Origin of the sequence: Prauserella cavernicola, assembly GCF_016595675.1 — a bacterium.
In the GTDB taxonomy this organism is placed as follows: Bacteria; Actinomycetota; Actinomycetes; order Mycobacteriales; family Pseudonocardiaceae; genus Prauserella_A; species Prauserella_A cavernicola.
In genome coordinates, this window is record NZ_JAENJH010000001.1 from 1,283,131 (window position 1) to 1,337,399 (window position 54,269).

The following is a 54,269-nucleotide window of genomic DNA, read 5'->3' on the forward strand; positions in this document are numbered from 1 at the left end:
ATGGTGGCGATCAGCTCGGCGGACCCGGTCGCCAACGTGGTCGCGTCGTTGCCGCACACGACGAAGTCGTAGTCCTGGGCATGGGCGCGGTTCACGGCGCTCGCGCCGACCGCGGTGCCCACGAGCACCCCGGCCTCCCGCGCGGCCCTGCGCACGCGGGCCGCCTGGTCGGCGAGTTCCGGCGAACCGGGTGTCGCGGCGGTGTCGATGGCCAGGTCGGCCGGCCCGAGCAGTAGCGCGCCCAGGCCCTCGGTGCGCGCGATGCGCTCGACATCCTCGACGGCGGCGACGCTCTCGATCTGCCCGACCGGCAGGCCGGTGGCGGCCAGGTAGTCCGCCCTCGGCACGCGGCCCCAGCCGCCCGCGCGAGAGGTCCCGCCCGAGCCGCGCACGCCGCGCGGCGGGAACCGGGCGCTGCCGACGAACCGGGCGGCGGTCTCGGCGTCGTCGACGTGCGGAGCCACGATGCCGTCGGCTCCGGCGTCGAGCACCCGCTGGATCAGCGACGGCGTGAGGTCGGGAACGCGGACCAGCATGCGCATCCCGAGCGCCTGGCCGACGGTGAGGTGGGTCAGCACCGTGCCGAGGTCCAGCAGCGTGTGTTCCAGGTCCACGACCGCGAAGTCGAACCCGGCGCCGGCCAGGATCTCGGTGCTCTCCACAGTGGACAGCTTGATCCACGTTCCCCACGCGGGGCCGGTGCCCGTCGCCGTGGCGCGGTGCAGCGCGTTCACCGCGACTCCCCCGCCCCGGCGGGCGCCGGGTAGTCCTCGGCGTTGAGCACCCAGCCCGGCCGGGCCGAGAAGTCCGCCCGTGGCCCGGCGAAGATGTCCAGCATCCGGTTCTCGCCCTCGCCGATCGCCTCGCTGGTGTGGATCAGCGGTGGCGGGATGATCGTGAGCGACGGGCCGCCGATCGTGACGTGCTCGTCGGCGCGCCAGGTGCGCCGGTCGGTGCCCCACGGGGTGCGGACGTGGTGGGTGTAGCTGCCCTCGTCCACGTAGCTGAGCTGCTCGAAGTCGTCGTGGTGGTGCGGCGACAACGTGCTGGGGTCGCGCGGACCCACGCGAGGGTAGAGCAGGTTGAGCATCGCGTGCCGGTTGCGGAAGATGCGGCCCATCCGGCCCGGCGCGGGCTCGATGTCGTCGACGTCGGCATAGACGCGCAGCTGTGGGCCGCCCACCGGCTCCGGCCACGGGTCGCTGACGGCGATCGTGTCCGGCTGGTCGCGGTACACCGCCGCGTTGCGACTGGCCTCGACGAGGTCGGTCGCGCTCGTAGCGAACAGCCGGACCACGCGGGCGGGCGCGTCCGCGCCGATGCGGCCCGGACCCGGCGGCAGCACCGCCACCGCGCGGCGCCGCACCTCCGAGCGGAGTCCACCAGCCTCGAACGACACCGTGCCCTGCGCGCTCAGCACCACGGCGAAGGTCTCGTCGGCGTCGTCGCGGTCGAGGGCGTCGCCCGCTTCGAGCTCGGTGAGCACGAAGACGGTGTTCATGGCGCGCACGATCCACGACCGGCTGCCGCCGTCGGTCACCACGTCGGGTGCGAGATCCGGGAAATCGAAGGTCTGCAGCGGCAGCGGCTCACCGGCCGGGGCAGGCGCGGCGGCGGTGCTCAGCTGTGAGCGGGGGTCGTCCGCGGTGTAGGGCATGTCCGGCTCACCCCGCGACCGGGTCGGGCCGCTCGGCATCCAGCCCGAGCAGGAAGGCGGGGTTGCGGCAGGCGACCTGCCGCAGCTCGTCCTCGCCGAGACCGAGGGCGAGCAGCTCCTCGCCGACGCGGCGGAACGCGTCCACCGGCATCGGCCTGCCGCGCTGGCCCAGGTCGGACGAGAGCACCGTGCGGTCGGGGCCGATCTTGCGGATCCACTCGAGCAGCAGCGCCGGGTCCCACTTCCGGAAGCCCATCGGGTCGTACATCCCGACCTCGTGCTCGATGTAGGCGCCCAGTTCGGCCAGCTCGGCACACTGTCCAGGGTCGGCGTCGATCACGAAGTTCGGGTGGCTGATGATCATGCGCCGGACCCCGCGTTCGCGGCCCGCGGTGAAGATCGCGTGCGCCTCGGCGGGCTTCACGTGCCCAGCCGAGAGCAGCGCGTCGCTCTCGACGATCAGGTCGATGACGTCGTAGACCTCGTCGATGAGCTTTCCGTCGTCGCCGGTGACGTCGATGATCCGGTTCGGGATCTCCACATCGGACTCGGGGAACCCGTGGTGGTCGTTCTCGCAGTGGCAACGGCTGGAGAAGGTGGGGAACCAGACCGCGCGGCCACCCATGCGCAGGCTCATCGCGACGGCGTAGGGGTTGATGCCGCCGACCTGCGCGTTCAGCGCGATCCCGCCGAAGACGGGCGTGCTGACCTCACTCAGCTCGCGCTTCATCGCGAGCAGGTCCATCACGGTGTTGTGGTGGTGCGACTTGACGAGGATGCCGCGCATTCCCAGTCGTTCGGCGTCGCGAGCCGCCTCGACGTGGTCGAACTCCCTGGCGAAGGGGTTGGGGCCCGAATGGCAGTGCAGGTCGACAGCCCCGTGGAGAACTTCGACAACGGGTGCGGTGGTCGTCAACGGCGAACCTCTCTGTTCAGCGCACCGGGGTGATCCCGGACTAGCTTGTGCGCATCAGAGCATCGTTGTTCACATCGCGACTGTCAATACGCACCGGGCAAGTGTCGACGCGCAGCGCCCGGCCGGTCACGAGACGTAGGTGGGTGCCCTCGATCTGCGCAGTTCAGGCGCTTTCATGAGCCCGAGGGACGTTCGGAAGCGAGGCCCGGCGGGGGCCGGTCGCGTCGCGCACCGGGCGGAAACGCCCCGCGCGAGCGCACCGATCCGGGACGATTCCGTCGAGACCGCGTGAGAACAGTCCGATGCGGACCCGCGACGGCGTCTTGCGCTCGGACTGCGGCGTCGCGGATCGCCGATATGCTCGTCGCGAAGGGGGTGGCTGAACCGATGACTGGACAGTCGCTGGCCGCCAAGGCCTACCTGCTGGCGTGCGACCCGGCGGCGCGCAGGGTGCGGGACCGGCAGCAGACGGCCTATCTGATCCGGGGAGCCGCGCTCACCGACCTGGTGCTGCGCGGCAGACTCGCCGACGACGACGGGACGGCGAGTCTCCAGCAGAGCGGCACCACCGGTGACGCACTGCTCGACGAGCTCCTCGGCCAGGTCGCCGAGGGCAAGCCGCGGAAGTGGAAGTCGTTGGTGCGCAAGGATTCCCGGCGCACTCTGGACTCACTGGAGCGAACGCTGGCCGACGAGGGCGTGATCGAACTGGACACCACGCCGGTCCTGGGAATCCTCCCCCGGCGCCGGGTGTCGCCGCGCGACGAGGCCGGGGTGAACCGGCTGCGCGCCGCGGTGGACGAGGCGCTGCGCGGTCACGGCGAGGTGACGAGTGTGCCGCCGGAGGACGCCGCGCTGGCCGCGCTCGTCGCGGCGGTCGAGCTGCGCGGCGTGGTGTCGCGATCGGACCGGAGGAAGCTGCGCGACCGGATCGAGCAGCTGGAGGAACACGGCGGCGCGGCGATTCCGGCGCTGCGCAAGGTGTTTCGCGAAGTGCGCAGCGCACGGATCGCCGCGGCCAACAGCGGGTCCAACGGCGGCGGCTGAACTCGCTCAGGCCGCCGCCGCGGTGCTCAGCTCGCTCACCACCGCGGCGGCCGCGCGCCTGCCGGAGACCAGCGCGCCCTGCAGCGAGCTGGTGTCCCGGTGATCACCGCAGACGTAGAGCCCGTCGTCGAGCCGCACCGGTTTCGTCAGCGGGTGCCCGGCCTCCATCGCGGGTAGCGCGTGCTCGACCGGGTACCGGGCGAGGAGCGACCAGTCCGTTGTGGACGTGTCGTACAGCCGCGCGAGCCGTTCGCGCACCACGTGCTCGTCGACGTCGAGGCGTCCCGGCACCGAGGCCGCCACGAGGGAGCGGCCGGCAGGCGCGTAGGCGGCGGAGACCTCGCTCAGCACCACGGTGTTCAGCAGCAGGTCCGAACTTCCGTCGACCAGCAGCGTCGGCGCGCGCAGCGGCGCCTGTGCGGTGGAGAAGTAGAACGTCGTCACGGAGTGCCATCGGGGCTCAGTGACGCCGGGCAGCAGTCGTGCCGCGGTGGTGCCGTCGGTGGCCACCACGACGGCCCGTGGCGTCAGCTCCTCGCCGTCGTCGAGCCGGACCCGGCCCGGCTCGACGTGCTCCGCGCGGCGACCGAACCGCACGGTTCCACCCGGCAGCCCGGACGCGAGCTGGCGGGGCAGCTCCCCCATGCCCAGCTCCGGCACCGCACCGCCACCGAGCAGGAAGCACCGCCAGATGAGATGGAACATCCGCGCGTCCGTGGTGAGGTCCCGGTCGAGGAACACGCCCGCGAGGAAGGGCCGGAACACCTGCTCGTAGAGCTCGCCCGACACCCGCGCCCTGCGAAGCTCCTCGGCGGTGGTCCGGTTCAGCGGACGCCGCAACCGGGCGGAGGGCCGCAGAACGTCACGCGCCGACAGGGCCACGGTGCCCGCCCCGGCGACCGGCCCCTTGGCCGCCCAGCGGGCGAGCCCGGCGACGGCCCGCGGTTGCAGCGGCGGAGCCAGCAGCTGCCGCTCCGCGGTCAACGCGCCCCGGGTGAAGGCCCGCAGCCGGAGCGCGGCGAGATCGACCTTCGCCCGCAGCTCCGGATAGGCGGGCAGCAGCACCTGGAAGCCCCGGTCGAGGCGGAACCCGTCGACGACGTCGGTGCGCACCCGGCCACCCACCTCGTCGGAGGCCTCGAGCACGGTCGTGTCGAAACCGCGACGGGTCAGCTCACCCGCGGCCGCCAGCCCCGCCAGTCCCGCACCGACCACCACCACATCCTGCGCCACGTGGACCCTCCCTCGATGCACGATCGCGTGCCGCCGAGCCTATTGACTGCGCCGGGTCGGCGCAGCGCACGGCGACGGCCGTGAGGTTCGTCCCGCGCCCTGCCTGGCCATCGAGTGCGTGGGTACGTTCGTTCCCGTGGACGCTGTCACCGCCGGGCCGAGAACGTTGCCGAAGGCGTACCTCGCGGCCGAGTTCGCGATCGTCTTCTTCGGGCTGGTGGTGCTCTACACGCTGTTGTTGCGCGGCACGAGCCCGATTCCGGTACTGCTCGTGCTCGGTGCCGCCGCGGTGGTCTACCTGCTGCGCTCACCGTCGTTCGACCGCGCGTCGCTGTGGCGGGCGGGCGCGCTGGCCGGGCAGCTGCGCCCGATGCTCGCCCTCTGGCTGCTCACGGCGGCGGGCTGCGCGCTCGTCGTCGCCCTCACCACGCCCGATCTGCTGCTGGCGCTGCCCAGCGAACAACCGGGATTGTGGGCGCTGATCGTGCTCGGCTACCCGCTGGCGAGCGTCTACCCGCAGGAGTTGCTGTTCCGCACGTTCCTGTTCCACCGCTACCGCCCCGTGTTCGGGGAGGGCGCGCTGATGGTGGCGGCCAGCGCGGCGACGTTCGGCTTCGTGCACATCGCGTTCGGCAACTGGATCGCGGTGGTGCTGTCCACCGCCGGGGGCGTCATCTTCGCCAATCGCTACCGGCGCAGCCGCTCGCTGCTGACCGTGTCCGTGGAACACGCGCTCTACGGCCTGCTGATGTTCACGATCGGCCTCGGCGAGTACTTCTATCACGGCGCCGCCTGACCGGACCGGCGACCGAAACGGACCGCCGTCGTGATCACCGTGTGCACGAGCCATTCCAGCGGGCCCCTGCGCAGCCGGAGCCGCCACAGCACCGACACCACCAGCATCACCACGACCGCCGCGAGGAAGTGCACGAACGAGTACGTCTGTGGGCTGCCGATCGCGCTCTGGTAGACGAAGTGACCCGCGTACCAGGTCAGCGCCATGCCCCCGGCGGCCGCGAGCGGCCACAGCGCGCGCCGCCAGCCGGGCCGGTCCATCGCCAGCAGGAAGAGCCCGAGCAGGGTCAGGGCGACACCGATCATGAACGTGACTCCCACCGCGCTGGTCGCGTACAGCGAGCGTGGCCCCGGCATCGCCAGCAGCGCCTGCCACGGCATGGCGGGCGGCTGCGCGGCGTCGATCGTGGCCGCGAAGCCCAGCGGATAGAGCGCCAGCCACGAGACCGCCCCAGCGGCGAACGCCACCCCTGCCCCACCGATCATCATGCGCACGCGCACCGCATGGGTGTGCAGATCCAGCCTGCCGATCGCGAGCCCGGCGAGCACCAGCGGAATCCCGTACGCGGTCTGGAAGCCACCGCCGGTGAAGACCAGGCCGAACAGGTAGTCACCCCACTGGTCCGGCCGCGTCAGCACCGCGAGCCCGGTGGGCGCCTCCGTCATCAGCCAGTCGGTGTGCTCGGTGAACACCCAGATCGGGTACAGCGTCACCAGCGGGACCGACACGGCCGAGAGCGCGAACAGCGTGCGCGCGCCGAGCCGCGTGAAGGGCAGCAGGAACACCAGCAGCACGGCGTAGAAGCCGAGCACCGACGCTCCGAACTCGTCGATGCCCAGGCTGAGCAGGAACAGCACCACGGCCCGCACCGCCACGCGCAGGCACGCGGTCCTCATCGTCCGCCCGGTCCGTGGTCGCGCGCCGCCGGTCATCAGCGCCACCGACACACCGGCGAGCAGTACGAACAGGCTCATCGCCCGTGAGGAGGTGGCGCCGTCCAGCCAGTCGAGGACGGCCGGCGTCTGCTCCCGAGGGCCGGGACGGAGCCAGCCGGTCATCGAGAAGTGCACGACGAACACGCCGATGATCGCGAGCGCCCGCACCACGTCGATGCCGAGCAGGCGTCCCCTCGGCACCGATCGCTCGACGCCGTCCACAGTGGATGTCGTTTGTTCTGAGGTCACGGTCGCCAGACTGGCGAGCCGGTGTCGCCGCGAGGTGGCCACCGTGTCGCGGTCGTGTCGCAGCCTGCCGGTGGCCACCCTCCGCGACCAGGCCGGAGCCGGGCCCGGCGGATCCGGTGAGCGGCGGGTCCGGGGCCGTGTCCGACGCTCCCGGCGGGGCATCACGGATCCGGATAGCGGGTCTGCAATGATCGGAGCATTCCCGGCGAGCGCGGTCCCGGTTCGCCGAACTCGTTGGTCCCCGCGGTCGAGGTTGAGGTGGAAACGATGGCACAGAAGATCACCGTCGAGCTGGTCGACGATCTCGATGGGTCCACATCGGACGACATCAGCACCGTGTCGTTCGGTTTGGACGGTGTGACCTATGACATCGACCTGACCGAGGCCAACGCGGAGGAGCTGCGCGACCAGCTCGGCCCGTTCGTCACCGCGGCCAGGCGCGTGGGCGGTCGCCGCGCTCGCGGCACCAGGCCCGCCTCCGACGTCCCGCGGCCCGCGGTGGACCACGAGCGCAACCAGAGCATCCGGGCGTGGGCGAACGACAACGGCTACGAGCTGTCGTCGCGCGGCCGCATCCCGGTCACCGTGATCGAGCAGTACGACGCAGCACAGGCCGCGCCCCCGGCTCCGCAGCCGAAGCGGCGTCGCAAGAAAGCGGCCTCGACGGCAGCCTGACTCCACCGAGGCGCGCCCCCCGGTTCAGTCGGTTCAGTCGGTTCAGTCGGTTCAGCCCGGTTCGTCCAGACCGTGCTGCCAGCGTCGCCGCCGCTGCGCGGAGTCCTGCTCCCACCACGGAGTGCCCCGCTCCCCGAGCGCCACTTTGGCCGCGTGCACGCGTGAGCGGGCGTCCTGTTCGGCGTCGTCGTCCCGGTCTCGCCGGGCCGCGCGGACGTCGCGGCGGGCTCGCATCAGCAGACTGCGCAAGCGCGCCGCCTGCTCCTCCGGGATCTCCGGGTCGGTCGCCCGCCACCGCCTGCCGTCGATCACGAGGTAGCGCCCGTCCGGGGTGCGCTCCGGCTCAGCCATCGGCGCTCCGCGGCGCCCTGATCCGGATCGGGCCCCGCCACTCGCCGTCGGGGTCGAGCAGCTGATCGCGCTGCGTGAGCACCACGTCACCGCGCCGGGCCAGTTCTCGGGCCACGTCCCGGGCCTGCGGTAGCAACCGACGCCAGTCGTCGGCCACCGCCTTGGCCGCGTCGGACGGGCAGATGCTCGACTCGGAGCCCCGAGCACGGGCCAGCGCGAGGATCGCGGCGCGCAGCCGGTCCCCTGTTCCCTCCGCACCCAGCGCGGCCCCGGCCTCGTCCGCTCCGGGACCGGCACCGTCGCGGGTCCGTTCCAGTTCACGCCGCGGCGCGCGATCGGTCATGCCCCCAGGATCGGCCACGCCCGGACTCGGCGCATGGTGGCGCACATAATCTCTGATCCTCCTTAGTACTAAGGGTAATAGTAGACAGGGGTGGTCGGCCACTCTATGGTGGCTGCGGATCGGCGGGGCGGTCTGTCACGGAAAATGTCCGAAGCAGCTGAGGAGAAGCACCACTCGTGAACGCGCACCGCCGGCGACCCGCGGGAAAACTCACCGTCGCCACGCTCGTCCTCACCGCGTCACTGACGCCCGTACCCGCCGCCGCGCAGCCGCCTGACGACACCTCGGAGGCGATGCAGCGCTACCAGGAACTGGGGGCCGAGGCCGCCAAGGCCGACGAGGACATGCTCCAGGCCGAGCAGGAGCTGACCGACAAGCAGGGGCAGCGCGACCGGGCCGACGCCGCGCTGGCCGAGGCGACGCGGGCGGTGGAACTCGCCCGGCGCGACGAACTGCGGTTCCGCGGCGAGGTCGACGACCTGACCGCCGCGTCGTTCCAGACCGGGCGGATCAGCCGCTGGAGCGCGGTGCTGACCAGCGACTCCCGCCGCGACTTCCTCGAGCGCATGTCGGCGCTGGGCGTGCTCGCCGACAACAACGAGCAGAACCTGAGCAGGCTCGGCGACGTCACCGACCGCGCCGACGCCGCGCGCGCCGCGGCGGCGCGGGCCCAGCGCACCGCCGCCGACGCGACCACGGCCGCGCAGGACGCCGTCGACGAGCTCGATCGCCGTCGGGAGCAGCTGGACACCCAGATCGCCGAGGTCCGCACCGCGCTCGGCGCGCTCAGCGACTCCGAACAGAGCTCGCTGCAGACCGTGCAGGACACCGGCTCCTACGCGGGCCCGCCCGGCGCCGCCAACGACGCGCTCCAGGCCGCGCTGGCCAAGCGCGGGTCGGCCTACGTCTGGGCCGCGCAGGGCCCGGACACGTTCGACTGCTCCGGTCTGACCTCCTGGGCCTACGCGCAGGCCGGGGTGAACATCCCCCGGACCAGCAGGCAGCAGTGGTACGCGGGCCGCGCCGCCTCGCTCGACGCGCTCGTGCCCGGCGACCTGCTGTTCTTCGACGACGGCACCGGCAACCCCGACACCATCCACCACGTCGGCATGTTCGTCGGCGACGGCAAGATGATCGACGCGCCCACCGAGGGTCAGGTCGTGGACGTGCGCTCGATGGAGGGCGACGGCCATCTCCTCGGAGCACGCCGCATCGCGGGCTGACCCCGCGCGCCTCGTAGGGTGTGCGGGAAACCGGACAACTCCGGAGGAACGCGATGGCGATCTCGGTGGCCCTGCTGGTGGGCTCCCTCCTGTGTGGCTGGCTGCTGCCGCGAGCGCTGGGCCGCCTCGACGTCCGGCGCCGCGACCCGCTCCCCCTGCTCATCGGCTGGCTGGTCTCGATGGCGGGTGTCCTCGTCGCCGCGACCACCGGGCTCGTGCTCCAGCTGCTGCCCGGCCACGGCGTGGGCGGCTGGGCGATCGAACTGGTCGTCGACTGCTGGTCGGCACTGCACCACGGCCCGGCCCCGCGAGCCGAGCTGTGGGTCGGCCTGCTCGGCCTCGTCGTGGGCGGCGTGGCGGCGGTGCGGCTCGCACTCGTCGGCGGCCGCCGGTTCAGCGACCTCGCCAGGGAGACGCGGCGGCACCGGAGCACGCTGCGCTCGGTCGGGCGGCGCGCGGACTCGACTCCGGAGACGCTCTGGCTAGCCCACGACCGGCCCCTCGCGTTCAGCCTCGGGGGCCGCCGGGGACTGATCGTGGCAACCGAGGGACTGACCCGCGCCCTGCCGCCGGCGCAGGTCGACGCCGTGCTCGAGCACGAACGCGCCCACCTGCGCGGCCGCCACCACCTGCTCATCGCCGCCGCGGACGCACTGCGCACCGTGTTCCCGTTCGTCCCCCTCTACGCCCACGCGCCGCACGCCTTGCGTGAGCTCGCCGAGCTCGCCGCCGACTCCGCCGCGGCCCGCCGCCACGGGACCGGAACGGTCCACTCCGCACTCACCGGGGTCGCCCGGCACACCGTTCCCCGCGCGGCACTGGGCATGGCGGCCGACGCGATCACCGTGCGCATGGAACGGCTGCGGCACGGCGACACCGGGCCCCGGCGAAGCAGGCGCGCGCTGGCCTGTGGCCTGGCCGCCACCAGCGGGCTCCTTCTCCCGTTCCTGACGGCCTTCGCGCTCTTCCTCGGTCTCGCGTTCACCGTCTGCCCACTGCCCGGCTGGTGACGGCGTCGAAAGCGGGCGCGGGAGGTCAGTCGGGGTTGACCCCCCGCGCCCCGTCCACGTGCGACCCAGGCAAAGCCGCACGCGAACGCGTCGACAACTATAGCGAATAGTAGTCAGCACTCGCGGTCAGCTACTATTTCTCTTAGTAAGTCAGTCACGACGCACCCGCTGGAGCCCGCGAGCGATGACCCGCAACACGAAGATCTCCCTGACCCTGATCGGCGTGGTGGTGGCCGTCGTCGCCGTGCTGCTCGTGGCGAACCGCCCCTCCGGCGAACGTGCGGCGGGTTCCGGCGAACCCGGTTCGGGTGCCACGCCCGGCGCCGCGGCACCGGTGGTGCGCCCCGACAGCCACCGGCTGTCCGCCGCGCCGGACGGCAAGGTGACCCTGGTCGAGTTCCTCGACCTCGAGTGCGAGGCGTGCCGCGCCGCCTACCCCGCCGTGGAGACCCTGCGCGAGGAGTACGCGGGGCGCGTGACGTTCGTGATCCGCTACTTCCCCGTTCCCGGACACCGCAACGCCGAGCTCGCTGCCAGGGCGGTGGAGGCCGCGTCGCGGCAGGGCAAGCTCGAGGGGATGTACCACACGATGTACGAGACGCAGCCGCAGTGGGGCGAGGCGCAGGTCGACCACCGCGACACGTTCCTCGGGTTCGCGCGGGAACTCGGGCTGGACATGGCCACGTTCCGCAGGGATCTCGACGACCCCGCCACGATCGCGCGGGTGCTCAAGGACCGTGACGACGGTGTCCGCCTCGGTGTGTCGGGCACCCCGACGTTCTTCCTCAACGGCGAACCGCTGACGGGCCCGTTGTCCCTCGACATCATCCGGGACCGGCTCGACGCGGAACTCGCGCGGTGACAACGCCCGCGGGCGCGCGCCGCGTACGATGTGCGCCGAAAGGGAGGTGCCATGCACGGTCTTGGTGAGCTCGAAACCGCGGTGATGAACGTACTCTGGGACGCCGACGAGCCGATCAAGGTCAGGGACGTGCTGGAACGCCTCGACACCGGCAAGTCACTGGCCTACACGACCGTGATGACCGTGCTCGACAACCTCCACCGCAAGGGCTGGGCCGAACGCGAGCACCGTGGCAAGGCCTACGTCTACACGCCTGCCTGGAGCAGGGAGGAAGCCTCGGCGCGTGCCCTGCGCGATGTGCTCGACTCCTCGGGCGACCCCGAAGCCGTGCTGCTGCACTTCGTCGCGTCGGGCTCCGACGAGGAGACCGACCTGCTGCGCGGCGCGCTGCGCAAGAAGCGGATCCGCCGCCGCTGAGGCGTCAGCGCGGTCAGTACGACTCGCCCCGGTGCTCCCGGACCATTGTCAGCAGACCCAGCAGCCACAGCAGGACCACCGGCACCAGCAGCCAGGGCATGTTCGCGACGGCCGCGATCACGGCCGTGACCGCGGCCACCACCAGCGGCGCGACGACCCGCATCCGGTCCCTGTTGATCAACGCGCCCGCGAGCGTGATCCACACGGCCATGACCGGCAGGTAGAGCACTCCCTGGGGAATGGCCGACATCCTCACACCTCTTTCTAGACGAACAGCCCCGACCAGTACCACCAGAATGCCTGGCCGATCAGAACGATCACCACCAGGTACCAGGTCGTGAGCACCACGCCGTGGTATCGGACCGGCCAGCGCCCGAGCGGCCGCAGTGCCGACGGGAGCCGCAGGTGCCCCGCCGCCAGGTTGTGGACCGTCGTGTACCAGAAGACCGGCAGCATCACCGCCCACACCACCAGGCAATAAGGACAGAGCGCGCCGATCGCGTACACGCTCTGCGCGAAGAGCCAATGCACGAACACGATGCCGAAGACTGCCCCGGCCTGCAGACCCAGCCAGCACCACCGTGGCAGGCGCGCGCCGGTCAGCAGCACCACGCCGAACGTGGCCACGACGGGAAAAGCCACCACGCCGATGACGGGGTTGGGAAAGCCGAACGCCTCGGCCTGCGGCGTCGACATCGCCGACCCGCAGGACAGCACCGGGTTGATGCTGCACGAGGCAACGTAGGCGGGGTCGGCCAGCGAGTTGATCTTCTCGATCAGCAGCGCCGCCGCGGCGAGCGTGCCGACGAGGCCACCGACTGTGAGCACCCAGGCCGTCACGCGGTGCACGAACCGGGCGGTGTCCGGCGACTGCTCCGCGGTCGCCTCCGCCGTCGTCCCGGCCATACGCCGACCCCATTCCTCGAAGTTACTAAGCTCCATAGTACGACCAGCCGTCGGGCTGCCGGCTCCCGCACTGCCGAGCCCGCCAGAAAACAGTTTAATTAATTGAACTTGTGCCAGCTTTTGCGGAATTCTTTCATTCCAGGAATCGAAGACACTAATTGTGAGCGCGTAGTCGCCGTGCTACCGTCTTCGAACCAGTGAAGACGACTCCGACACGGCCTTCTTCGCTGGCGATAACACCGCATCATCCCCATGTCGTCGTCGGCGCCGCGCGAGGTCCTTGGCTCGTGCGGGCCATCCACGCCGAGCCCTGGGGTAGCGGCACGACAAGCGGCCTCACCTGGTCAAACGATGGTGTGCGCACACACTCCTGTCGAACTCCGGGTGGGCCGCCTGCCGTCCGGCGGAGCGCGGGCCACCCGCGCTCCGCCGTTGTCGGCATGTCCGGAAATTCGCCGGGAAGCACGTCATCCGCATTTGTTTCTCCGACAGATAACACTCAATCAGGTGGCCTGATTCGGCGTTTATCCGGAGCTGAAACTGGTAACTTCTGTCGTGCCGCACAAGCCAGAGTTCGCACTGCGGCTCCTCCGAATCCGATTGATGGGATTGCTCTAGTGATCAAGAAAGCTGCTTTCGTCGCCGCCACCGCCGCCGGTCTGATGATGCTGGGCGGCACCGCGTTCGCGAGCCAGGCCACCGCCGGCGATGAGGACGTCACCAGCCAGATCGGCCTCGTCAACACCGGCGACGTCCTCGACACCGTCGGCGTGTGCGACAACAACGTGAACGTCCTGGGCGTGCAGGTCACCGACATCCTGAACGGCTCCGGCCTGGCCGCGCCGCTCGTGTCGCCCGCGGGCGTCGCCACCAACGGCACCGCCTCGCCGGAGATCTGCGCGTCGAGCGTCGACGGCTGATCGAGCCGGTTCACGCCAGAGGGCGCGGCGAACGACTTCCCGGTCGTTCGCCGCGCCCTCTGTTCGTGTGCGCTCTTCCCGCGCGCCCGCCCGGAGCGCGGGCTAGTCCTCATCCGACGTGTCCGCGGAGTCCTCCCGTCGCGGATCGAGGTCGAAGTTCTTCCAGATCCGCCCCACCGTCGACGGCGAAACCCCGAACTCCGCTGCCATCGCGGCCCTGGACCACCGTCGCCCGTCGACGGGAGCACGTTCCCGCGTCGCCGCGACCACGTTGTCGACCTGCTCCCCACTGATCTTGCGCGGCGCGCCCGGTCGCGGACGATCCCGCAGTCCGTCGATGCGGTACCGCAGAAAGCGATGCCGCCACTTCGTCACGGTCTGCGGCCAGATACCCAGTTCCGACGCGACATCGGCGTTCGACCGCGTCCCCGCGTCCTCGGCGCAGCCGAGCACGATCCTGGACCGCAGCACCAGGGCCTCCGCCGCGGGCGAGCCCTCCACCGACCGCGACCATCGCAACAGCGTCGCGTACTCGACATCGGACAACGTCACAGGTTCCTTGGGACGCCCTCGTCCAGCCATGATCATTTCCCCAGATTTATTCATCGTATTTTGGATTTATTCACCGTACTTGCGGTGAATTTCTCGCGTGGACCAGGAGTTCACCGGCAACGATACGCGCGACGCGCCCGCCATCGAATCCGGGGTTCATTCTTTTGGCTTCCCTTGATGACGTGTTCTAGTCGGTGATCAACATGTTAATTGACCGTATTTGATGTGTTTTATTCTGCGCCACTGACCGGCAGCTCGCTGTGCGTGACCGGATGGTGGAGTCGTCTCATGCTTCCGTGTTTAAACTGGGCCGAACCGGTGACCCGAGGACTCCGTGAGCTCGTGTTTACACCGGGTTGATAACTGGTAACTTTCGTCGTGCCGCACCCGCTCGAGGTTGCGATGCGGCGTTCCCGAAATCCTATTGATTGGATTATTCAAGTGATCAAGAAAGCTGCTTTCGTCGCCGCCACCGCCGCCGGCCTGATGATGCTGGGCGGCACCGCCTTCGCGAGCCAGGCCACCACCGGCGATGACGACGTCACCAGCCAGATCGGCCTCGTCAACACCGGTGACATCCTTGACACCGTTGGCGTGTGCGGCAACGACGTGAACGTTCTCGGCGTCCAGGTCACGGACATCCTGAACGGCTCGGGCCTGTCCCTGCCGATCCTGTCGCCCGCCGGCGGCGCCGCCACCGAGGTCGTCTCGCCGGAGGTTTGCGCCTCGAGCGTCGAAGGCTGAGCTGGGTTTTCGCCACAACCACCTCCTGTGGGCGAATACTGAGGTCTCAATAACCACGAAGTCGCATCGGGATCGAGATGAACCGGCCCACTGCGACTTCGTGGTTTTTCGTTTTCCGATTTCTCGAACTCGTCTATCGAGTCGAATCCAGAACGACGGCGGAAGCAGATCCTTCACACGCGTCTCACCTCGCGGAGCACGAAGTCGGGTCCGCCGTCTTTTCTGTACTGATACCAGTTTCACAAATACCAGCAGGTAACCGCGGGACGGGCGATCCTTCACCTTTCTCGAAACCTCGCGCCTGCCACAAAGAACCGCTGACCGGTCTCGCACCCGCCCACGCTCGTCCCGCGACACCGTTGACGCCTGTCGGGAATTTCCGTCGGGCAGGGACCTTCGACCCTGACGGCGGAGCTGGGGTACGAGCACGCTGAGTGCGGTGTTTCTCGTCGTCTTCGTCGCGTTGCTCGCCGCCGCCGCGAACGCCCTGGGCTCGGTGTTGCAGCGGGTGGGTGTGCGCACCGTGCCCCGGAACGAGCGGATGTCGGTGCGCGTGCTGCGCAGGTTCGCCAGCCAGCGCGTGTGGCTGCTGGGCATCACGGCGACGCTCGCGGGCACGGCGCTCCAGGCCATCGCGCTCGCCTTCGGCCCGCTCGTGCTGGTCCAGCCGCTACTCATCAGCGAGCTCTGTTTCGCGCTGGTGTTGTCCGGCCTGGCGTTCGGCAGCCGGTTGCGGACCAGGGAGTGGGCCGCGGTGGGCGCCACCGCGGCGGGAGTCGCACTGCTGCTGGTGGCGCTCGCACCCGGCGGCGGAAGCCCCCGCGACGCGTCGATCGGCGCCTGGATCCTCGGCTGTCTGCTGACCATCGCCGTGGTCGGCTGCCTGGTGCTGCTGAACCACCGCGACCGGCACGCCCATCACGCGGTGTATCTCGGGACGGCCGCGGGCACGTGGTTCGCCTTTACGGCCGCGCTCGTCGCCGCCGTCACCGCCGCGCTCACCGCGGGCGGCGTCGTGGCGGCGCTCTCGGCGTGGCAGACCTACGGCCTGATCCTGGCCGGGCCTGCCGGGTTCTTTCTGCTGCAGCAGATGTTGCGGGCGGGCAGGCTCGAGGCCTCCCAGCCCGCCCTCGTGCTGTCCAACCCGCTGGCCGCGCTGGGCTGGGGTGTCGTGGTGTTCGGCGAGCACGTCCGCGGTGGCGGGTGGATCACCGTCGACCTCCTCGCGCTGGCGGTCATCGCCGTGGCCACCAGCATGCTCGCCCGTTCCTCGCTGCTGAACGACCGCGCCGCCGCCGACTGACGTCGCACCGCCGTGCGCGGTTTGCGGGATTGGGGACTTTCGCCTCTACCGGCAGGGCCGCACGACCCAATGCCGTGGACTGGCGGGGAGACGACTCTCGACAGCGAAGCGCCCGTCAGGAAAGGAATGGCCGTCATGGGTATCGCGCGCCGCATCGCCCTGCTGTTCCGGGTCAAGGCCAACAAGACGCTCGACCGGGCAGAGGATCCGAGGGAAGTACTCGACTACTCGTACCAGCGTCAGGTGGAGATGCTGGCCAAGGTGCGCCGCAGCCTCGCCGATGTCGCCACCAGCCGCAAGCGGGTCGAGCTGCAGATCGGGCAGGCCCGCCAGTCCACCGAGCGGCTACAGGACCAGGCCGTGCAGGCACTCGGCATGGGCAAGGAGGATCTGGCCAGGGAGGCGCTGACCCGGCGCTCGAGCGCGCTGTCACAGATCGACCAGCTGCAGCCGCAGGCCGAGGCACTCCAGGCCGAAGAAGACAAGCTCACCGTCGCCGCACAGCGCCTGCAGGGCAAGGTGGAGGCGTTCCGCACGCGCAAGGAGACCATCAAGGCGACCTACACCGCGGCCGAGGCACAGACCAAGATCGGTGAGGCGGTCTCGGGAATCTCCGAGGAGATGGGCGACGTCGGGCTGGCCATGCAGCGCGCCGAGGACAAGACGGCGCAGATGTCCTCCCGCGCGCAGGCTCTTGACGAGCTGATGGCCTCCGGCGCACTCGACGACGCCGCGCTGCCCGTGGGCCAGCAGGACGACATCCAGGCCGCCCTCGAACAGTCCCGCGGCGGGCAGCCCACCATCGACAGCCAGCTGGCGCAGCTCAGAGCGCAGCTGCCTTCGGCATCCCCGCCGGCCCAGCTCGAGACCGGCACACCCACCACGAGGGAAGGAGACGAGTCCACGTGATCATCCGCATCCTGGGCGAGGGACAGTACGAGTTCGACGACCACCGGCTCGACGAACTGAACGTGCTCGACGCCCGGTTACAGGACGCCGTCGACGCCGCGGATCCGGACCTGTTGAGGTCCGTGCTCACCGCGCTGCTCGACCTCGTCCGCACGCTCGGCACCTCGCTCGGCGCCGACGTGCTGGTCCCGTCCGAACTCGTGCTCCCGGCCGCCGACGCCGGCCTGGACGAGCTCCGTGATCTGCTCACCGACGAGGGCCTCGTCCCGGGGTGAGTTCGGATGCAGACTCGATTCCTCCCCGATCGCCAGCTGACGGCCCGCATGCTGGTGACGATGTTCCTGCTCGGGCTGGTGTACGTGGCGTTCGTCGCCGTCCTCGTCGTGCTGATCAAGTCGGTGGCCGTCATCGTCGCGATCGCCGCGGGGGTGCTGGCCGCGCAGTGGTGGTTCTCCGATCGCGTCGCCCTGTACGCGATGCGCGCCCAGCCGGTGACCCCGCAGCAGGAACCGCGGCTGCACGCGATGGTGGACCGGTTGTGCGCCAACGCGAACATGCCGAAACCCCGGATCGCCGTCGCGAACACGGAGCTGCCCAACGCCTTCGCCACGGGACGCAGCGCCAAACGTGCGGTGCTGTGCGTGACCACGGGACTGACCAGGCGACTCGACAACGAGGAACTCGAGGGCGTGCTCGCCCACGAGCTCTCGCACATCGCCCACCGCGACGTGGTCGTCCTGACCGTCGCGTCGTTCCTCGGCGTGCTCGCGGGGCTGGTCGCCCGGTTCGCCTTCTACTCGACCCTGTTCGGCGACGGTCGCAGGAGCAACCGCGACGACGGCCAGGTCTTTCTCATGATCCTGCTCGTGATGGCCGTGTCGGTCGCCGTGTACGCCATCAGCTTCCTGCTCATCCGGGCGCTGTCCCGGTACCGGGAGCTCGCCGCCGACCGCGCGGGCGCGATGCTCACCGGCCGTCCTTCCGCGCTGGCCTCCGCGCTGACGAAGGTCAGCGGGCAGATGCGCAAGATTCCCACCAGGGACCTGCGTTCCGCCGCGGCGTTCAACGCGTTCTTCTTCGCGCCGGCCACCGGAACCGGGATGAAGGTCCACAACCTGCTGGCCACGCACCCGCCGTTGCAGCAGCGGCTCGACCAGCTGGCCGGGATGACGAAACAACTGTGACCGGAAAGGCGCCGTGGCATGGGACTACTCGACATCCTGCTCGGCCGCACCAAGCCGCCCAAGCCCGACCTCGACGTGCTGTTCGCGATTCCCGGCGCCGCCTACACGGTCGAGGCCGGCCTCGGGTTCGTCCCCACCGGGGCCGGGGCCGTGTGCTTCAAGGCCGCCGAGGGCGGCGCGGCGGGCCGGACCAGGGAGGACATTCTGTCGTTGCTGCACCTCGACGAGACCACCGGCGTCACCGCCGCCGACGACGAGTACGGCTACACCTGGATCACCTGCCGTCAGTCCACAGTGGATCTTCCCGCGTTGATGACTCAGTTGCACGCGGCCAACGCCACACTCGCCGACGCCGGGTTCGGCTCGTCGCTGCTGTGCACCGTCATCGGGTTCACCGGCACCGACCCCGCCAAGCCGCGCCGGCTGGGCCTGATCTATCTGTTCAAGCGCGGCAGCGTCTATCCCTTCGCGCCGAACGGGCCGCACACCCGCGACAGCGCGCTCGAGCTGCAGACCCGCGCCGCGCTCGCCGACGAGCTCCCCATCGAGCCCGATCTCGACCGCTGGTTCCCGGTCTGGTCCGCACCAGTGCCGTGAGCCCTGTGCCGGGCTAGAGTCGCCTTTATGGGTATGAGCATTCGGAACCAGCTCACCGGCACGGTCACGACTGTCGCGTCCGGTGAGGTGATGGCCACGGTCAAGGTGCGCCTGTCCGGTGGGCAGGAGATCACCGCCGCCATCACCCGGGAGTCGGTCGAGGAACTCGGACTCGCCGAGGGAACCGCCGTCCGAGTCCTGATCAAGGCCACCGAGATCTCGCTGGCCACCGGGCCGGTGAACGGCATCAGCATCCGCAACCAGCTGCCGGGCCGCGTCGCGGCGGTCGCCACCGGCGGCGCGATGGCGACGGTGAAGGTCAGCATCACCGACGGCGAGCTGACCGCGGCGATCACCCGCGACGGCGCCATCGAACTCGGCCTCGCCGAGAACAGCGCGGTCGTCGCGCTGGTCAAGTCCACCGAGGTCTCGCTGGCCACCGGCTGAGCACGGCGAGCAGCGGGCGGCCGGTGCGCCGCGCCGCGGATCCCGGAGCTCTGGCGATTCCGGCGGCATGCGCGCGAGGTCGCCGAGCATGATCGAGGAGGTGGGTGTCCGCCGTGGGCAAGGCTCGCACACTCGCCGAGGTGTACCGGCACTTCGGTGAGGTCGACGCAGCCGATACGTCGCCACTGCAGGCACGCGTCGCTGTGGCGCTGAGCTCCTCGGCCGAGGCGCTGCGCGCCATCGAGACCGCGCCCGCGCGCAAGCGGAATCCCGCGCTCGTCCTCGCCGCGCTGAACGACCTGGCCCTCGCCGGACACGCACCGGCACTGGCCACGGCGTGTGCCGCCGCGGACTCCGACGCCGCCGCCGACGCGGCGATCGACGCGCTGCTGCACCTGACCGCGCAGGTCGTGGCCGTCGCCGGGCGCCGACGGGTACGGACCAGCGAGACCGCCCGCTGCGCAGTGCTCTACCCCGCCGTCGCCGAGGCGGCACGCAGGGCGGGCGCGACCTCGGTAGGGCTGATCGACGTGGACGGCGGGCCCGGGCTGAACGTCCACCTCGATCGCGTCGGCATCACCTACGACGACGGGCGAACGCTGGGCGACGCGTCGTCCCCGGTGCGGCTGCGGTCCTCGATCGTCGGGGGCAAGTCCGTTTCGGAGCTGGCGATTCCCGAGGTCGTGGCGCGGATCGGCGTCGGCATCGATCCGGTCGACGTCACCGACGCCGACGACGCGCGGTGGCTGCGCGCCTGTCTGCCACCGGATCGGCCGGAGCGGATCGCGGCGCTCGACGCGGAACTGGCACTGGCGGCGGCGGAGCCTCCGCTGCTGCTGCGCGGCGCTGCCCTCGATGTACTGCCCGAGGCACTCGCCCGCGTTCCGGCGGGAGCCCTGCCAATCGTCACCACCACGTGGGCACTGTCGGCGTTCTCGCTCGAGAACCGCCTGCGACTGGTGCACCTCCTCGACGCGGCGGCGACCGACCGGCCCGTGGCGTGGGTGTCGGCGGAAGGCGTGGGCGTCGCGCCGGCGATCCCGACGTTCGGCGATCGCCGCGCCTCCGGCCACAGCATCATCGGGCTGGCCGAGTTCGCTCACGCGACCACCCGCGCCGAGGCACTCGGCCGTTGCTGGTCCCGGGGCCGGCTGCTGGCGTGGCTGGCCGAGTCCGCCGCGTGACATCACCGAATACCGCAAGACCTGCACGTGACGCGAGTCCCCCTGGCCACGCGGCCCGGGGCGCTCGTCCGGCTGGCGCCGGGGATACTGACGCCATGCCGGTGCGAGTCGAGATCAGCGTGGAGTCTGCGGCGGGCGCCCGCATCGCGGAGCGGGCCGGAGCGGCCAGGGTCGAGCTGTGTTCCGGGCTCGCCGACGGCGGGCTGACGCCGAGCGCGGGGCTCGTCGAGGCGAGCGCCGAACTGATCGAGACGCACGTGCTGGTCCGCCCCCGGCCTGGCGATTTCCGGTACACCGCCGAGGAGATCGCGGTGATGGTGCGCGACATCGAGCACGCCCGCGCCCACGGCGCGGCCGGCGTGGTCGTCGGCGCGCTGGACGCGAGCGGCGCGCTCGCGCCCGCCTGTCAGGAACTCGTCGCGGCGGCGGACGGGCTGCCCGTCACCCTGCACCGCGCGATCGATGTGAGCGCCGACCCGGTCGCGGTACTGGACGCGGCGATCGCATGGGGCTTCGCCAGGGTGCTGACCTCCGGCGGAGCACCCACCGCCGTCGCCGGAGCCGAGGTGATCCGCGCGCTGGCCGAGCGCGCGGCGGGCAGGCTCGCGGTCATGGCCTGCGGCGGTGTCCGCCCGAACAACGCGCGACAGGTCGTGGCCGCCACCGGCGTCGCCGACCTGCACGCGGCACCGCGGACACCGACCGGGACGAGCGGGCTGGGCGACGTGAGCTTCGCGGGCGCCGGGGTGCCGGAGGGCCACGACCGGTTCGAGACCGACGCCGCCGCCGTCGGCGCGCTGTGCGAGCTGTTCCGGGACCCCGGGTCAGCGGCCGTAGCGCCCGAGCACGGCGGCTCGTAGCTCCGGATCGGTGCGGGGCACGGGTTCGAGGAAGACCTCGTCGATGTCGGGCAGCTCCTCGCGCAGGGTCGCGGCGAGCTTCACGCAGAGGTGCTCCAGTTCCCCGGCCGTCAGCGAGTCGTCGAAGTCGACCCGCGCGCACACCAGCACCTGGTCGGTGCCCATGAGCATGGTCTGCAGGTCCACCAGAGCGTCCACCTGGTCCACGGCGACGATCCGGTCGCGGATCCGCCGCACCAGCACGGGATCGGCGGAGCGGCCGATCAGCAGGTGCCGGTTCGTGCGTGCCAGCAGGTAGGCCACCAGCGCGAGCAGTGCGCCGATCGCGACGGAGGCGAGCCCGTCCCACACCGACGACCCGGTGAGCTGGTGCAGACCGATGCCCGCGAACGCGAGCAGCAGGCCGACGAGTGCGGCGGAGTCCTCGAACAACACCGTCTTGGGCGCGGGATCATCGGTCAGGCGCAGGTACTCGACGATCGAGCGCCGCTGTTCCCGCGACTCCCTGCGCACCTGCCGCATCGCCTGCAGCCACGACGTCGACTCGAGGCAGAACGCGATGGCCAGCACGACGTAGCCGACGAGCGGTGAGCTCTGTTCCTCCGGTTCGCCGAACACGGTGCGGAAGCCTTCGTAGAACGAGAACATCGCGCCCGAGGCGAAGATCGACACCGCCGCGAGCAACGCCCAGAAGTAGCGTTCCTTGCCGTACCCGAAGGGATGAACCCGGTCGGCGGGACGGTCCGAGCGGCGCAACGCGGTCAGCAGCAGCACCTCGGTGAACGTGTCGGCCACCGAGTGTGCGGCCTCCGAGAGCATCGCCGCCGACCCGGTGATGACGCCCGCGATCGCTTTGAGCACGGCGATCGCGAGGTTGGCGGCACCGGCGAGCAGGACGGTCAGCGTGCTCTCGCCGGATTTCGGTGCACCCGTGGTGGATTCCTCAGTCCGATCGCTCACCCGCGGAGTGTAGGACCGGGTGGGCGAGAGCGCCGTGCGGCGAGCGCACGGGCTCCCGCCCCGCTCCGGGTCACTCGTCCAGCAGGTCCTCGATCGCGATCGGGATGTTGCGCACGCGGGTTCCGGTGGCGTTGAAGACGGCGTTGGCGATCGCCGCCGCCACGCCGACGATGCCGATCTCGCCGACTCCGCGCGCTCCGACGGGATTGTGCAGTGTGTCCGGATACTGCACGAACTGGACATCGACGTCCGGGATGTCGGCGTTCACGGGAATCAGGTAGCTCGCGAAATCACCGTTGGCGAGCCTGCCGTCGGCCTCGATCTCCATGCCCTCGTGCAGTGCGGCCGAGACGCCCCAGATCATGCCGCCCATGAGCTGGCTGCGGGCGGGCTGCTCGTTGATGATCCGGCCGGCGTCGAACACCCCGAGCATCCGCGACACCCGGACCTCGCGGGTCCACCGGTGGACGCGGACCTCGCAGAACTGGGCGCCGAAGGAGCTGAACGAGTGCTTGGACATCTCCTCGCCGGGGGCCGACGAGCCGACCGCGGCGATGGAGGACCGGTCGACCGCGCGCAGCACCTCGCCGAACGTGAGGCTCCGGCCGTCGGTGGCCAGCACGCGCCCGTCGGCGTAGGACACCTCCGCGCCCTCGAACGGCGCACCGGGAGCGGCCGCCAGCGTCAGCAGCTCGTCGATCACCTCCGGCGCGGCGACCATGATGGCCGAGCCCGCGCTCGCCGTGGCCGTCGAACCACCGGACATGCCGCCCGACGGTAGCGCCGAGTCGCCGAGCCGGGGCGTGACGCGCTCGGGCGCGATGTCGAGCGAGTCGGCACCGATCAGGGACAGCACGCTCAGCAGGCCCGTGCCAGGGTCGGCGCCGCTCGTCGCGACCTCGGCCGTGTCGTCGGCGTTGAGCGTGACCCTGACCGACGCCGGGAAGCGCAGCGCGGGAAACATCGCGGTGGCCGTGCCGAGCCCGACGAGCCAGTCGCCGTCGACACGTCCGCCCTCGGAGCGCTGCGACCAGCCGAAGCGTTCCGCGCCGATGCCGAAGCACTCGTCGAGGTGCTTGCTCGACCACTGCAGGTCCTTGCCCGGCGGTGCCAGCGAGCTGTTGCGCCTGCGCAGCTCGATCGGGTCCATGCCCAGTTCCACGGCCAGCTCGTCGATCGCGCTCTCGAGTGCGAACGAGCCCGGCGCCTCGCCCGGCGCACGCATGAACGTGGTGGGCGGGATGTTGAGCGGCACCATCTTCTGGCTGATGACCATGTTCGGCGTCGTGTACCACTCGCGCGACGTGCTGTGCGAGGTCTGCTCGATGAACGCACGGCTCATCGGTGTGCTCGACCACGAGTCGTGGCGCAGCGCCACCAGCGTGCCGTCCTTCTCCGCGCCGAGCGCGAGGCGCTGCACGGTCGCCGCGCGGGTTCCGGTGGCGGTGAAGACCTGCTCGCGGGTGAGCGCTGCCTTGACCGGACGGCCGAGATCGCGCGCCGCGGCCGCGGCGAGGAACGCGGGCACCGAGGTCGCCCCCTTGCCACCGAACGCCCCGCCCACGAACGGGTTCACGGCGTGCACGGCGGACAGTGGTTCGGCCAGCGCCTGTGCCAGCGACGCCGCCTGCAGATCCGAACCCTGATTTCCACTGTAGACGGTGAGGGTGCCCGACTCCCACACCGCGACAGCGGAATGCGGTTCCATCGCGGCGTGGTTCTGCGGCGCGGTGGTGTAGGTCGCCTCGACCACCACGGGGCTCGCCGCCAGCGCGTCCTCGATGGACTCCACACCGCTGGCGAGCACCGTGACGGTGTGCGGCGAACCGTCCATGCTCGGCGGCGCGTCCTCGGCGGCCGCGAGACCGTCCTCGAGCGAGGTGAGCGGCGTCCGCTCCCGGTAGGAGACCTCGACGAGCGACGCCGCGTCCCGCGCCTGCTCGAAGGTCTCCGCCACGACGAAGCCGATCGGCTGGCCACGGTAGGCGACGTCGGTGTCCTGCAACGGCACCCACGTCGCGCCCATGATCGGGTTGTGGGGCGTGTGCAGCTCCAGCGACTCGAACGGCGTGTAGACGGCGAGCACGCCCGGCGCGTCGCGCACCGCGGTGACGTCCATGGCCGTGACCTCGCCGTGCGCGACGGTGCTCAGCACGACGTAGCCGAAGACCATGCCGGGCGGGTTGTGGTCCGAGCCGTACCTGGCTCGGCCGGTGACCTTGAGCGGGCTGTCCAACCTGGCGGTCATGCGCGATCCTCCTCCGTCACCTCGCGCAGCGCGCGGATGATGGTCCGCCGCAGCAGCGGCGCCTTGAATCCGTTGCCGGACAACGGCCGGGCGCCCTCGGTCGCCAGCGCCGCCGCGGCCTCGAACGTCTCCTGGGTCGGTGGCGCGCCGCGCAGGGCCTGCTCCACCGACGGCAGCCGCCACGGCACGGTGGCCACTCCCCCGGCCGCCACGCGCGCGTCGACGATCCGCGAGTCCTGGACGTCGAGCGCGACCGCCGCGGAGCAGAGCGCGAACTCGTAGGACTGCCGGTCGCGCACCTTGACGTAGGTCGAGCGGCTGGCCCAGTCCAGTCGGGGAACCAGGACCTCGCTGATCAGTTCCCCCTGCCGCAGGTCGGTCTCCACCTCCGGCGTGTCTGCCGGCATGCGGTAGAAGTCGGCCAGCGCGACGGTGCGCTCACCGTCGGAACCGACCAGCCGGACCCGCGCGTCGAGGGCGACGAGCGCGACGGCGAGGTCGCTCGCGTGGGTGGCCACACAGGATTCGCTCGTGCCCAGCACCGCGTGCATCCGGTTGGCGCCGGTGAGCGCCGGGCAGCCGCTGCCGGGCTCCCGCCTGTTGCAGGGCACGGAGACGTCGCGGAAGTAGCCGCACCGGGTGCGCTGCATCAGGTTCCCGCCGATGCTGGCCATGTTGCGCAGCTGCTGCGACGCGCTCAGCAGCAGTGCCCGCGAGATCACCGGGTAGGTGCCGGGGTGGGCGGCGACGTCGCTCATCCGCTCCAGCGCGCCGATCCGCAGGCCGTCGGTGGTGTCGATCCCCTGCAGCGGCAGGGTGTTGATGTCCAGGACCCGCTCCGGGGTCAGGACGTCGAGTTTCATCAGGTCGACGAGCGTGGTGCCGCCGGCCAGGAACGTGCCGGGCGAGGCGAGCGCCGCGTCGACGGTCTCCGGTGCGGTGAGCTCAAACGGACGCATCGGCCCCCCTCACCTGGTCGACGGCCGCGACGATGTTCGGGTAGGCCGAGCAGCGGCAGAGGTTGCCGGACATGAACTCCCGCACGTCGGGCACGTCCTGCTCGACGGCCGCGACCGCCGACATGATCTGGCCCGACGTGCAGAAGCCGCACTGCAGGGCGTCCTGGTCGACGAAGGCCTGCTGCACGGGGTGCAGGTCGTCGCCCGAGGCGAGGCCTTCCACGGTGGTCACCGGCTCGCGCACGGTGGCGGCCAGGGTGAGACACGCGAGCACCGGCCTGCCGCCGACGTGCACGGTGCACGCACCGCACTGCCCCCGGTCGCAGCCTTTCTTCGGGCCGGTGACGTCGAGCCGCTCGCGCAACGCGTCCAACAGGGTCACACCGGGCTCGACGGACAGTCGTTCGGATTTACCATTGATCTGGAGTGAGATGTCCACTGGCTCTCTTTCCTGCCACCCCTGTTGCCGAGGAACGGCCGGCGTCGGGGCGTCGTGGTGGGTTCGAGTGTGGGTGGCGCCACCACCGACGCTAGCGGATAATTATCCGCGCCGCAAAAACGAGCCGATGGAGAGGGAGATGACGACAGGACCGGTCAGCCACCGCCGCGCCGACACCCGGCGCAACCACGACCGCATCCTGGCCGTCGCCGCGGAGTCGGTCACCGCGGGCGAGCTGTCGTTCAACGCCATCGCGAAGAAGGCCGGCGTCGGCGTGGGCACCGTCTACCGTCACTTCCCCACTCACGAGTCGCTGGTCCTCGCCGTCTACGAGCGCGAGGTGTGCCAGCTCGTGGAGGTGGTACCCCAACTTCTCGAATCGCACACCCCGGAACAGGCCTTCCGTCTCTGGGCCACCGATCACGTCGCGCGCTACATGATGACCAAGCGCGGCCTCTCCGCCGCGCTGCAGGCCGCGAGCACGGCTGGCGACGGCGTGGCGGGCAACGCCTACCAGGCGATGCTCGACGCAGCCTCGACCCTGGTGCGCGCCAACATCGACGCAGGCACTGTCCGCCCCGACCTCGATCCGGAGACGGTCCTGCGAGCACTGGGCGGGCTGTTCTTCCTCGACCCGAACGGCGACTGGCGACGCGCCTCGTCGGAGCTCGCCGACCTGGTCTGGCGGGGAATCGCCATCGACGCGGGCTGACCGGCACCCCGCCTCAGGTCGAGCGCCGGTGGATCAGGTTCAGCGCGACCAGCGGATTGGTCTCCGGCGGCTGCTGGCCTGCGACCTGGCGTTCCAGCAGGTCCATCATCACCTCGGCGGTGCGGAGCGCGTCGATGCCCAGGCCCGTGATGGACGGGTTCTCCAGCTCGGCCAACGGCCCGTCGGTGGTGGTCGCGATCATGAGCTCGTCCGGAACGGCACGTCCCGCCGCCCGCGCGGCGGTCAGTGCGCCGACGGCGAAAACGCTCGATGTGGTGACCACCGCTTCGACCGGGTGCGGGCCGTCGAGCAGGCCGGACACCGTCTCGAACGCCGCGCTCTGCCCCCGCTCGTTGTCCGCGATCCGCACGAGCGAGCTGAGCCCGGCGGTGCGGATCACCGAGTCGTAGGTCGCGAGGATCGCGCGCCGGTACATGTTGTCGGTCTGCCCGGCGACCAGCGCGATCCGCGTCGCCGACCGGCCGATCATGTGCAGCAGCAGGTCCGCCACCGCCCGGTCGTAGTCGGCGCCCACCCACCACCGGAAACCGGGATCGCCGGGATCCTGGTCGTAGGAGACCACGGGCACGCTCTCCGCCCGCAGCCACCGCAGCGACTCGTCACGCCGGTTGGGATTCAACAGCAGGCAGCCGTCGAGCCGGGGGACGCTGCCCGCGATCTCCGCGACGTCACGGGCGTTGACCACGGAGTAACCACGCGTCATCGCCGCCATCGAGGCCCCACCGATCAGCTGGGAGAACGACGTGGTGCCGAAGCGGGACGCCGGAACGGCCTCCGGTGGCCGGAGGATCACCGCGACGGTCCTGCGTGCCTGCGAGTGCCGGAACCCGACCTCGAGTGCCGCCTGCCAGACGCGTTCCTTCGTCGTGGCGGAGACGGGACGACTGCCGGTGAAGCTGTGCGAGGCGGTGGTGATGGACACGCCTGCCCGCCTCGCCACGTCGGCGAGGCGGGCAGCGCCGCGCGCGCTATCCCGAGCGTCCATGGCCGATCACGATAGTGCCGCGTTCTCACCGTCCGGGTCGTCGACCTCGGCGGTCGAGAGGTGCGCCGTTTCGCGCAGCGCCAGCGAGCACCCGACGAGCACGAGCATGGCGAACGTGCCGTAGATCGCCACCGACACCGGGTTCTGGCCGGTCGCCACCAGCAGCGCCGTCGCGATGAACGACGCCGTGCCACCACCGATCGACGCGCCGATCTGGTAGGACGCCGACATTCCGCTGTAGCGCATCCTGGCGGGGTACTGCTCGGCGGTGAAGGCGGGGATCGGGCCCTGGGTCACGCCGGTGAGCAGGCCGACGAGCGAGAAACCGACCACCACCAGCGTGATGCTGTTCGAGTTCGCCAGCACGAAGAAGAGGAACAGGAACGCGCCCGACGCCACGCCACCGATCGCCATCACCGGACGCCTGCCGACCTTGTCGCTGACGAAGGCCCAGAACGGTGCGCTGACGAACAGCACGACCGAGTAGACGAGCTGGCTGACGAGCGACTCGGTCGTCCCGTAGCCGAGCATCGTCAAGTAGGACAACAGGAACGTGAACCCGATGTAGGCGAACGTGTTGTAGCCGTAGCTCACGCCAAGGCCGAGCAGCACCGTGCGCGGGCTGCGCCGCAGCGCCTCGACGATCGGGATGCGACGGGTGGTGCCGTCCTGTTCCCCGGCGGCCACCGTGTCGTCGGGCATCGTGAGCCGCGCCAGCATGGCGATGATGACCAGCGCGCCACCCAGCAGGAACGGGATCCGCCAGCCCCACGGCGTGAGCTGGTCGTCGAACGCCACGCTCGTGAGCGCGAAGGCCGCCACCCCGAGGAACGTGCCGAGGCCGATTCCCATGCTGGTGAAGCTGCCCCACAGACCACGGCGGTTCCCTGGTGCGTTCTCGATGCCGAACAACGCCGCGCCGCCCCATTCACCACCCGCGGCGAATCCCTGGATCAGCCGCAGGGCGACGAGCAGCACCGGGGCCCAGATGCCGATGGTGTTGAAATCGGGCAGCAGGCCGATCAGGAAAGTACTGACACCCATCGTGGACAGGGTGATGATCAGCATTTTCTTCCGGCCGACTTTGTCGCCGAAATGCCCGATGACGATTCCGCCCAGCGGGCGGGCGAGGAACCCGGTTCCGAACGCGGCGAAGGAGTACAGCGTGCCGACGAGTGGATCGGACGCGGGGAAGAACACGGTGTTGAACACCAGACCCGCGGCGAGGCCGTAGATCAGGAAATCGTAGTACTCGAGCGCTGTTCCCAGGCCGGAGATGAGGAAGGCGCGAAGTGCGCTGGTCCGGTCCGTCGCCGGTGCCGTCGTGAACTTCTCTGTTTCCGCGGTCACGGGTCGTACTCCCTACGCGCTGTGCGCAGTCGATGGGATGGCAGAACTGGTTCTTCCCGCCTCGGTGACCGACGCGATGTTCGGGCGCGCGAAGTCGATCGTGAAGGGCTCGTTGGAGGCCGCGACCAGTTCGGGGTCGAGGTCGCCGAGCGCGGACAGCGCCTCGGCGCGGTCCTCGTGCACGAGCAGTGGGTGACCGCTCGCGTCGAGCCGGGGCAGGCAGAGCGCCTCTCGCGGCGAGTGGCCGCCGTCGACGAGGTTGATGACGACCTGCGCGACGGCGCTGATGATGCGCCGTCCGCCCGAGGCTCCGACGGCGTGCCGGGCCGCGTCGCTCAGGACGAGGGCAGGCCCCATGTTGGCGAGCGGGCGCGCGCCGGGCGCGATGCTGTTGGCCGCGCCGGGAGCGGCGTTGAACCACGCCATCGCCGAGTCGAACAACAGCCCGGTGCGCGGGCACAGCACGGCGGAGCCGAAGTGGTTGGCCGCCGTGTGCGTGATGGCCACCGTCCGTCCGTCGCGGTCGGTCGCGGAGATGTGGGTGGTGCCCGAGGTCGGCGGCGTCGCGGTGGCGGGTGACCACTGTGGAGCGTCGCGGCCGTCGTCGTGCGGCCACGGGTCGTGCGCCGGGCTGCCCGCGTAGGTGAACCACGGGTGTCCCGACTCCCACCGGACGACGTTGTCGCCCTGCGCGCACAACGCGGCGAGGCGGGCGGCGTAGCCGTCGCTGAGCAGGCCGCGCGTCGGCACCGGCACCACGTCGGGATCGCCGAGCCAGTGGTAGCGGTCGGCGAAGGCGTGCCGGAGCACGAGTGCAAGGGCGCGGGTCGTCTCGGGACTCTCGTGCGAGGTGCGCGGGCGCGACTGCAGCGCCTCCCACGCGCGCAGGATCTGCAGTTCGGTCAGTCCACCGCCGGGCGCGGGCGGCACGGCGACGAGCGCACCCCGGTAGTCGATCGTCAGCGCGGGCCCGATCCGCGGGCCGGAGGCGGCCAGATCGGCCATCGTCAGCAGCCCGCCGCGCTCGCGCGAGGTCTCCACCAGGCGTTGCGCGATGGCGCCCTCGGTGAGTGCGGTCAGCGGCGAGCACGCGATCTCCTCGAGCGTGGCCGCCAGAACGGGCTGCCGCACGCTCTCGCGCTCGCCGAGGGAGGAGCCGTAGAAGGCGGGCGATGTCCGGCCGATCGGGAGTCCGTCGTCGGCCAGGAACGTCGTCCGCGTTCCCTCGTCGGCTCGCAGCCGCTCGAGATCGCTGAAGGCGTTGGTGAGAAACCACGTGTCGGCGGGAAAACCGTCGTGGGCCGCGTCGACGGCGGGCCCGCACACGGTGCGGCGGTCGAGCGCACCCCAGCGCTCGTGCGCGGTCAGCAGCCCGAGCAGGGTGCGCGGCACGCCCGCGGCGCGCGGACCGTCGACGTTGGCGTTGCCCAGCACGGGCGCGAGGCCCAGCACCGCCGGACCCGCCGCCGCGGGGTCGAGGTCGAACATCCGCGCGTCGGCGGCGAGCGGCGCCCGGGGACCGAACTCGACCGCCCGCGGGTCGGTGGCCCGGTCGGCGTAGAGCAGGAAGCCGCAGCCCGCGAGGGTCGTCTCGGTGGGCTCGACCACGCCCGCGACGAGCGCGGCCGCGACCGCCGCGTCGACGGCATTGCCCCCGCGCTCGAGCATCTCCAGCCCCGCGGTGACACTGCGCTCCCGAGGAGCCACGACCGAGCCGTGCTCGTGGTCCTGCTCGGCAGCGACCGGGATGTGTCCTAGTCGGTGTGATCCCACCCGTGCGCCTCTCTGTCCAGGCCTTTCGGCAACGACCTCAGGACGCTAGAAGCAGGTGCAAAACGACAACAAGCTAGTTTGCATATTTTGCGTGCGGGCGTGACGGGAGAGAGTCAGTCTCCGTCGGCGGGCTCGGTGTCGGACTGACGTCGCTTGTTCTCGTGGTACGCGCAGCTGAGCAGGCAAGCCGCCCCGAGTCCGATGTAGACATATCCATCGAGGAACCCGAGTCCGGCGAACCCGAGCGCCAGCCAGATCACGGACGCGACAGCAAGCGCGACGAGCCGGACACGACTGGGAAAGGTCCTCATGTCGCGAGCCTAGATCACCAGCGCGCGGCGTGACGATCGCTGCGATCGGCCCCGTGGAGCAGCGGCTACCCGTCGGTCTCGTGGTCCACGGTCACCTTCTCGGCACTGACCGTGCCGAGGTGACGCCGCATCGCATCCGACGCCTCGGCCCGGCGGCCGGCGAGGAGCAGGTCGGCGATCTCGACGTGCTCCCGGCAGCGGACGATCGCCCGGTCGCGGGCGAGTGAGCGTCGGTACTCGATCAGCCGCCGCAGCCGGTCGATGCGCTTGAGCGCGTCGATGAAGAAGGTGTTGCCGCTGCACTCCAGGATCGTCTCGTGAAAGGTGCTGTTGAGGTCGAACAGCTCCGCGTTGCCAATGGTCCAGATCTCGCCGTCGACGAGCCGCCGCTGCTGCTCGCGCACCTTCTCCACGGCCTCGCGGTCGAGGGCGAAGTCCGGTTCGAGCAGCGCGGCGGGCTCCACCACGAGCCGGAACCGGTAACTGTCCTCATAGGACTTCTGTGACGTGAGCATGGGCTGGAACTCCCAGCCGTAGCCGGGCAGCCGCTCGATCCAGCCCTCGGCGCTGATGCGGCGCAGGATCCGCGTGAGCTGGCCTGAGGTCAGGTTGTAGTCGCGGGCCAGCGCGTTCTCGGTCACCCGGTCTGCGAGCCTGCCGTCGAGACGGTCGGCGGCGATGCGGAGGTACAGCCGCTCGGTGTAGTCGGCGTCGGCGTCCGGTCGCGCGGGAGGAAGCTCGTCGGCGGTCCGCAGGACGGTGTAGCCGCCCGTGCCGGCGACACCCACGACGCCGTCGTCGGCGAGCAGGCGCAGGGCGCTGCGCACCGGCGAGCGGGACACGCGCAGCTGCTCCGCCAGCGTCCGCTCGACCAGCCTCGTGCCCGGCGGCACCCGCCGCTCGCGGATGTGGTCGACGATGCGTGCGGCGGTCTGGCGGGTCAGCGGGGTCGGCGCCACGGTCTGCGCGCCTCCTTCCGGTCGTCGCGGTGTGCGATCGACGTCGGCGACCAGACTACGACGCGCCCGCTCGTCACGGCCGGAGCACGTCGACCACGTGCTCCACCTCCGGCGGAGCGGCGAAGTACGGGCTCACGAGCTCCCGCCACCTGCTGAACGCCTCCGACTCGCGGAAGGAGACGGTGTGGTGCTCGATCGTCTCCCACTCCACGAGCAGGCGGTAGAGCCGCGGGACCTCGATGCTGCGGGTGAGCCGGATGGCGCGACACCCCGGAGCGGCGCGAAACAGCGGCGCGGCCTCGGCGACGGCCGACTCGAAGGCCAGCTCGTCGCCCGTCGTCACCCGCAGGTGCGCGATCTCGGTGACCATCGTCGTTCCCTTCTCCGCTTCGGCGGCCCGGTCGGTGCTCACTGGGTGTGGTGTTCGGCGTCGACGCGGTTGGTCACGCCGGTCTCGACGAGCGTGCGCGTGGCATCCACCGACGCGTAGGTCCACAGGATGCGCATCGGCACGGTGGCGGAGGCGTTGCGGAAGCGATGGGGCACCCCGGCCGGGACGTAGGTCGTGTCGAAGCGGGTGAGTTCGTACTCGGCGCCGTCGATCTCGGCGATCGCGTCGCCCTCGAGAATCACCACGCTCTCGGGACAGTTGTGGGTGTGCAACGGAATTCCGGCTTCGCCGTCGAACAGCGTCTGGCCGTTGAGGAACACCCGGGCGCCGCGGGCGCGGTTGACGAGCGGGATGGTGCTCGCTCCTCCACCGCGGGAGAACGCCTCCAGCTCGGCGGGGCGCAGCACCGCCGAGGGGAAGTCCGCGAAACAGGGTGCGTCGGTGTGCTGGTCGTCCATCAGGCACTCACCGGTCCAATCCACAGTGTCTTGACGTTGACGAACTCGCGGATGCCCTCCGCGCCGAGCTCCCGGCCGTAGCCGGACTTCTTGATGCCGCCGAAGGGCAGCCGGGGGTCGGAGGCGACGAGGCCGTTGACGAACACCGCGCCGGCGTCGATCGAGCCGGCCAGCTCTCTGGCGCGGTCGACGTCGTGGGTCCAGATCGCCGCGCCCAGGCCGAACTCCGTCTGGTTGGCCAGGGTCACCGCCTCCTCCGCGTCGCGGACCCTGGTGATGGCGGCGACCGGGCCGAAGGTCTCCTCCTCGAACGCGGCCATGCCGGGCGCCACGTGGTCGAGCACGGTCGGCGGGTAGAAGAAACCCGGCCCCTCCACCGGCTCGCCGCCCGTGAGCACCCGGGCGCCCGCCTCGACGCTGCGCCGCACCTGTGCGTGCAGCGCATCGCGCAGGTTCGCCCTGGCCATCGGGCCGATGCGGGTCGCGGGATCGCGGGGATCTCCGACCTTCAGCGCGGCGGCGGCCTCGGTGAAGGCCGCGACGAACTCGTCGGCCACCGGCTCCTCGACGAGAAAGCGCTTGGCGTTGACGCAGCTCTGCCCGACGTTGGTGAACCGTGCCCTGACCGCGGTCTCGGCCGCGGCCGCCAGGTCGGCGTCGGCCAGCACGATGAACGGGTCGGACCCGCCGAGCTCGAGCACCTGCTTCTTCAGGTGCGAGCCCGCCTGGGCCGCGACGAGTGCGCCGACCTCGGTGGAGCCGGTGAGCGTGACGGCGGCGATCCGGTCGTCGGCGATGAGCCGCTCCACCGCGGGCACCTCGACGAGCAGGGTCCGGGCGAGCCCGTCCGGCGCCCCGGCGGCCCGCACGATGTCCTCCACCGCTAGTGCGCACTGCGCGACGTTGTTGGCGTGCTTGAGGATCGTCCCGTTGCCGGCCGCCAGCGCGGGAGCGGCGAACCGGAAGAACTGCCAGAAGGGGTAGTTCCACGGCATGATCGCGAGCACGACCCCGAGCGGGTCGTGGACGATGGCGGACTCCGCGGCGTTGGACTCCACCGGGCGCGCGGCCAGGTATGCCGGAGCGTGCTCGGCGTAGTGCTCGCACGTGACCGCGCACTTCTCGATCTCGGCTTCGGCCTCGGTGATCGGCTTGCCCATCTCGGCGGTGATCAGCCGCGCGTAGGTGTCCTTACCCGCCCGCAGAACCCGCGCGATGCGGCTGAGCAGCTCCACGCGTTCGGCGACGGGCCGGGTGCGCCACTTCCGCTGCGCGGCGGCCGCGCCGTCGAGTGCCGCGTCCACTTCGGACTCGGTGTGCGGCGTGAACCGGGCGAGTTCGGCCTCGGTGGCCGGGTCGATCGAGACGATCATCGGGATTGTCGTTCCTTTCCTCGACGGGCGACGTGGGGCCGACCGTCGAGAACACTAGAACGACGGTTGGTATTTTGCAATTGTGATGTACCAAACGTCGCGGCGGCCCGCGAGTGCCGTCCGGCGTCGCTCTCTGGCCTCATCCACTGCCGCGCTCCCCCGCGCGAACGCGCGACACCACGTCACGCACGACGGCGAGGGTGTCGTCGGGGTGGTCGAGATGCACGCTGTGGGTCGCGCCGGGCCAGCACACGAGCGGCGCACCGAACGCGTAGGCGAGCCGGGCGTGAGCGCGTCGGATCGCGTCGCCCGGTTTCCGGTCCGCGGTCACCACCGCCGAGGGCAGCCGCGGCAGGTCCTGTTCGCTGAACCCGGCCGAGAGCCGCCCGATCCCGCGCACCGACCGGGCCAGCGTCGGGATGTCGGTGTCGGCGATCCTGGCGTGCGCGGCGGCGCAGTCCGGCCGTAGGTCGCTACGCCGCAGGGTGCGCGACATGGAGCCGCGCACCGCGGCGGAGAACGCCCGGCGCAGGCCCGGCGCGCCGGCGAGCGGGCCGACCACCCGCATCACCCGCTCGAGACGCGCGCACGCGCGGGGGTCGTTGATCGGCGTGGCATCGAGCAGCACCACGCCCGCGACCTTGTCCGGATGGTCGCGGGCGAGCAGTGCGGCCACCGCTCCCCCGAGGCTCTGCCCGACCGCCACGACCGGCCCGCAGTCCAGCCGCTCGATCAGCGCGTCCAGGTGGGCGGCGGCGTCGGCCAGCGAGCCTTCCTCCGCAGAGCTGCCGGTGCCGGGCCGGTCGTGCACGATGACGCGGCAGCCGGGATCGGCGAGCAGCCCCTCCGAGAGTCCGGGAAAAAAGCCCTCGCAGGACTCGGCCCCGCCTGGCAGCAGCAGGACGGCCTGCCCGGAGTCGCCGTCGATCCTCACCCCGTCGATCACCACACGTGCTCCTCAGTCCGTTGTCCGAAGTGGAGGTGGTTACACCATCGTCAATGTTTCCGGATCAGGGTGTGGACCGCACTCAGACAGGGAACATCAATTTCATGAACCGGTACATTCTCGATCCGGCGCACCGGCGCGGCCCGCCGGCGGCCGGATGACCACGGGACCCGACGACGCGGGACTTCGGCACCAGGCCGCGTTGTTCGCCTCCGACGCCGAGTTCCTGGAACTGGTACTGCCGTTCCTGCGAGACGGGCACGAGGCGGGTGAGCCGACGGTCGTCGCGCTCGACGAGGAGCGGACCGGCCTGGTCGAGGCCGCCTTGGGTACCGGCCTCGACGTGACCTTCCTCGAGAGCGCCACGCGGTACTCGGGTCCCGCGCACACGGTCGACGCGTACCGGAAGATGTTCGCGTCCTATCTGGAGGAGGACACGGAGCGGGTCCGGCTGGTCGGTGGCATTCCCCTGAGTCCGTGGACCAGAACTGGCCCTGGTGGGCGCACTACGAAGCGCCAACTCCGAGTTCCAGGGCCCGGCGGAGTTCCTGGCCAGGCCCGCGGGCGGCGTGGACGCCCTCGAAACACGCACGCCCGACGTCGAACTGGTCGATCCGCGGCCGAGGGACGCCCGCCGCGCGGCGCGGAGCCTCGGCGGGACCACCCGGCGCCCGGAGGACCGGGTCGCGGATTTCGTCTACGCGGTGAGCGAGACGGTCACGAACGCGATCGTCCACGGCCGCTCGCCCGCTCGCGGCTCTGGGCGGCGCCCGAACGTCTGGTGGCGACCGTCAGCGACCGCGGCCACGGACCCGGCGATCCCGTCGTGGGGCTGCTGCCCGTCGCGGACAGTCCCTCGGGAGGCGTGGGCCTGTGGCTGGTGCACCAGATCTGCGACCACGTGACCCTCGGCCGCGACGACGACGGTTTCACCGTCCGCATGATCGTGGGCACCCGCGTCACGCGCTGGGGCAGCTCGTCGTGACGTCGATGACGGGCATGCCGTCGACCTGACACAACCCCAGGGTGCGGTTGACGACCCGGCCTGCCAGCACCCGCAGCGGAACGGACCGCTCCAGGCAGCGGCGCCTGCAGTCCAGCAGCACGTCGATCCCGACGGCGCCGAAGAACCGGACCTCCCGCAGGTCGACGACGAGCCGGCCGGGAGACCGGGCCAGCGCCGATCCGAGCTGGGCCTGCAGGGCGGGCGCCGAGCTCACGTCGACCTCGCCCTCGACCCGCACGACCACTCCCGCGTACTCGCGCCGCCTCGTGATGGCCAGCAACGGGTCGTGCGGGCGGTGGTCCTGCTCGAACATGCCGGATCCTTCCCTGTGCGCGCGGACGAGGGCTTGTCGCCTACCCGTACCGCTCCGCGAGGAAACTCCCCCGCGGGAGAAACCGGGCCGTCGCTGCTCACGGAGCTGCAACGGTTCTGTATCCAGTAGACACAATGCCCGGAAACCGGTTGCGGCCTCTCGAACCGGGGTAGCCCCTCCCATGAAAAATTCAATTCGCGCGCCCGCCCGGGCACAACCCGCAGCGGGCCGGTACACCCCCGAACCCCTCGACCGGCGCGACGACATCGTCGCGCGGTATCTGCCGCTCGCCGACCAGCTGGCCCGCCGGTTCGCTGGACGAAGCGAGCCCTACGAAGACCTCCAGCAGGCCGCCCGTCTGGGCCTGGTGCGGGCCGCGAGCCGCTACGACGGCACGCGCAGCTTTCCCAAGTTCGCCATCCCCACCATCCTCGGCGAGCTACGACACCACTTCCGCGACTGCACCTGGCCGGTGCACGTCCCACGCCGGGTCCAGGAGCTGGGCCTCGCGCTGAACAGGACCACCGACGACATCACCGTGAAGGAGGGCCACTCGCCCACTCGCGGTGAGCTCGCCACCGCCCTGCGGGTCACCCCTCGCGACATCGACGACGCCCAGCGTGCGATCAACGGCCGCTGGACCTCCTCCATCGACAGGGATGACGCGTCCGACGCCCCCGCGGAACCGGCCTCCGAGGTCCCCCAGCAGACCGACCAGACGGAACCGGTGGCCGACCACCTCACTCTGGCCACGTTGTTCGCGCAGCTTCCCGAACGACACCAACGGGTACTCCGGCTGCGGTTCTACGCGAACATGACCCAGCGCGAGATCGCGCACGACGTCGGCGTGTCGCAGATGCACGTCTCCCGCCTGATCCACTCGGCCCTGCATACACTTCGCGACGGCATCGAACCCTGAGCAGCGGGGACGATCCGCGGTCAGGAGGTGGGGCCCGGTGCGGACCGTCGGCGTCGACCTGGCGGCGGAACCGGCGTCCACGGCGGTCGCCGTCCTCGACTGGCGGCAGGGCGCGGCCATAGTCACCGACATCGCGTTTCCCGCCGACGACGACGCGGTGCTGCGACTCTGTGAGCACGCCGACAAGGTGGGCATCGACTGCCCGCTGGGCTGGCCGGACTCGTTCGTCGAGTTCGTCCGCGCCCAGCGAGACACCCCGCTGGAACTCGCGACCGAGCAACCGGGGCCGGCCTGGCGCCGGTCGCTGGCCTACCGGTGGACCGACGAGCGCGTCCGCGCGGTGACGGGACTGATCCCGCTCAGCGTGGCGACCGACCGCATCGGACTGACCGCCATGCGTGCCGTGCGCCTGCAGTCACTGCTCGCCCGGCAGGGCCACGACATCGACCGCACGGGGGCGGGTCTGCTCGTGGAGGTGTACCCGGCCGCGGGACTCAAGCGCTGGAGCCTGACCCATCGCCGGTACAAGGGAGGCAAGCACCTCGCCGCCCGAACAGCTCTGATCGGCGACCTGTGCGCGGCCGCCCCGTGGCTCGACCTCGCCGATGCTGGGGAACTCTGCCTGCGGCAGGACCACGTGCTGGACGCCGTGATCGCCGCGTTGCTCGCCCGCGCCGCCGCACTGGGCCACACGCTGGGACCCACCCCGGCCGAGGCGGAGGCGGCGCGGACGGAGGGCTGGATCGCGCTGCCGACGTGTTCGCTCGCCGACCTGCCCTCGTGAGGCCGCGGGTTCAGCCCTCGCTGTCGCCGCGTCCGAGTTCGGCGAGGACCTCGTGGGTGTCCGCGCCGTGGTCTCGTGGCGCCGTGCGGACGCTGCCCGGCGTGCGGGCGAGTTTGATCGGAATGCCGATTCCGCGGTAGCCGTCGAGTTCGACGACCATCTCGCGGTGGAGCACCTGCGGATCGGTCAGTGTCTCGCCGACATCGTGCACGGGTGAGGACGGCACTCCGCGCTCGAGCAGCCTGGCGCCGAGGTCCTCGCGCTCGTGCTCGGCCAGCAGCGCCCCGATGATCGCGCTCAGCTCGCCCCGGTTGATCACGCGGTCGGCGTTGGTGGCGAAGCGGACGTCGTCGGCGAGCGCGGGCCGGCCGAGAACCTCGACGAGGCAACGGAACTGACGGTCGTTGCCCACCCCGAGGAAGAGCGGGCCGTTGCTGGTGGCGAAGGTGTCGTAGGGCGCGATGGTCGGATGCGCGGAGCCGCTGCGCGCGGGAACGCGCCCGTTCGCGAACCAGGTCGCCGAATGCGGGTGCAGCAACGTGACGGCGGTGTCGAGCAATGTGTTGTCGACCAGTTGGCCACGTCCGGACCGGTGCCGCTCGTTCAGTGCGAGCAGGATTCCCGAGAACGACAGGATTCCCGTCACCATGTCGACAACGGGCACGCCGACGCGCACCGCGGGCCGGTCGGCTTCACCGTTGATGCTCATGAGTCCCGCGTAGGCCTGCAGGATCGCGTCGTAGCCCGGCGCCGAGCCCTTGGGTCCGTCCACTCCGAACCCGGTGATGCGGGCGTGGACGAGCCGGGGATAACGCTCGCGAAGGGTGTCGTCGTCGAAGCCCCACTTCGCCAGCGTGCCCGCCTTGAAGTTCTCGACGAGCACGTCGGCCGTCTCCAGCAGCCGGGTGAGTGCGGCCTGCCCCTCCGGCGAGGCGAGGTCGAGCGCGATGTTGCGCTTGTTGCGGTTGAGGCCGGTGAAGTAGGCGCTGGTTCCGGGACGCACGAAGGGCGGCCCCCAGCCACGGGTCTCGTCGCCGGCGGGCGGTTCCACCTTGATCACGTCGGCGCCGTGGTCGGCCATCATCTGAGTACACAGTGGACCCGCGAGCACGCGGGAGAGATCGACGACCCTGATTCCGGCCAGCGATCCTTCGGCGGTCGGCAACATTCGCTCCTCAGTACGACTTCGGCAGGCCGAGCACGTGCTGCGACACGTAGTTCAGCACCATCTCCTGGCTGACCGGGGCCAGCCGGAGGATCCGCGACTCCCGGAAGTAGCGCTCGACGTGATATTCCTTCGCGTAACCCATCCCGCCGTGGGTCTGCACCGCCTGGTCGGCCGCGGCGAACCCGGCGTCGGCGCAGAGGAACTTCGCCATGTTGGCCTCCCGCCCGCAGGAGAGGCCGTTGTCGTAGCGCCACGCGGCGTTGCGGGCCATGAGCTCTGCCGCGTCCAGCCGGGTCGCGGCCTCGGCGAGCGGGAACGCGACTCCCTGGTTCTGCCCGATCGGACGGTCGAACACGACACGGTCGTTCGCGTAGCGCACCGCCCGGCGCAACGCCGCCCTGCCGATCCCGAGCGCCTCGTGCGCGAGCAGGATCCGTTCGGGGTTGAGCCCGTCGAGCAGGTACGTGAAGCCCTTGCCCTCCTCGCCGACCCTGGCCGAGGCCGGGACGCGCAGCTCGTCGATGAAGACCTCGTAGGAGGGCACCGCGTTGCGGCCGAGCTTCGGGATGGGTCGCAGCTGCACCGCGTCGGACTCGATGTCGATCAGGAACAGCGACATCCCGTCGGTCGGCTTGCGCACCTCGGCGCGGGGTGTGGTCCTGGCGATCAGCACCATCTTCTGGGACTGGCCCGCCTTGGTGATCCACACCTTGCGGCCGTTGAGCACGTAGTCGGAGCCGTCCCGGCGGGCGAAGGTGCTGATGCGCGTGGTGTCGGTGCCCGCGTCGGGCTCGGTGACCCCGAAACAGACGTGCAGGCTGCCGTCCGCGGCGCGCGGCAGGACCTCCTCGCGCAGCTCGGCGCTGCCGTGTTTGACGATGGTGTTGAGGCCGAAGATCGTCAGGTGCATCGTGCTGCACCCGTTCATGCCCGCGCCGGAGGAGGCCACCTCCTCCAGCAGCAACGACGCCTCCAGCAGGCCCAGTCCCCCGCCGCCGTAGGCCTCGGGGATCGCGATGCCCAGCCAGCCGCCGTCGGCGAAGGCACGGTAGAAGTCCCAGGGGAACTCGCCCCGGTCGTCGCGCTCGGCCCAGTACTCGTCGCCGAACCTGGCGGCGAGGTCCCGCGCGGCCTGGCGCAGGTGCCGCTGGTCGTCAGTCAGCTCGAAGTGCACGATGTCCCAACGTCCCTATATAAGAACTAGTAAACCTATATAGGAACGTATGGCGTGCCGGGCCGCCCTGTCAACCGCGACCGCGACGGCTATCGTTCGTACATACGAACGCGTCGGGAGTGGACATGACCGAATCAGTCGCCAAGTCGCACCGCACGGTCAGCCGGGTGACCGCGATCCTCGAACTGGCGGCGGCGCAGCCCGGAGTCCGGCTCGGCACACTCGCCTCGGCGCTCGACGCCCCGAAGTCGTCGGTGTTCGGACTGGTCAAGGGCCTGGTGTCGACCGGCTACCTGGTGGAGGACAACGGCGGCTTCCACCTGGGACCCGCACTGGGGAACCTGCTCACCGCAGAGCGGCCCAACCTCGCCGACGCGGCCCGCCCGACGCTCGAGGACCTGCGCGACACCTTCGACGAGACGGCCATGCTCGGCACCAGCGTCGGCGACTCCGTCGTCTACGTCGCGGTCGCCGAGTCGCACCAGCTGATCCGCTATTCGCCGCCGCTGCGCCACCGCCGCCCCCTGTACCCGCCGAGCGCGGGCAAGGTGCTGCTGTCGCACTGGAACCCGCGCCAGCGCGAGAACTACCTGCGCTCGATTCTCGACGACCCGGCCGCGATCGAGCAGGCGACCGCGGAACTCGAGCGCGTGCGCACCGAGGGCGTCGCACTCAACCGCGGTGAGACGCTGCCGGAGATCAGCGCCACCGCGCGGCCCATCGTGGTGCGTGATCGCACCATCGCCGCCATCGCGGTCGCGGGCCCGACGCCGCGCATCGCCGACCGGCTGCCCGAGATCGCCGAGGCGCTGATCGAGGCGACCAGGACCGTGGCCGCCAGGCTGGCCTGAGCCCCGCGCACCGCCGCACCACCCCGCCACACCCGCCGTTGACAGTGCGGCGCGTCACTCCTTACGGTGGCATATCGGAACAGCCATTCGTATTTAGGAACGGTGATGCGATGCGGCACTCACCTCGGCGGTTCGGCGCCTTCGTGGCGCCCGTCGCGCTGCTGCTGTCTGCCAGTGCCTGCGCTCCCCCTGCGCCCAGTCTCGAGACCGACGGCGTCTACACGCTGAAGGTCGCCGACTCCTATCCCGTCGGGCATCCCTTCGCCGAAGCGGGCGCGAGCGTGCTGATGGACCGGGCACGCGAACTCTCCGGCGGCAGGCTGCAGTTCGACTACTTCCCCTCCGAGCAGATGGGCCATGCCGCGGACCTGCCGTCGCTGATCCGCTCCGGTGTGGTCGACCTGGGTTCGGTGGCACCCGCCTACGCGCCAGCGGAACTGCCACTGTCCGGCGTCGCGGACCTGCCGGGCCTCGTCGAGGACTCGTGCACGGGCTCACTCGCCTCCGCCGAGCTGATGTCCGAGGGCGGAATCCTCTGGCGGGAGGACTTCGAGCCCAAGGGATTGCGGCCACTCGTCGTCGGCATGATCCCCGACTACGAGGTGCTCACCGGATCGCGTCCCGTGCGCACGCCGGACGACCTCCGGGGTCTGCAGCTCCGCTCGTCGGGCGGCACCATCGACCGCACCGTCGAGGGTTTCGGCGCCGCGCCCGTCGGGATGCCCGCCACCGAGATGTACGAGGCGATCTCGCGCGGCACGGTCGACGGCACCGTGCTCGGCCCGGTCAGCGCCGCGCCTTACCACCTCGAGGAGGTCACCGGCTTCGCCACCACAGGCGCCCGCCTCGGCAGTTTCACCATGACCTACAGCATCAGCGAGGCCGCGTGGGACGTGCTGCCCGAGGACCTGCGCGACGTGCTGCGGCGCGCGGGCGAGGAAGCCACCCGCAGCCTGTGCACGGCGCTGCAGGAGGGCAACGCCGAGGGCAGGGAGGCGATGAGCGAGGCGGGCGTGCAGCTGCACCGCGTCGAAGGAGCCGAGCGCGACGTCTGGGATCGCGCGACCTCGCCCATCCACGAGCAGTGGACCACCGACATGGAACAGATCGGCAGGCCCGGCACCGCGGCGCTGGCCGAGATGAAGGACCAGCTCCGAGTGGAACGAGCCTCCGATGACAACGACTGACGCGGGCACACCCGCCGAGCCGGAAACGGTGGCAGGGCAACGGAAAACGCTGCCGGAGCGAGTCGTCTCCGCGGTCGAGCGGGTGGGCCTCACCATCGCGGCGGGCGCACTGCTCACCATGACCGTGCTGATGGTGGTCGAGACCGCGATGCGCTACTTCGTCGGCTCGCCGCTGGGCTGGAGCTTCGGGTTCATCCAGGACTACCTGCTGCCCGGCTACTTCTTCCTCGCGCTGGCCTACACGGTGCGCTCCGGCGCCCACGTGACCATCGACGTCGTTTACCAGCGCTGCCCCGCGGGTGTGCGGACGGCGATGACCGTGATCGCCAGGGTGCTCATGCTCGGGTTCTCCGCGCTGCTGCTGTGGGCCGGGCTGCTGACGACCCACGAGGCGTGGAGCGCGCACGACATCCCGCCGCCAGGCGGATCCGAGTTCAGCATTCCCACGTGGACGTGGCACGTCCTCGTGCCCATCGGGGCAGTGCTGCTGACCGCCCGGCTGCTCGTCGACCTCGTCACCCGGCGAGAGCCGGACCGCACGGACGAGACGGGAGAGATCGCCTGATGTCCGTCGTCATCGTGATCGCCGTGCTGCTGCTGTTGCTGCTCATCCGGATCCCGGTCGGATTCGCCATCGCCATCGCGGGAACTTTGGGTCTCTACGTCCACAGTGGACTGTCCGTCGTGCTCGGCGTGCTCCAGTCGGCTCCCGCCGCGGCGGTGTCGTCGTACTCACTGTCACCGATCCCGTTGTTCATCCTCATGGCCCAGTTCGTGGTGGCGAGCGGGGTCATGGACGATCTCTTCCGCGCCACCCAGGTCTGGGTCGGCAGGATCCGGGGCGGAGCCGGTATCGCCGCCACCGGTGCGGGTGCGATGTTCGCCGCGGTGTCGGGATCGAGCACCGCGGCCGCGGCCACGCTCGCCCACACCTCCACCACGAAGATGATCGCCTCCGGCTACAGTCCCCGGATCTCCACCGGGCTCGTCGCCGTCGTCGGCACCCTGGCCGCGATGGTGCCACCCAGCATCATCCTGGTGTTCTACGCCATCCTGGCCGAGCAGAGCGTCGGACAGGTGCTCGTCGCCGGGTTCCTCCCCGGGGCGATGGTGACGCTCGCGCTCATCGTCACGCTGCTGATCCTCATCAAGGTGAACCCGGCCTCGGCTCCTCCCGGTGAGCGGCACGCGTGGAGGGACAAGCTCTCGAGCCTCACCTCGGCGGGCCCGGTGCTGGCGCTGTTCGCGCTCGTGACCGGAACCGTCTACTTCGGAGTCGCGACGCCGACGGAGGCCGCCGCGCTCGGGTCGCTGGGCGGGTTCGCGATGCTCGTCGCGCGCAAGCGGGCGAGCTGGCAGGCCATCAAGCACGCGATCGTCGAGACCATCAACGCCAGCGTGATGATCCTGATGATCATCCTCGGCGCCCACATCCTCGGCTACTTCATCACCTCGACCAGGGTCACGCCCGCCGTCGTGGACTGGGTCGGCTCGCTGAACGTCGCGCCGATCGTCGTCATCATCGTGCTCGCCATCGGCTACGTGATCCTGGGCTTCTTCCTTGACCAGATCGCCATCCTGGCGTTGACCGTGCCAGTGGTGCTGCCGCTGATCATCGAGCTCGGCTACGACCCGATCTGGTTCGGCGTGCTGATGGTGCTGCTCGCCGAGATCGGTCTGGTCACCCCGCCACTGGGCCTCAACGTGTTCGTCGTGGCCCGCACCGCGAAGCGGCCCGTCTCGGAGGTCTTCTGGGGCGCGGCACCGTTCGCACTGGCCGTGGCGGCGGTGGCGGCGCTGCTGATCGCGTTCCCGGAGATCGTGCTCTGGATTCCGGACACCATGGCGGCCGAGTAGGTGCTTCGGCGGGGCGCCCACGGGTGCCCCGCCGAAGCTCTCTCACACGGGGGTGACCAGCAAGATCACGCCCACCTCGGTTCCGCAGTCGACGAACACCGGTCCGACGCCGTGGCCAGGAACTCGTCGGGTCCCGACCGCAGGATCCGCACGTTCTCCAACGCCGGCTTGTCCGGAAATCCGCCGATCACGGATCGCAATCCCTCGCCACCACCGCAACTTCCGGTGATGGTCACCTTCTCGCCGCGCGTGGTGGTGGGGTTGGGACAGACGCGGTTCACACGTCGTCGGCGATGCCGTCCAGAACGGCCAGCTCGTCGTCGGGAAGCACGAGGCCGGCGGCGGCGACGTTGTCCCGCAGGTGCTGCACGGACGAGGTTCCGGGGATCAGCAGGAGGTTCGGCGAGCGCTGCAGCAGCCAGGCCAGCGCCACGGCCATCGGCGTCGTCTCCAGCCGGGCGGCGACCTGGTCCAGCTCGGCGGACTGCAACGGGTTGAAGCCGCCGAGCGGCCAGAACGCGGCGTAGGAGATGCCCTGCTCGTTCAGCTCGGCGATCAGGGCGTCGTCACGCCGGGTGGCCACGTTGTACCAGTTCTGCACGGTCACGACCGGAGCGATCGAGCGGGCCTGCGCCACCTGCTCGGCATCCACGGTGCTGACGCCCAGGTGGCGGATCAGCCCCTCCTGCCGCAGCTCGGCCAGGGTGCCGAACGCCTCGGCCAGCGACCCGGGCACCGGCGAGTGGCCGTCGGCACCACCACCCCAGCGCAGGTTCACCACGTCGAGCGCGTCGACGCCGAGGTTGACCAGGTTCTCGTGCACCTGCGCCCGCAGCTGTTCGGGGTCCCGGGCGTGGACCCAGCTCCCCTCGTCGTCGCGCACCGCGCCGACCTTGGTGACGATCACGAGGTCGTCCGGGTAGGGCGCGAGCGCCTCGCGGATCAGCCGGTTGGTGACGTGCGGACCGTAGAAGTCCGCCGTGTCGATGTGGCGGATGCCGGCGTCGAGCGCGGCGCGCAGCACGGCGATCGCCTCGTCCGGGTCGGCGGGAGGGCCGAAGACGCCCGGCCCCGCGAGCTGCATCGCGCCGTAACCGACCCGCGTGAACTCGAGGTCAGCGACCCGGTAGGTGCCGCCGGGCAGTTCGCTCCCACTCATGCGTTCGTCCAATCCTCACCTGGTGTTGTCTCACTCCCATCGTCGCCCACGAGCGGACTCCGCGAGAATCGAGCACCACCGTCGAGGGGAAAGCGGACATCGAGGCCCGCTTCCCCCTCGTGCTCAGGCCACCTGAACCGGTGCGGCCGCCGTCCGCGGCGTCCGCACGAGGACGAGCACCGCCAAGGCACCGGCGAGCGTGACGACGCCGGCGAGGACGAAGGCGGTGCTGTAGCTGCCCGTCGTCTGCACGACCGCGCCCGTCACGATCGGGGCGAGGATCCCGGCGAGGGTGGAGCACATCTGGATCACGCCTGCCAGCCTGCCCGTGTAGCGCGCGGGCACGAGCGCGACGATCAGCGCCTGGTACTGGTAGCTGGCCAGCAGGAAGAACGTGGCCACACAGACCAGGACCATGCCGAACGTGGGCGAGGTGACGAACGGCGACGGGCCGAAACACACGGCGACCGCGACGAGGCAGCCCACGATCATCCACTTGCGTGGCGTCACGAGACTGCCGGTGTTGCGGATCAGCCGGTCCGCGACCAGGCCTCCCACGATGAGGCCCGCCGTCGCCGCGAACCACGGGATGGTCGCGATGCCACCGAGTTCGGTCTCGGACACGCCCCGAGCGTCCACAAGGTACTGCGGGTACCAGGTCATGAACATGAACAGCACCCAGGAGTAGGCGAAGAACGCGATCGCCAGCGCCGCGATCCGGACGTCGCGCAACACGCTCCAGAACCCGGGTCGTGCGGCCTCGTCGCCCGCACCGGTGTCCGCCGACTCGTGGTCGGCTGTGACGAACGCGCGCTCGGCCTCGTCGGCTTTGGGGTGGTCCTCGGGCCGGTCCCTGGCGATGAACCACCAGGCGGCACACCACACGAGCCCGACAGAGCCGAGCACGACGAACGTCGGCCGCCAGCCGATCGTCGTGCACATCAGCACGATCAGCGGCGTCGCGATGATCGGCCCGATCGTCGTGCCGGACTGCGCGAGGTTGAGCATCGTCGAGGTCTGCCTGCGCGGGAACCAGTTCGCCGTCAGCTTGGTGCTGATCGGCGCCTGCGGTCCCTCGCCCGCACCGAACAGCAGCCTGGCCACGATGAACGACCCCGCGCTCCAGGCGCTCGCGGTGATCGGAATCGTCAGCGACCACACGAGCATGCACACCGTGTACGCCCGGCGGACACCGATCTTGTCCACCATGAGACCGCCGATGAGGGCGAACGGTGAGTAGGTCCAGAAGAACGCGCTGAGGATCACTCCCCACACCGCGGGCGAGAAGTCGAACTCGGCGAGAATGAAGGGAGCGGCCACCGACAGCGCGACCCGGTCCCCGTAGTTGATCAGGCACGCCAGGAAGTTCATCGCGAACACCCGGTAGCGGATCCTGGTCATCGTTGACCTCCGTGCGTCAGTCGCGGGCCAGTGTCCGCAGTTCGGTTTCGATCCGGTCTGTGCCGGGCAGCAGCTCGGCGGCCAGCGCGGGAGCGGCGGGAATCCGCCCGTCCGCCGCGCCGATGCGCACCGGCCGTGCCGAGAGCACCCCGGCCTCGAGCGCGCGCACGACGACCTCGCCGCCGAAGCCACCGGTCACGTTGGCCTCGTGCACCACCGCGAGCCGGCCGCCGGTCCTCGCGACCGACGCGTGCACGGCGTCGTGGTCGAACGGGTTCAGCCACGGTGTCTCCAGCACCGTCACCTCGATGCCGTCGGCGGCCAGCCGGTCGGCGGCCTCCAGCACGCGGTGGGTGATCGCTCCCCACGTCACGACCGTCGCGGCCGAACCGGTCCTGCGCACGGTGCTGCCACCGATCGGCGCCGGAGCAGCGCTCGTGTCCACCTCCTGCTTCTCACCGAAGTACAGGGTCCGGTTGTCGAAGACCACCACCGGGTCGTCGCAGTGGACGGCGGACAGCATGGAGTCGTAGGCGTTCTGCGGCGTGGACGGCACCACCACGCGCAGACCGGGGATGTGGGTGAACAGCGCCTCGAGGTTCTGGGAGTGCTGCGCGCAGGCTCCCGGCGAGTTGCCCTGCTGCGTGCGCACGGTCAGCGGAGCGGCGAGCCTGCCCCCGGACACGTACCGCACGTTCGCGGCCTGGTTCACCAGCTGGTCGAGAGCGACGAGGAAGAAGTCGGCCCACATGATCTCGACGATCGGCCGCCTGCCCAGCATCGCGGCGCCGACGGCACTGCCGAGGATCGCGGACTCGCTGATCGGCGTGTCGAACACGCGATCGCCGAAGTCCTTCCACAGTTTCCTGGTGACGCCGTGCACGCCGCCCGGCTTGGCGACGTCCTCGCCGTAGAGCAGGGTTTCCGGCAGCTCTTCCAGGCAGCGGCGCAGCGCCGCGTTGACCGCGCCCGCGTAGGTCAGTTCAGGCATACAGGTGCTCCTTGGCGGTGTCGGGATCGGCGAACGGGTCGGCCAGCGCCTGCTCCGCCGCCGCCTCGATCTCGGCTCGCGCGCGCCCCTCGATCGCGTCGGTGTCCACGCCGCTGCCCGCCAGTGCCGAGGTGGCGACGGCGAGGGGCTCGACGAGACCGTCGGCCTCCAGCTCGGCGCGGGTGCGGTACTGCTGCACGTCGCCGATGTAGTGGCCGACGAGCCGCTGCGTGATCAGCTCGACGAACGCGGGGCCGCCGCCGTTCCTGGCCTCGGCGGCGTACCCGGCGACCGTGGAGCGGACCCGCGCGGGATCGTTGCCGTCGATCCGGGTGGCCGGAATGCCCAGCGCGGTGGCCCGCTCGGTGAGCTGGTCGTTGCGCACCATGTCGTTGATCGGCGTCAGCTCGGAGTACCGGTTGTTCTCGCAGACGAACAGCACCGGGAGATCGAAGGCGGCGGCGAAGTTCATGGCCTCGCCCACGGCGCCCTGATTCATGGCGCCGTCGCCGAACACCGCCATCGCGATCCGGCCGCTGCCGTCGTGCTTGCCGGCGAGCGCGGCGCCCACCGCGTGGGAGGCGCCGGCGCCCACGATGGAGTTCTCGCCGTAGAAGCCGTACTCGGGCGCGGAGAAATAGGCCGAACCGCCCCGGCCGCCGTTGACCCCGGTCGCCCTGCCGAGCAGTTCGGCGAACAGCTCCCGAGTGGGCGTGCCCTTTGCCAGCGCCCAGCCGTGCCCGCGGTAGGTCGCGAACAACGCGTCACCGTCCACCAGCTCGGTGCACGCGCCGACGGGCGCGGCCTCCTGCCCGATGCACAGGTGCACGGACCCGATCAGCTCACCCGACTTGTGCAGGGCCTGCAGCTTCTCCTCGAACGCCCTGATCCGCCACATCGCGGCCAGGTCCGCCTCCAGCCGGTCCTCAGTCATCGACACCTCCTCGATCAAGCAAGTCAAACGATTGTCTAACGAGCCAGTGATACATGGTCTCCGTTATCGCTTCCTCATCGGCGTTTATTGCCATCCTCGGCGTGCTGCACGTACGGTAAGGCAATCGATTGACTTCGACAAGGGAGGGTAATGATCCCGCAGCGCTTCGAGATGTTGCTCGAGCTGTACGGCGACGAACGCACCACGGAGATCCTGTCCGAGCAGGCGATGATCGGGTCGTGGTTGCGCGTCGAGGCCGCGCTGGCCACGGCACAGGGCGAGCTGGGGGTACTCGGCGCCGCCGAGGCCACGGCCATCGTCGAGGCGGCCACGCCGGACAACATCGACTCCGAGCGGCTCTGGAAGGAGACCAGGACGGTCGGCTACCCGATCCTGTCGCTCGTCAGGCAGATCGACGGCGCACTGCCCGAACAGCGACGCGGGCGGGTGCACTACGGCGCCACCACCCAGGACATCATGGACTCGGGACTGGCGCTACAGCTCGACGACACCGCGCGGCGGCTGCTCGAACTGCTGACCCGCCTCGGCGACGCACTCGCCGAGCTTGCCGAGCGGCACGTCCACACGGTCATCGCGGGGCGCACGCACGCCCTGCACGCCGTGCCCACCACCTTCGGCGCCAAACTCGCGCCCTACGTCGCCGAGCTGACCCGCCACCGCGACCGGCTGGCCGCCGCGCGCGAACGGGTCGCGGTCGTCTCGCTGTTCGGCGCGGGCGGCACGTCGGCGGCCTACGGTGAGCAGGCTCCCGCGGTGCGGGCCCGCGTCGCCGAACTGCTCGGGCTGAGCGGCACCGACGTGCCGTGGCACGTGGCTCGCGACGGCCTTGCCGAGTTCGGCCTCGTGTGCTGTCTGCTGAGCGCGACGTGCGCGCGGTTCGCCAGGGAGGTCGTCGACCTCTCGCGCACGGAGATCGCGGAGGTCAGCGAGGCGAGCGGCCATCACCGCGGCGCCTCGTCGACCATGCCGCAGAAGGCCAATCCCATCGAGTCCGAGGCGGTGATCGGGCTGTCGGCCACGGCCGGCGCTCTCGGTTCGGCGCTGTTTCGCGCGATGGAGGCGGGCCACGAACGCGCCGCTGGTGAGTGGCAGGCCGAGTGGCAGGTGTTGCCGCAGCTGGCCGCGCTGGGTGCCGCCGCGCTGCGCACCACCACGTCGATCGTCGAGGGCCTGCAGGTGTTTCCCGACGCCATGCGCGCCAACCTCGACGCCGACGGCGGCCTGGTCATGGCCGAGGCGTACATGATGCGCCTCGCCCCGTCGCTCGGCCGCGAACGCGCTCACGACGTGGTGTACGAGGCGGTGCGCCGGTGCCGCGTCTCCGGTGAGCCGCTCGCGGACATCCTGCGCGAGTCGCTGCCCGCCGACTGCGCGGAGATCACCCCGGACACCTACGTCGGCGATCCACAACGGACGGTCGAGGCCGCCGTGTCCGCCTGGCGCGAACACTGAGGAGGACAGACGAGTGGGACGTTTCGACGACAGGACCGCGATCGTCAGCGGCGCGGGAGGCGGTATCGGGCGCGCGTGCGCCCTGCTGCTGGCCGCCGAGGGAGCGCGCGTCGCGGTGACCGACATCGCGAGGGACCGGGCCGAGGAGACCACCGCGCTCGTCAGGGCTGCGGGCGGCGTGGCCGCGACCTACCCCGCGGACGTCACCTCCGGGGCCGAGATCAACGAGGTCGTGGCCTCCGCCGAACGCGACCTGGGTCCGGTCACGCTCGCCGTGGGCGCGGCGGGGATCATCCGCAACCGGCCTTTCCTCGAGCTGCCCGAGGAAGGCTGGGACGCCACGATGGCCGTCAACCTCAAGGGCACGTTCCTGCTCCTGCAGGCCGCGGGCAGGCGCGCCCGCGAGCACGGCGGGGGCTCGATGGTGGCGATCGCATCCGTCGCGGGCCGCGGCGCGCGGCCGACGTCGGCGGACTACGCCGCGAGCAAGGCCGGGGTGATCAGTCTCGTCCGGTCGGCGGCACAGGCGCTGGCCGCCGACGGCGTGCGGGTCAACTCCGTGTGTCCCGGCGTGGTCGACACCGACATGACGCGCGCCATCCACCGGGAGCGCGCCGCGATCACGGGCACGACGCCCGAGAAGTCCTTCGCCGCGCTGGCCGGGCAGATCCCGCTCGGCCGCACGGTCTCGCCCGGCGAGGTCGCCGAGACGGTGGCCTTCCTGCTCTCCCCCACCGCGTCGTACATCACCGCACAGGCCGTGAACGTCTGTGGCGGACTGGAAATGGACTGAGGAGTTCCCCATGCTGCACGGTGTCTGGCACTTCAGTTTCACAGTGTCCGATCTGGACGCTTCGGTGGCGTTCTACCAGGACCTGCTGGACTTCCAGCTGATCCACACCCAGGAACAGCGCAATCCCTACACGAGCAAGCTCGTCGGCTACCCCGACGCCCACCTGCGCGTCGCCCAGCTCGCGGTGCCCGGCCAGCCGCGCGGGCTGTCCAGCCACGACCTGGAGCTGGTGCAGTACCTCAACCCCGAGGGCAGGCACGTGGACACCGAGATCCGCGACCCCGGTGCCGCGCACCTCGCGCTCACGGTCGACGACATCCACGACCGGCACACCAAGCTCACCGACGCCGGCGTGCGGTTCTACTCCGAGCCCAACGCCATCACGGCCGGGGTCAACGAGGGCGGGTTCACGTGCTACTTCGAGGACCCCGACGGCGCCGTGCTGGAACTGGTGCAACCTCCGGCTCACCGTTTGGCGGCCAACGGGCCCGCCTGACCTAAACTGTCGCGGCACGCAGCCGACCGACACCAGCGAAGGCCAGGGAATGCCGAGCAGGCCCAGCAGGGAACGAGCAGCCAAGGTCACGCTCAACGACGTGGCCATGGTCGCAGGCGTCGACCGGTCGGTCGTGTCCAGGGTGATCAACGGCGACCCGAACCTCAGCGTGCGGCAGGAGACCCGGCAGCGGGTGCTGGACGCGATCGACCGGCTCGGGTACCGGCCCAACGCCGCGGCCCGCAGCCTGCGCACCGCCCGCGCGTACATGTTCGGCCTGGTCATCCCTGACTTCGCCAACCCGGTCTACGCCGAGATCATCAAGGGAGCCGAGCGGGCCGCAGGCAACCTCGGCTACGGCTTGATGACGGCCAGCTCGGGCGGCGTGCAGCTGGGCCTGGCGCACCACCTCGCACTGCTCGGCCAGGGCCGGGTGGACGGGCTGCTCTTCGCGGGCGAGGAGACCGGGCACGAGCTGGAGCAGCTGCGGACCTCGGCGGTGCCGTGGTTGCTGGTGAACCGCAGGATCGAGGGGTCGCGCCGCTACGTCGTGCTCGACGACGAACGCGGCAGCGGCCTCGCCGTGGAGCACATGGTCGCCCTCGGGCACCGTCGGATCGCGCATCTGGCGGGCCCCGAGGGCGCCGACACCGCGCGACGCAGGCGCGCGGGCTACACCGCCGCGATGACCGAGGCCGGACTGAACCCCGATCCTCGCCACGTCGTCCACGCCGACTACACCTCTGACGGCGGCGCGGCCGCGATGACCGCGTTGCTCAGGATCGAGCCACGCCCCACCGCGGTGGTGGTCGCCAACGTCGCGTCCGCCGTCGGGGCCCTGCACACCCTGCACGAGGCGGGCCTGTCGGTGCCAGGGGACCTGTCGGTGATCGCGATCCACGACATGCCACTGGCCGGACATCTGGTGCCCGCGCTCACGACCGTTCGCATGCCGCTCGGCAGGCTCGGCGAGCGCGCGCTGGAACTGCTCGCCACCTCGAACCTCACCGACGACATCACCGAGGTCGTCACCGAGCCCGTCGACGTGGTCGTGCGAGCGTCCACCGCCCCGCCGCGCTGACCGGGCACGTCGCGACCACAATGGACACGATGTCCGCGGGCGGCCGGAGGGGACTAGCCGTCGCGCGGCACGCGGGTCAGTAGCGAGACGAGCCGGCTCAGTTCGCGATCGTCCAGCGCCGCGAGCGGGGTCTTCGCGAGCGCCTCCCGGATCACCTCGTCCCGGACCTGCCTGCCCTTGGCGGTCAGCACCAGCACGCGGGAACGCCGATCGGCGGGATCCACGGCGCGCTCGGCCAGGCCTCGGTCGACGAGCTGGTTGGTCACGAAGGTGAGGTTCGATGCGTTGCAGTACAACCGCTCGGCCAGCACCTTCATCGACGGCGGCGGAGCGGCGGGATCGATCGCCCACAGCGCCTGGAACGTCGCCGGGGTGAGCCGGTGCTCGGCCAGCACCGGACCGATGAGGTCGACGGTCCGCATCCAGACGTCGTAGACGGCGGCGACCGCCGCGCTGAGTTCGGACGCGGTCATGCCACCATCCTACCGGTACTTCAAGACTCGAAATAACCTGCTAGCGTTAGTGCTTCAAGCCTTGAACTAAAAGGAGGACCCTGTGGCAGAGGACTATCGCGGCAGCACGGCGCTCGTCACCGGCGCGTCGAAGGGACTGGGCCGCGCCTACGCGCTCGAACTGGCGCGCCGGGGAGCGCGGGTGATCCTGCTGGCCCGCTCGGAGAGCGAGCTGTGGGACCTCGCCACGCACATCCGGGAGCGCCACGACGGGCCTGGCGCCGAGGTCCTCGTCGGCGACCTCGCCGCACCCGACGGCCCGGACCGGATCCTGCGGGAGCTGCGCGAGCGCGGGCTGAGCGTCGACCTGCTGGTCAACAACGCGGGCATGGGCAGCGCGGGCCCGTTCCTCAGCCGCCCGCTCGAGCCGCAGCTGCGATCCGTCGGGCTCAACGTCAGCGGCCTGCTCGCACTGACCCACGCGATCGGATCCGAACTGGCCGCCCGCGGCTCCGGCGGCATCATCAACGTGGCCTCCACCGCGGCCTTCCAGCCCATGCCGTATCAGGCCAGTTATGGCGCCACCAAAGCATTCGTGCTGTCGTTGACCGAGGCGCTGGCCGAAGAGCTGCGCGGCACCGGCGTCCACGTCATGGCCGCACACCCCGGACCGATCGCGACGGGATTCTTCGACGGCACCTCGGCCACGATCCACCCGATCGCCGACACGCCTGCCACCGTCGCGGCACGCACGCTCGACGACTTCGCCCGGCGGCGCGCGGTGTCCTACCCGGGCCGGGCGCTGACCAGGACGGTCAACCGGATCCTGACCTGGCCCTCACGCCTGCTGCCGCGCACGGCCGTCACCCGGCTGATGGGCGCGTTCAACCGCAAGCTGCGCATGCACGAGGTCGTCGATGTCAGCTGACACCGCCTGACACCGCTACGGCGCGAAGAACTCCCGGTACGTCGCGCGCATCTCGTCGCCCAGGCCGGGATCAGGTCCCTCGACCACCGCTGACGGC

General features: G+C 70.7%; 62 protein-coding genes (2 of these 62 only partly in view). 30 read left to right on the forward strand and 32 right to left on the reverse strand.

Annotated features, from left to right (window positions below):
* The 3 genes in view from JHE00_RS06040 to JHE00_RS06050 are tightly spaced (at most 7 nt apart) and all read right to left on the reverse strand, a layout consistent with a single transcriptional unit that may run on beyond the window.
* Nucleotides 1–734: the 5' portion of an HpcH/HpaI aldolase family protein gene (locus tag JHE00_RS06040; protein ID WP_200315510.1), read on the reverse strand. The gene continues 46 nt to the left of window position 1, outside the view; only the first 734 of its 780 coding nucleotides appear in the window; its start codon is at nucleotides 732–734; its stop codon lies off the left edge, out of view.
* A complete protein-coding gene (locus JHE00_RS06045; protein WP_200315511.1) occupies nucleotides 731–1,657 on the reverse strand; it encodes a cupin domain-containing protein in 927 nt (308 codons plus the stop codon). Before JHE00_RS06045 ends, JHE00_RS06040 begins: the two co-directional genes overlap by 4 nt.
* Nucleotides 1,658–1,664: 7 nt before the next feature.
* Nucleotides 1,665–2,573 carry a DUF6282 family protein gene (locus JHE00_RS06050; protein ID WP_200315512.1) on the reverse strand — a complete coding sequence of 303 codons (909 nt, stop codon included), beginning with the start codon at nucleotides 2,571–2,573 and terminating at the stop codon, nucleotides 1,665–1,667.
* A 387-nt stretch (nucleotides 2,574–2,960) separates the two neighbouring features.
* Here JHE00_RS06050 and JHE00_RS06055 point away from each other — a divergent pair, with 387 nt between their 5' ends.
* Nucleotides 2,961–3,620 carry a GOLPH3/VPS74 family protein gene (locus JHE00_RS06055; protein WP_200315513.1) on the forward strand — a complete coding sequence of 220 codons (660 nt, stop codon included), beginning with the start codon at nucleotides 2,961–2,963 and terminating at the stop codon, nucleotides 3,618–3,620.
* Between the two features lie 6 nt (nucleotides 3,621–3,626).
* Here JHE00_RS06055 and JHE00_RS06060 read toward each other — a convergent pair whose 3' ends face one another.
* Nucleotides 3,627–4,853: an NAD(P)/FAD-dependent oxidoreductase gene (locus JHE00_RS06060; protein WP_200315514.1), complete on the reverse strand. Its 1,227-nt coding sequence runs from the start codon at nucleotides 4,851–4,853 to the stop codon at nucleotides 3,627–3,629.
* 136 nt (nucleotides 4,854–4,989) lie between these two features.
* Here JHE00_RS06060 and JHE00_RS35800 point away from each other — a divergent pair, with 136 nt between their 5' ends.
* Nucleotides 4,990–5,649 carry a CPBP family intramembrane glutamic endopeptidase gene (locus JHE00_RS35800; protein WP_200315515.1) on the forward strand — a complete coding sequence of 220 codons (660 nt, stop codon included), beginning with the start codon at nucleotides 4,990–4,992 and terminating at the stop codon, nucleotides 5,647–5,649.
* On the opposite strand, the gene JHE00_RS35805 is transcribed toward JHE00_RS35800, so the two are convergent.
* Complete coding sequence (locus JHE00_RS35805; protein WP_200315517.1) at nucleotides 5,634–6,833, reverse strand: DUF418 domain-containing protein; 1,200 nt, start codon at nucleotides 6,831–6,833, stop codon at nucleotides 5,634–5,636. The two genes, JHE00_RS35800 and JHE00_RS35805, sit on opposite strands and share 16 nt — an antisense overlap.
* Nucleotides 6,834–7,100: 267 nt before the next feature.
* On the opposite strand from JHE00_RS35805, the gene JHE00_RS06075 reads away from it, so the two are divergent.
* Entirely contained in the window at nucleotides 7,101–7,508 is a 408-nt protein-coding gene (locus JHE00_RS06075; protein WP_200315519.1) for a histone-like nucleoid-structuring protein Lsr2, read from the forward strand.
* A gap of 51 nt (nucleotides 7,509–7,559) precedes the next feature.
* Here the strand turns inward: JHE00_RS06075 and JHE00_RS06080 are convergent, their stop codons facing one another.
* Nucleotides 7,560–7,859, reverse strand: coding sequence for a hypothetical protein (locus JHE00_RS06080; RefSeq protein ID WP_200315521.1), 300 nt, complete (start codon nucleotides 7,857–7,859; stop codon nucleotides 7,560–7,562).
* Nucleotides 7,852–8,202, reverse strand: coding sequence for a DUF3253 domain-containing protein (locus tag JHE00_RS06085; protein WP_200315523.1), 351 nt, complete (start codon nucleotides 8,200–8,202; stop codon nucleotides 7,852–7,854). Before JHE00_RS06085 ends, JHE00_RS06080 begins: the two co-directional genes overlap by 8 nt.
* Before the next feature lie 176 nt (nucleotides 8,203–8,378).
* Here JHE00_RS06085 and JHE00_RS06090 point away from each other — a divergent pair, with 176 nt between their 5' ends.
* The 4 genes from JHE00_RS06090 (at nucleotide 8,379) to JHE00_RS06105 (ending at nucleotide 11,714) form a co-directional block, all read left to right on the forward strand.
* Entirely contained in the window at nucleotides 8,379–9,425 is a 1,047-nt protein-coding gene (locus JHE00_RS06090; protein ID WP_307831831.1) for a C40 family peptidase, read from the forward strand.
* A 53-nt stretch (nucleotides 9,426–9,478) separates the two neighbouring features.
* Nucleotides 9,479–10,435 (forward strand): M56 family metallopeptidase, encoded by a 957-nt coding sequence (locus tag JHE00_RS06095; RefSeq protein ID WP_200315525.1) that lies wholly within the window; start codon nucleotides 9,479–9,481, stop codon nucleotides 10,433–10,435.
* Nucleotides 10,436–10,619: 184 nt separating this feature from the next.
* A complete protein-coding gene (locus tag JHE00_RS06100; RefSeq protein ID WP_200315526.1) occupies nucleotides 10,620–11,297 on the forward strand; it encodes a DsbA family protein in 678 nt (225 codons plus the stop codon).
* Nucleotides 11,298–11,348: 51 nt separating this feature from the next.
* Complete coding sequence (locus JHE00_RS06105) at nucleotides 11,349–11,714, forward strand: BlaI/MecI/CopY family transcriptional regulator (RefSeq protein WP_200315527.1); 366 nt, start codon at nucleotides 11,349–11,351, stop codon at nucleotides 11,712–11,714.
* Nucleotides 11,715–11,727: 13 nt separating this feature from the next.
* On the opposite strand, the gene JHE00_RS06110 is transcribed toward JHE00_RS06105, so the two are convergent.
* Together JHE00_RS06110 and JHE00_RS06115 are read right to left on the reverse strand one after the other, a co-directional pair.
* Complete coding sequence (locus JHE00_RS06110) at nucleotides 11,728–11,964, reverse strand: hypothetical protein (protein WP_200315528.1); 237 nt, start codon at nucleotides 11,962–11,964, stop codon at nucleotides 11,728–11,730.
* A 14-nt stretch (nucleotides 11,965–11,978) separates the two neighbouring features.
* Entirely contained in the window at nucleotides 11,979–12,620 is a 642-nt protein-coding gene (locus tag JHE00_RS06115; RefSeq protein WP_200315529.1) for a vitamin K epoxide reductase family protein, read from the reverse strand.
* A 617-nt stretch (nucleotides 12,621–13,237) separates the two neighbouring features.
* Between JHE00_RS06115 and JHE00_RS06120 the strand changes: the two genes are divergently transcribed.
* Complete coding sequence (locus JHE00_RS06120; RefSeq protein ID WP_200315530.1) at nucleotides 13,238–13,540, forward strand: hypothetical protein; 303 nt, start codon at nucleotides 13,238–13,240, stop codon at nucleotides 13,538–13,540.
* Nucleotides 13,541–13,642: 102 nt separating this feature from the next.
* Here JHE00_RS06120 and JHE00_RS06125 read toward each other — a convergent pair whose 3' ends face one another.
* A complete protein-coding gene (locus JHE00_RS06125; protein ID WP_307831832.1) occupies nucleotides 13,643–14,092 on the reverse strand; it encodes a helix-turn-helix domain-containing protein in 450 nt (149 codons plus the stop codon).
* A 441-nt stretch (nucleotides 14,093–14,533) separates the two neighbouring features.
* On the opposite strand from JHE00_RS06125, the gene JHE00_RS06130 reads away from it, so the two are divergent.
* From JHE00_RS06130 to JHE00_RS06170, 9 genes are all read left to right on the forward strand, one after another.
* The gene (locus JHE00_RS06130) at nucleotides 14,534–14,836 is read left to right on the forward strand and encodes a hypothetical protein (protein ID WP_200315534.1); all 303 of its coding nucleotides are present in this window, start codon (nucleotides 14,534–14,536) and stop codon (nucleotides 14,834–14,836) included.
* 439 nt (nucleotides 14,837–15,275) lie between these two features.
* The gene (locus tag JHE00_RS06135; RefSeq protein WP_200315536.1) at nucleotides 15,276–16,139 is read left to right on the forward strand and encodes a DMT family transporter; all 864 of its coding nucleotides are present in this window, start codon (nucleotides 15,276–15,278) and stop codon (nucleotides 16,137–16,139) included.
* 135 nt (nucleotides 16,140–16,274) lie between these two features.
* On the forward strand, nucleotides 16,275–17,048 hold the full coding sequence (locus tag JHE00_RS06140) for a PspA/IM30 family protein (protein ID WP_200315538.1): 774 nt from the start codon (nucleotides 16,275–16,277) through the stop codon (nucleotides 17,046–17,048).
* On the forward strand, nucleotides 17,045–17,323 hold the full coding sequence (pspAA, locus tag JHE00_RS06145) for a PspA-associated protein PspAA (protein WP_200315540.1): 279 nt from the start codon (nucleotides 17,045–17,047) through the stop codon (nucleotides 17,321–17,323). The genes JHE00_RS06140 and pspAA overlap by 4 nt, the downstream gene beginning before the upstream one ends.
* Nucleotides 17,324–17,329: 6 nt before the next feature.
* On the forward strand, nucleotides 17,330–18,232 hold the full coding sequence (htpX, locus tag JHE00_RS06150; protein WP_200315542.1) for a zinc metalloprotease HtpX: 903 nt from the start codon (nucleotides 17,330–17,332) through the stop codon (nucleotides 18,230–18,232).
* A gap of 18 nt (nucleotides 18,233–18,250) precedes the next feature.
* Nucleotides 18,251–18,829, forward strand: coding sequence for a PspA-associated protein PspAB (gene pspAB / locus JHE00_RS06155; protein WP_200315545.1), 579 nt, complete (start codon nucleotides 18,251–18,253; stop codon nucleotides 18,827–18,829).
* Nucleotides 18,830–18,862: 33 nt separating this feature from the next.
* Nucleotides 18,863–19,276, forward strand: coding sequence for a TOBE domain-containing protein (locus JHE00_RS06160; protein ID WP_200315547.1), 414 nt, complete (start codon nucleotides 18,863–18,865; stop codon nucleotides 19,274–19,276).
* A gap of 104 nt (nucleotides 19,277–19,380) precedes the next feature.
* A complete protein-coding gene (locus JHE00_RS06165; protein WP_200315549.1) occupies nucleotides 19,381–20,460 on the forward strand; it encodes a DUF2332 domain-containing protein in 1,080 nt (359 codons plus the stop codon).
* A 95-nt stretch (nucleotides 20,461–20,555) separates the two neighbouring features.
* Nucleotides 20,556–21,320 (forward strand): copper homeostasis protein CutC, encoded by a 765-nt coding sequence (locus JHE00_RS06170; RefSeq protein ID WP_200315551.1) that lies wholly within the window; start codon nucleotides 20,556–20,558, stop codon nucleotides 21,318–21,320.
* On the opposite strand, the gene JHE00_RS06175 is transcribed toward JHE00_RS06170, so the two are convergent.
* The 4 genes from JHE00_RS06175 to JHE00_RS06190 form a co-directional block, all read right to left on the reverse strand.
* The gene (locus JHE00_RS06175) at nucleotides 21,285–22,280 is read right to left on the reverse strand and encodes a cation diffusion facilitator family transporter (protein ID WP_200315553.1); all 996 of its coding nucleotides are present in this window, start codon (nucleotides 22,278–22,280) and stop codon (nucleotides 21,285–21,287) included. The genes JHE00_RS06170 and JHE00_RS06175 overlap by 36 nt on opposite strands.
* Nucleotides 22,281–22,350: 70 nt before the next feature.
* On the reverse strand, nucleotides 22,351–24,528 hold the full coding sequence (locus tag JHE00_RS06180; protein WP_200315555.1) for a xanthine dehydrogenase family protein molybdopterin-binding subunit: 2,178 nt from the start codon (nucleotides 24,526–24,528) through the stop codon (nucleotides 22,351–22,353).
* A complete protein-coding gene (locus tag JHE00_RS06185) occupies nucleotides 24,525–25,487 on the reverse strand; it encodes an FAD binding domain-containing protein (RefSeq protein ID WP_200315557.1) in 963 nt (320 codons plus the stop codon). Before JHE00_RS06185 ends, JHE00_RS06180 begins: the two co-directional genes overlap by 4 nt.
* Complete coding sequence (locus JHE00_RS06190; RefSeq protein WP_200315559.1) at nucleotides 25,474–25,926, reverse strand: (2Fe-2S)-binding protein; 453 nt, start codon at nucleotides 25,924–25,926, stop codon at nucleotides 25,474–25,476. The genes JHE00_RS06185 and JHE00_RS06190 overlap by 14 nt, the downstream gene beginning before the upstream one ends.
* Before the next feature lie 139 nt (nucleotides 25,927–26,065).
* Here JHE00_RS06190 and JHE00_RS06195 point away from each other — a divergent pair, with 139 nt between their 5' ends.
* Nucleotides 26,066–26,638, forward strand: a complete 573-nt coding sequence (locus JHE00_RS06195; protein ID WP_200315561.1) for a TetR/AcrR family transcriptional regulator — start codon at nucleotides 26,066–26,068, stop codon at nucleotides 26,636–26,638.
* A gap of 13 nt (nucleotides 26,639–26,651) precedes the next feature.
* Here the strand turns inward: JHE00_RS06195 and JHE00_RS06200 are convergent, their stop codons facing one another.
* From JHE00_RS06200 to JHE00_RS06240, 9 genes are all read right to left on the reverse strand, one after another.
* A complete protein-coding gene (locus tag JHE00_RS06200) occupies nucleotides 26,652–27,644 on the reverse strand; it encodes a LacI family DNA-binding transcriptional regulator (RefSeq protein ID WP_200315563.1) in 993 nt (330 codons plus the stop codon).
* 6 nt (nucleotides 27,645–27,650) lie between these two features.
* A complete protein-coding gene (locus JHE00_RS06205; protein WP_200315565.1) occupies nucleotides 27,651–28,994 on the reverse strand; it encodes an MFS transporter in 1,344 nt (447 codons plus the stop codon).
* 12 nt (nucleotides 28,995–29,006) lie between these two features.
* Nucleotides 29,007–30,767 carry a gamma-glutamyltransferase gene (locus JHE00_RS06210; protein WP_200315567.1) on the reverse strand — a complete coding sequence of 587 codons (1,761 nt, stop codon included), beginning with the start codon at nucleotides 30,765–30,767 and terminating at the stop codon, nucleotides 29,007–29,009.
* A 113-nt stretch (nucleotides 30,768–30,880) separates the two neighbouring features.
* Complete coding sequence (locus JHE00_RS06215) at nucleotides 30,881–31,078, reverse strand: hypothetical protein (protein ID WP_200315569.1); 198 nt, start codon at nucleotides 31,076–31,078, stop codon at nucleotides 30,881–30,883.
* Between the two features lie 65 nt (nucleotides 31,079–31,143).
* The gene (locus tag JHE00_RS06220; RefSeq protein WP_200315571.1) at nucleotides 31,144–32,037 is read right to left on the reverse strand and encodes a GntR family transcriptional regulator; all 894 of its coding nucleotides are present in this window, start codon (nucleotides 32,035–32,037) and stop codon (nucleotides 31,144–31,146) included.
* A 73-nt stretch (nucleotides 32,038–32,110) separates the two neighbouring features.
* The gene (locus JHE00_RS06225) at nucleotides 32,111–32,449 is read right to left on the reverse strand and encodes an antibiotic biosynthesis monooxygenase family protein (RefSeq protein WP_307831833.1); all 339 of its coding nucleotides are present in this window, start codon (nucleotides 32,447–32,449) and stop codon (nucleotides 32,111–32,113) included.
* Complete coding sequence (locus JHE00_RS06230) at nucleotides 32,446–32,886, reverse strand: cupin domain-containing protein (protein WP_200315573.1); 441 nt, start codon at nucleotides 32,884–32,886, stop codon at nucleotides 32,446–32,448. Before JHE00_RS06230 ends, JHE00_RS06225 begins: the two co-directional genes overlap by 4 nt.
* Nucleotides 32,886–34,259, reverse strand: coding sequence for an NAD-dependent succinate-semialdehyde dehydrogenase (locus JHE00_RS06235; protein WP_200315575.1), 1,374 nt, complete (start codon nucleotides 34,257–34,259; stop codon nucleotides 32,886–32,888). Before JHE00_RS06235 ends, JHE00_RS06230 begins: the two co-directional genes overlap by 1 nt.
* A gap of 139 nt (nucleotides 34,260–34,398) precedes the next feature.
* Complete coding sequence (locus tag JHE00_RS06240; RefSeq protein ID WP_307831834.1) at nucleotides 34,399–35,205, reverse strand: alpha/beta fold hydrolase; 807 nt, start codon at nucleotides 35,203–35,205, stop codon at nucleotides 34,399–34,401.
* A 157-nt stretch (nucleotides 35,206–35,362) separates the two neighbouring features.
* Between JHE00_RS06240 and JHE00_RS06245 the strand changes: the two genes are divergently transcribed.
* Nucleotides 35,363–36,190 (forward strand): MEDS domain-containing protein, encoded by an 828-nt coding sequence (locus JHE00_RS06245; RefSeq protein WP_200315579.1) that lies wholly within the window; start codon nucleotides 35,363–35,365, stop codon nucleotides 36,188–36,190.
* On the opposite strand, the gene JHE00_RS06250 is transcribed toward JHE00_RS06245, so the two are convergent.
* A complete protein-coding gene (locus JHE00_RS06250; RefSeq protein WP_200315581.1) occupies nucleotides 36,165–36,524 on the reverse strand; it encodes an STAS domain-containing protein in 360 nt (119 codons plus the stop codon). The genes JHE00_RS06245 and JHE00_RS06250 overlap by 26 nt on opposite strands.
* A 181-nt stretch (nucleotides 36,525–36,705) precedes the next feature.
* On the opposite strand from JHE00_RS06250, the gene JHE00_RS06255 reads away from it, so the two are divergent.
* Nucleotides 36,706–37,443 carry a sigma-70 family RNA polymerase sigma factor gene (locus JHE00_RS06255; protein WP_200315583.1) on the forward strand — a complete coding sequence of 246 codons (738 nt, stop codon included), beginning with the start codon at nucleotides 36,706–36,708 and terminating at the stop codon, nucleotides 37,441–37,443.
* A 37-nt stretch (nucleotides 37,444–37,480) separates the two neighbouring features.
* Complete coding sequence (locus JHE00_RS06260; protein WP_200315585.1) at nucleotides 37,481–38,227, forward strand: DUF429 domain-containing protein; 747 nt, start codon at nucleotides 37,481–37,483, stop codon at nucleotides 38,225–38,227.
* Between the two features lie 10 nt (nucleotides 38,228–38,237).
* On the opposite strand, the gene JHE00_RS06265 is transcribed toward JHE00_RS06260, so the two are convergent.
* Together JHE00_RS06265 and JHE00_RS06270 are read right to left on the reverse strand one after the other, a co-directional pair.
* A complete protein-coding gene (locus JHE00_RS06265) occupies nucleotides 38,238–39,395 on the reverse strand; it encodes a CaiB/BaiF CoA transferase family protein (protein ID WP_200315587.1) in 1,158 nt (385 codons plus the stop codon).
* 7 nt (nucleotides 39,396–39,402) lie between these two features.
* Entirely contained in the window at nucleotides 39,403–40,569 is a 1,167-nt protein-coding gene (locus tag JHE00_RS06270) for an acyl-CoA dehydrogenase family protein (RefSeq protein WP_200315589.1), read from the reverse strand.
* Nucleotides 40,570–40,694: 125 nt separating this feature from the next.
* On the opposite strand from JHE00_RS06270, the gene JHE00_RS06275 reads away from it, so the two are divergent.
* The 4 genes from JHE00_RS06275 to JHE00_RS06290 all read left to right on the forward strand — a co-directional run bounded on the left by JHE00_RS06275 (nucleotide 40,695) and on the right by JHE00_RS06290 (nucleotide 44,464).
* The gene (locus JHE00_RS06275) at nucleotides 40,695–41,420 is read left to right on the forward strand and encodes an IclR family transcriptional regulator (RefSeq protein ID WP_200315591.1); all 726 of its coding nucleotides are present in this window, start codon (nucleotides 40,695–40,697) and stop codon (nucleotides 41,418–41,420) included.
* A gap of 110 nt (nucleotides 41,421–41,530) precedes the next feature.
* Complete coding sequence (locus JHE00_RS06280; protein WP_200315593.1) at nucleotides 41,531–42,607, forward strand: TRAP transporter substrate-binding protein; 1,077 nt, start codon at nucleotides 41,531–41,533, stop codon at nucleotides 42,605–42,607.
* Nucleotides 42,594–43,172, forward strand: coding sequence for a TRAP transporter small permease (locus tag JHE00_RS06285; RefSeq protein WP_200315595.1), 579 nt, complete (start codon nucleotides 42,594–42,596; stop codon nucleotides 43,170–43,172). The genes JHE00_RS06280 and JHE00_RS06285 overlap by 14 nt, the downstream gene beginning before the upstream one ends.
* Nucleotides 43,172–44,464, forward strand: a complete 1,293-nt coding sequence (locus tag JHE00_RS06290; protein ID WP_200315597.1) for a TRAP transporter large permease — start codon at nucleotides 43,172–43,174, stop codon at nucleotides 44,462–44,464. The genes JHE00_RS06285 and JHE00_RS06290 overlap by 1 nt, the downstream gene beginning before the upstream one ends.
* Nucleotides 44,465–44,741: 277 nt before the next feature.
* Here JHE00_RS06290 and JHE00_RS06295 read toward each other — a convergent pair whose 3' ends face one another.
* The 4 genes from JHE00_RS06295 to JHE00_RS06310 all read right to left on the reverse strand — a co-directional run bounded on the left by JHE00_RS06295 (nucleotide 44,742) and on the right by JHE00_RS06310 (nucleotide 48,949).
* Nucleotides 44,742–45,623 (reverse strand): oxidoreductase, encoded by an 882-nt coding sequence (locus JHE00_RS06295; RefSeq protein ID WP_200315600.1) that lies wholly within the window; start codon nucleotides 45,621–45,623, stop codon nucleotides 44,742–44,744.
* A 123-nt stretch (nucleotides 45,624–45,746) separates the two neighbouring features.
* Nucleotides 45,747–47,024: an MFS transporter gene (locus tag JHE00_RS06300; RefSeq protein WP_200315602.1), complete on the reverse strand. Its 1,278-nt coding sequence runs from the start codon at nucleotides 47,022–47,024 to the stop codon at nucleotides 45,747–45,749.
* Between the two features lie 16 nt (nucleotides 47,025–47,040).
* Nucleotides 47,041–48,015 carry an alpha-ketoacid dehydrogenase subunit beta gene (locus JHE00_RS06305; protein ID WP_200315604.1) on the reverse strand — a complete coding sequence of 325 codons (975 nt, stop codon included), beginning with the start codon at nucleotides 48,013–48,015 and terminating at the stop codon, nucleotides 47,041–47,043.
* Nucleotides 48,008–48,949 carry a thiamine pyrophosphate-dependent dehydrogenase E1 component subunit alpha gene (locus JHE00_RS06310; protein ID WP_200315606.1) on the reverse strand — a complete coding sequence of 314 codons (942 nt, stop codon included), beginning with the start codon at nucleotides 48,947–48,949 and terminating at the stop codon, nucleotides 48,008–48,010. Before JHE00_RS06310 ends, JHE00_RS06305 begins: the two co-directional genes overlap by 8 nt.
* A gap of 150 nt (nucleotides 48,950–49,099) precedes the next feature.
* On the opposite strand from JHE00_RS06310, the gene JHE00_RS06315 reads away from it, so the two are divergent.
* The 4 genes from JHE00_RS06315 to JHE00_RS06330 are packed head-to-tail and all read left to right on the forward strand — an operon-like array spanning nucleotide 49,100 to nucleotide 52,792.
* The gene (locus JHE00_RS06315) at nucleotides 49,100–50,422 is read left to right on the forward strand and encodes a class-II fumarase/aspartase family protein (RefSeq protein WP_200315608.1); all 1,323 of its coding nucleotides are present in this window, start codon (nucleotides 49,100–49,102) and stop codon (nucleotides 50,420–50,422) included.
* Nucleotides 50,423–50,435: 13 nt separating this feature from the next.
* On the forward strand, nucleotides 50,436–51,215 hold the full coding sequence (locus JHE00_RS06320; RefSeq protein WP_200315610.1) for an SDR family NAD(P)-dependent oxidoreductase: 780 nt from the start codon (nucleotides 50,436–50,438) through the stop codon (nucleotides 51,213–51,215).
* Between the two features lie 10 nt (nucleotides 51,216–51,225).
* Entirely contained in the window at nucleotides 51,226–51,711 is a 486-nt protein-coding gene (locus tag JHE00_RS06325; RefSeq protein WP_200315612.1) for a VOC family protein, read from the forward strand.
* A 49-nt stretch (nucleotides 51,712–51,760) separates the two neighbouring features.
* Complete coding sequence (locus tag JHE00_RS06330) at nucleotides 51,761–52,792, forward strand: LacI family DNA-binding transcriptional regulator (RefSeq protein ID WP_200315614.1); 1,032 nt, start codon at nucleotides 51,761–51,763, stop codon at nucleotides 52,790–52,792.
* A 53-nt stretch (nucleotides 52,793–52,845) separates the two neighbouring features.
* Here the strand turns inward: JHE00_RS06330 and JHE00_RS06335 are convergent, their stop codons facing one another.
* A complete protein-coding gene (locus JHE00_RS06335; RefSeq protein WP_200315616.1) occupies nucleotides 52,846–53,265 on the reverse strand; it encodes a MarR family winged helix-turn-helix transcriptional regulator in 420 nt (139 codons plus the stop codon).
* Between the two features lie 82 nt (nucleotides 53,266–53,347).
* Here JHE00_RS06335 and JHE00_RS06340 point away from each other — a divergent pair, with 82 nt between their 5' ends.
* A complete protein-coding gene (locus JHE00_RS06340; protein ID WP_200315618.1) occupies nucleotides 53,348–54,172 on the forward strand; it encodes an SDR family NAD(P)-dependent oxidoreductase in 825 nt (274 codons plus the stop codon).
* Between the two features lie 15 nt (nucleotides 54,173–54,187).
* Here JHE00_RS06340 and JHE00_RS06345 read toward each other — a convergent pair whose 3' ends face one another.
* Nucleotides 54,188–54,269 carry the 3' portion of a nucleoside deaminase gene (locus JHE00_RS06345; protein ID WP_200315620.1) on the reverse strand. It continues 398 nt past the right edge of the window, so the window shows 82 of its 480 coding nt (coding positions 399–480); its start codon lies off the right edge, out of view; its stop codon occupies nucleotides 54,188–54,190.

Bases quoted from the DNA above. Each gene is read 5' to 3' on its own strand.
- JHE00_RS06170 (WP_200315551.1), top strand. From the start codon at position 20,556: ATGCCGGTGCGAGTCGAGATCAGCGTGGAGTCTGCGGCGGGCGCCCGC.
- JHE00_RS06160 (WP_200315547.1), top strand. From the start codon at position 18,863: ATGAGCATTCGGAACCAGCTCACCGGCACGGTCACGACTGTCGCGTCC.
- JHE00_RS06095 (WP_200315525.1), top strand. From the start codon at position 9,479: ATGGCGATCTCGGTGGCCCTGCTGGTGGGCTCCCTCCTGTGTGGCTGG.
- JHE00_RS06285 (WP_200315595.1), top strand. From the start codon at position 42,594: ATGACAACGACTGACGCGGGCACACCCGCCGAGCCGGAAACGGTGGCA.
- JHE00_RS06140 (WP_200315538.1), top strand. From the start codon at position 16,275: ATGGGTATCGCGCGCCGCATCGCCCTGCTGTTCCGGGTCAAGGCCAAC.
- JHE00_RS06075 (WP_200315519.1), top strand. From the start codon at position 7,101: ATGGCACAGAAGATCACCGTCGAGCTGGTCGACGATCTCGATGGGTCC.
- JHE00_RS06215 (WP_200315569.1), bottom strand. From the start codon at position 31,078: ATGAGGACCTTTCCCAGTCGTGTCCGGCTCGTCGCGCTTGCTGTCGCG.
- JHE00_RS06300 (WP_200315602.1), bottom strand. From the start codon at position 47,024: ATGACCAGGATCCGCTACCGGGTGTTCGCGATGAACTTCCTGGCGTGC.
- JHE00_RS06185 (WP_200315557.1), bottom strand. From the start codon at position 25,487: ATGCGTCCGTTTGAGCTCACCGCACCGGAGACCGTCGACGCGGCGCTC.
- JHE00_RS06310 (WP_200315606.1), bottom strand. From the start codon at position 48,949: ATGACTGAGGACCGGCTGGAGGCGGACCTGGCCGCGATGTGGCGGATC.
- JHE00_RS06235 (WP_200315575.1), bottom strand. From the start codon at position 34,259: ATGATCGTCTCGATCGACCCGGCCACCGAGGCCGAACTCGCCCGGTTC.
- pspAB (WP_200315545.1), top strand. From the start codon at position 18,251: ATGGGACTACTCGACATCCTGCTCGGCCGCACCAAGCCGCCCAAGCCC.
- htpX (WP_200315542.1), top strand. From the start codon at position 17,330: ATGCAGACTCGATTCCTCCCCGATCGCCAGCTGACGGCCCGCATGCTG.
- JHE00_RS06245 (WP_200315579.1), top strand. From the start codon at position 35,363: ATGACCACGGGACCCGACGACGCGGGACTTCGGCACCAGGCCGCGTTG.
- JHE00_RS06085 (WP_200315523.1), bottom strand. From the start codon at position 8,202: ATGACCGATCGCGCGCCGCGGCGTGAACTGGAACGGACCCGCGACGGT.
- JHE00_RS06230 (WP_200315573.1), bottom strand. From the start codon at position 32,886: ATGGACGACCAGCACACCGACGCACCCTGTTTCGCGGACTTCCCCTCG.
- JHE00_RS06255 (WP_200315583.1), top strand. From the start codon at position 36,706: ATGAAAAATTCAATTCGCGCGCCCGCCCGGGCACAACCCGCAGCGGGC.
- JHE00_RS06055 (WP_200315513.1), top strand. From the start codon at position 2,961: ATGACTGGACAGTCGCTGGCCGCCAAGGCCTACCTGCTGGCGTGCGAC.
- JHE00_RS06195 (WP_200315561.1), top strand. From the start codon at position 26,066: ATGACGACAGGACCGGTCAGCCACCGCCGCGCCGACACCCGGCGCAAC.
- JHE00_RS06330 (WP_200315614.1), top strand. From the start codon at position 51,761: ATGCCGAGCAGGCCCAGCAGGGAACGAGCAGCCAAGGTCACGCTCAAC.
- JHE00_RS06200 (WP_200315563.1), bottom strand. From the start codon at position 27,644: ATGGACGCTCGGGATAGCGCGCGCGGCGCTGCCCGCCTCGCCGACGTG.
- JHE00_RS06265 (WP_200315587.1), bottom strand. From the start codon at position 39,395: ATGTTGCCGACCGCCGAAGGATCGCTGGCCGGAATCAGGGTCGTCGAT.
- JHE00_RS06180 (WP_200315555.1), bottom strand. From the start codon at position 24,528: ATGACCGCCAGGTTGGACAGCCCGCTCAAGGTCACCGGCCGAGCCAGG.
- JHE00_RS06080 (WP_200315521.1), bottom strand. From the start codon at position 7,859: ATGGCTGAGCCGGAGCGCACCCCGGACGGGCGCTACCTCGTGATCGAC.
- JHE00_RS06305 (WP_200315604.1), bottom strand. From the start codon at position 48,015: ATGCCTGAACTGACCTACGCGGGCGCGGTCAACGCGGCGCTGCGCCGC.
- JHE00_RS06110 (WP_200315528.1), bottom strand. From the start codon at position 11,964: ATGTCGGCCATTCCCCAGGGAGTGCTCTACCTGCCGGTCATGGCCGTG.
- JHE00_RS06100 (WP_200315526.1), top strand. From the start codon at position 10,620: ATGACCCGCAACACGAAGATCTCCCTGACCCTGATCGGCGTGGTGGTG.
- JHE00_RS06250 (WP_200315581.1), bottom strand. From the start codon at position 36,524: ATGTTCGAGCAGGACCACCGCCCGCACGACCCGTTGCTGGCCATCACG.
- JHE00_RS06045 (WP_200315511.1), bottom strand. From the start codon at position 1,657: ATGCCCTACACCGCGGACGACCCCCGCTCACAGCTGAGCACCGCCGCC.
- JHE00_RS06115 (WP_200315529.1), bottom strand. From the start codon at position 12,620: ATGGCCGGGACGACGGCGGAGGCGACCGCGGAGCAGTCGCCGGACACC.
- JHE00_RS06290 (WP_200315597.1), top strand. From the start codon at position 43,172: ATGTCCGTCGTCATCGTGATCGCCGTGCTGCTGCTGTTGCTGCTCATC.
- JHE00_RS06280 (WP_200315593.1), top strand. From the start codon at position 41,531: ATGCGGCACTCACCTCGGCGGTTCGGCGCCTTCGTGGCGCCCGTCGCG.
- JHE00_RS06335 (WP_200315616.1), bottom strand. From the start codon at position 53,265: ATGACCGCGTCCGAACTCAGCGCGGCGGTCGCCGCCGTCTACGACGTC.
- JHE00_RS06275 (WP_200315591.1), top strand. From the start codon at position 40,695: ATGACCGAATCAGTCGCCAAGTCGCACCGCACGGTCAGCCGGGTGACC.
- JHE00_RS06325 (WP_200315612.1), top strand. From the start codon at position 51,226: ATGCTGCACGGTGTCTGGCACTTCAGTTTCACAGTGTCCGATCTGGAC.
- JHE00_RS06295 (WP_200315600.1), bottom strand. From the start codon at position 45,623: ATGAGTGGGAGCGAACTGCCCGGCGGCACCTACCGGGTCGCTGACCTC.
- JHE00_RS06315 (WP_200315608.1), top strand. From the start codon at position 49,100: ATGATCCCGCAGCGCTTCGAGATGTTGCTCGAGCTGTACGGCGACGAA.
- JHE00_RS06105 (WP_200315527.1), top strand. From the start codon at position 11,349: ATGCACGGTCTTGGTGAGCTCGAAACCGCGGTGATGAACGTACTCTGG.